Source organism: Phocaeicola sp. HCN-40430, assembly GCF_037890285.1.
GTDB classification, from domain to species: Bacteria; Bacteroidota; Bacteroidia; order Bacteroidales; family Bacteroidaceae; genus Phocaeicola; species Phocaeicola acetigenes.
In genome coordinates, this window is sequence record NZ_JBBKBS010000004.1 from 115,343 (window position 1) to 159,084 (window position 43,742).

Consider the following 43,742-nt stretch of genomic DNA (forward strand, 5'->3'; position numbering starts at 1 on the left):
GAACCGCCAGGACCGTTACTTGAACGTGTAATCTGTACACCGGCAATCTTACCAGAAAGTGCATTGGCGATATTGGTTTCGCGTGATGCTACCAATGATTCACCTTTTACTTCCTGCATAGCGTAACCCAACGCTTTCTTTTCACGTTTGATACCCAATGCAGTTACTACTACCTCGTCCAATACCTCTGTGTCTTCAGAAAGAGTAATCACACCCAAATCTGCTTTTGGTGCCAATTGCTGAGATTTGTAACCGATGTATGAAAGCTCCAATTTGGATTTTTCGCTTACAGACAAAGTGAATTTACCATCGAAGTCTGTAATAGTACCGTTAGTAGTACCCATTTCAAGGATACTTACACCGATAAGGGGTTCCCCTGTTGCATCGACTACTGTTCCCTGAACAGTAATTTTACCTGTTTGCTGTAAGGCAAATACCTCAGGTGCATTCTCGGATGCAGCCATTACTGTACCGCAACCGGAAGCCATCATTAATAAAAATACTTGTGAAAATCTTTTAATTTTCATAGGTTGACATTTTGTTATTAGGGTTAAGATATATTTATCGTTTCCGTTAGTATTGCAAGATTAAACTTATTAAATGGTCATATGTGTCTCTTTTATAATTAGTTATATTCGTTTGTGTGTTTGGTTTGTTATTTATTCTTTAGTAAAAATATGAAATAGTTAAGAATTATTGAATATGCAGAAAAAAGATTATCTGTGTTTTAACGCTTATTAACTCATGGGGTAGCGTTATATTGTGTATTCTTTTTGTAATATGTTTGTATAAAATATTTAATATCAGAGATTTATAAGGCGATAATAAATGCTTCTTACTGGTGTAAGTTTCGAGGAAAACAGGCTGCTTTGCTAAATGTGACAAATCGATTTTGAACAGGGTTACTACCTTGTTGTGCTATGTCTTTTTGCTGCTTTTATTGCTTGTTCTATGTTTTTTTGTTTTTATTATAGTGTTTTTAATGACACTGATTTATGTTGTATAACATTGTTTGGAAGGAAAATATATTTATTTGTAAGAATACGATTATAGTATAATATGAAGTTTGTTGAAGAGGGTGAATCAAAATAAGATTTAACTATCATATGTCATTTTGAGCGAAAGCGAAAGATCTCGTATATAATAGCTGATGCTTTCAGGATTCTGCGCTACGCTCAGAATGACCTCCTTTTTCAATCTCTTGTGTGGCAATTAGGGGTGTTTAAATGATAAAGATAGTACTTCTGTTTTGATGTGAGAAATAAGCTGATAAAAATAGCCGGAATGAATTTTACAACTCATTCCGGCTATTTAAATATTATTTTTAGGAATACAGATTAAGCTTATGCTCTTTCTGTCTCCTTTTTGACATTTACTGTTGGACTTCTTCTTCTGTAATCTTATTGATAATTTTCAACAAGCGTTCGCCCAATCCAATGGTATATCCATGTGAAGTGAAGACAATACGGTTGAATGTGTCGCCAATAATAAACAAAGGTAATGGTGTATTGGCTTCAAGGTTAAGCACTTCCAGTAGATCTTTTTGAATGCTTCCATCGGTATCGATACCCCATACAACGTGTTCAGGAAGACCTGGAACAGGTGCTTTCAGGTATTTGTTGTATGCTTCACGGCTTTGGAAAAGCAATACCATTTTACGGCCACATTCGTCGAACTCTTTTGCTTTTACGGCAATGTCTTTTAAAGTATGATCTGTGGGTTCCTGTCCTACACCCAGAATAGCCAATACATAAAGTCCTCTTCCGCAGGTGTTGAGAATGCTTGTTTCTTTTCCACTTGTAGTTTCTATGAATTTAGACTCTGAGTTGAAGTTGCCAATAACCATGATCTCCTCTGTATTGTCACGGACAATCAGTTTATCTTCTTTGGTCTGATTCTTGTGAATGTTAAACAAAGAAACCTGAGCTAATACACCTCCATCAGCCAAACGGCTTCCTGTTACCATCATATAATAGCCGGTATCGATTGAGGCTCCATCTTTAAACAGGCTGCTCCATTTTGCAAAGTCTGGATAGTTAAGCAAATCAAAACGTCCGTTGTTGAATTTTGACAAGGTGAAATGACGCAGATATTCAGGATCATCAAGTTGTGGAATAGAAGAATAACTCAGCTTGAGAGTTCCTGTTTCTGCTGCTCCGGAAATACCGCTTTCAAAATTCACCTTAATATCTTTGCCGTCTTTTTGGTAGAATACATTTCCTGTTACTCCGTCTATCCATGCAGGGATTTCTAAAGAACGAGCTACGGCAACAAAGAAGATATCGCGTGAAATACGGTCAGCGGTACGGCTTTTCCATACTCCGGCGGGTGAGATGAATGTACCTACGCAACAAAGGTCATCGCGTAAAGTAATATTCTTTAGACACCATTCTGCCAGTTTTTCCGGTGCCTTTCTGTAACGGCGTGCATCGCTTGCCTTGATTTCTTTTTGGAAGAATGAACGGTAGGCCGACAACATTTCACCTGCAATGCGCGGGGCCAGAACTTTGGCTGCATCAGATGTCATAGAAGTGTGGTATAAATGATCGTTCAAAATGTCTTCCGGGGTATCACGAAGGTCTTTGGCTGATAATGTAGCCAACAGTTCAAGAGCACGTGCTTCATATTTCTTCTCTGCGGCTTTTTTCAGGAAGCCCATGATTTCTGCATGATTTCCACGTGATGCTACAATATATTTTTGTATGTCTTCTGCCTTGTATCCGTTAGCGGTAGCAAATTTTTGGATTGCTTCGGCATTAGGGAAGGTGGCAATATATGCATTACGAATAGAGTCTTCCAGGTTGAAGCGGCGATCGTTTTCTGCACGCTGTTCTGGAGTAACTTCCGGTAAATTGAGTTTGGCAGGTGGAGGAAGCAAATCAACGGGGAATGAAAATTCTTCTCCGGTGTGGTGATCTAATTTTAAAATAGCTTCACGCTCTTTTCCAAAAGATACTTTACGGATTCCAAATTTGTCTCCTTTGGTAGCAATTACGATCATATCGCCTAATCCGGCAGAAAGGTTAGCTGTTCCGTCTTTAGGTGTCAGTACGGTATGTACTGTGAAGAATTCAGCATAGTTGTAGATTTTAAACTGCACGCTGGCTCCTTCTACAGCCGCTCCTTTCTCGTCTACTACTTTTACGGTCAAAGGCTCAAATTTAGCATAATTGCCGATAATATTAATTTCTGTATAATTGGCTGTAGTACGCATGACTTCTTCCGGACCATTATATGCTCCGAATACTTTGGTGTGCATTAGCATACCACGGCTTGCAGGCAGATTAAACCATCCCAGATTCAGTACTGGTTCCGGTTCGCAGGCTCCTAAGAAATGCCACTTGCCATCTACCCATGCTTCTACCCATGCGTGATTGTCGTCTGTATGGGCCCATCGTGGGGTGTATACTTGTCGGGCTGGAATACCTACCGCACGTAAAGCAGCTACTAAAAAAGTAGACTCCTCGCCGCAACGTCCGTATGCTGTCTTTACAGAAGCAAGTGGGGCACTGGTACGCGCGTCAGCGGGCTGGTAACTTACTTTTTCGTGACACCAGTGATTTACTTCGAGTACTGCATCGTGCATGGACAAACCTTTGATACGAGGCATCAGTTCGTCATGGAATACCATACGAGCACGGTCAAGATTCTCATTATTAATACGTATTGGGAGAACGAAATGGTTGAAAATATCGTCCGGAATGTTTTTCCCCCAACTTGTTTCTTTGCGTGTAGCAAGTGAGGTGCGCACATTTTCCAAATAAAAATCTCCCGAATAATCAGTGATATCGCCTACAGGCATGTAAGCATAATAAAAAGTCAAAGCATCACGTTCCTCTTGTGTGAGTTGTTTTTGAAAAACATTGAACAGATCTCCGTGAGGTAATGCTTCCTTTTTCTTCTGAAAGTCGGCGTGTATCCGGCTGTCAAAAGAGGTTTGGGCCATTACAGGCATGGCTGCAAGTAGCAACCCTGCAATTACTGAAAAAGGTCTTTTCATAAATAAAGATGTATATTATGTTAAAGGATTTGTGGCAAAGATATGCTTTTCGGAGGGATTGTCCTAATATTTTGTATAATTAATCTCTGCCGGCTCTTATGTGAAGAGGATGACTCTTGAATTTGGTAACTATTAACTCAGAGATAATATTTCACAAACAGGTATTTATTTTATGTCTGATATTTTATTTGTTAAACAACTCAAAAGTGAATTTAAATCCTATTGAGGTGAATTTCCCTTTTTCATTACCAATAAATATACCTCCATCGAATAAATGAGTGCCAATGCCGTACCCTAATTCAATATATGGGTTTAAATGTGGCATAAAAAGGATTCCTGCATAAATACGTTCTTTTTGGATGAATGAAAGTAGACGGGTGACCGGATATAATAAAAGGAAAGGGGTTTCGTAAGTCATATTTCCTCTGAAATAATGCCGGGAAGCATTGTACCATCTTCCATCCAGCATTTGAAAAGTACCTCCCATATCATCATTCCATCCTTGTGGCAAATTACGATTTGCAAAATTTACGTAATCGACAAAATACATATCATCTTGATTGGTGAAGAATCCTCCCCCTAAGTGATATGCAATGGTGTGTAATTGCCTGAAACGGATTTTTTGCTCGGCTGAAAATTCTACCCGTTCATATTTTCCGGAGTTTTTCATAATATTGATACCTCTTTCGTAGTCGATAACGAATGTAGGAAATTTAGAGCCTACATTGATTTTTCGGTTCCCGTTTATATAGTAATACATGCCGGGAGTCCATTCTAATCGTACGCGGGGAGCAAAACTGTTATATTGTGACCGTATACCACGAGCTGCTACTTCCGGTGTGCTTTTTGTATGACGCCAGTGCATGGTTATTCCCGTCCAAAGATTCAATCCGTTTATAATTTCGATGTTGTGTGAAGCATGTAGGTATACATCCTTAAAATAATCCAGTTCCAGACCATCAAAACTGAAGGCGCTATCGGGTAGATTTTTTAATTGGTCAAGTACAATACTGCTGTAAATGCGGTTGCCGTTTCCTATACTGAATGTAAAAGAACCATGCTTCATGGGGTTATACATATATTCTGCATCCATTTGGGCGTAAAGTTCTTTTTTGGTGAAATTGTATCCTATTTGAGGAACAATATGTAGTAGTCTTCCATTATGGAACAGTTTGTTGTATTTAAACTCCTGCCGGTAAGATATTCCATTTGTATGGCTGTAGCTGACTAACAAAGGATTGATTAGAGGGGAGCAGTTGATACTTCCTATTTTAGTGATGTCTATTTCATAGCTGCTTATCAGTGCATCTCCCAGCTGTCCCATATAGGTCAGATTCTTTTGGAATTTTGTTTCTTCTTTCTTAAGTGTATCTTGTACCTGAATTTGGTGGCGTTGGTCGAATGCCTGGTATAAGGAATCTTCCCATTCACTAAGAGGAATGGGGCGGATACGGTTGAAGGAGTCACGGTTTTGTATCAGACATGCCGTGTCGCAGGTTAAAGTATAAGATTTGGTCAGATTGTATTTGCTTTTATCTTTATATAAGTACTTGGGTGTGATATCTTCTTCGCTCCTGAATTTAACGTCTTTATAGGTAAGCCATCCAGTATATTTCATTTCCAAATGGTTAAGTAGAAACTTGAAATTTACATCCAGGTTGATAAGTTGGGGGAGGTATTTTGTTTCTTCTGTATTTCCCATTTTCATGCTTAGTTGGAAGCGGATTACATCGTATCTTCCTTTAAATTCAAGGTGGCGGATTGTAAAGTCGTCAGCTGATATCCATATGTATCCTTCCAATAATTGAGTGCTCTTGAAACGCGGAATAATCTGTATCTTATAGGTTTTTGTTCCTAACCAGTAGCTGATAGATTCCAGATAGTAATTATAATGTATTTTCGACTGCTTATTCAGGGGTGACAGAATCTTATCTCCCATTACAGAGGGAGAATAAATGTTGAATTTAAGGTAATCTAATATGTCGAAAAAACGACTATTCCCTCCTGGGAAGGTTGTTGAAATCGCTCGTATTTTACGATCGTAAATATCTGGGGCTGTATACTGTAATTCACTGATGGACTCATGTATATAGTCTTTTATGCCTTTTTCTAACCGGAACATGGATGGCACATACTTGATGATACGGTTTTGTTTGTGAATCTGCATTTTCCCTTTTAAATAGAGATCTGCCTGATAGCTCTTCACTTTTGTCGCATAAATATTGGCTGATTGGAAGATGTTCTCGAGGATAGAATCTGGTACATATGGTTTATTGAGCCTGTTGTTTATAAAGACATCGTTGGCATGTGCCTTCCCAAAAATAACAAATAGGAAAAGTACCAGCAATATGTGTACATAATTATGATATCTCTTCTTGACTCTCTCCATATTAATGACAAATATATAATAAAAGCGGTTTGTTGCATGAGATTTTTAGAAATTAAAATGTAGATTTCATTTTTTTCTTCCTACCTTTGTGTTCGAAAACATGGTTTTATAGCATTTATGGTTAAGAAAGAACTTACAGAAGCTGAAATTGCGGAAAGTATACCTGATTTATGGCAGCCTCTGACTACGGAACAGCGTGCGATTCTTGCACGGGATTTTACTGTGCAGAAATATAAAAAAAATGAAACAATCTACTGCGAAGGGGAAACTCCTATGCATTTAATGTGTTTGCTTACCGGAAAGGTGAAAATTTATAAAGACGGAGTTGGTGGGCGTAGTCAGATTATACGTGTAATTAAAAATAAAGAATATTTTGCATATCGTGCTTATTTTGCAGAAGAAAATTTTGTAACGGCTGCTGCTGCTTTCGAGCCTTGTACGATTTGTCTTATACCAATGCCTACTATTGTAAAACTGATTCAAGAGAACACAGATTTGGCTATGTTCTTTATTCGTCAGTTATCAAAAGATTTAGGTATTTCGGACGAACGTACAGTAAGTTTAACTCAAAAACATATCCGTGGCCGTCTGGCTGAATCATTGTTGTTCTTAAAAGATACATATGGTTTGGAGGAAGATGGCAGAACATTGAGTATTTATCTGTCTCGTGAAGATCTGGCCAATTTGTCAAATATGACTACTTCTAATGCAATTCGAACTTTGTCTAATTTTGCTTCTGAAAAGTTGATTGCTATTGATGGCCGTAAGATTAAGTTGATAGACGAAGAGCATTTGAAAAAAATCAGCAAAATAGGATAATTATTGCTTTTCTGTCAGATACTTCCAAAAACGTACAGGCATATCTTTTTTATGCTTTATTGGATTAAGTCTTTCTTTTATACAGATAGAATCGAAATAGCTTTTCCAAAGTGTTTGGAAAAGCTTTTCTTTTTTATCCAGTAGACTATCATTTAACTTTCCTGTTGTGAAATGAGACTGTTCGGGAAATTCAAAAGTGATTTCGCTTACTGTATTTTGATCATAATAATATCCATATTTCCGCTTGGTGTCATAAATGAGCCAAGGCTGATCGGAAAAACGGTTTTGAAAATGAGAGATTGTAAGTGGAAATACATTGTATAAAGGAGCCATTGCTCCATAATAAATTCCATTGTACGTTTTTTGAAAACGCATGAATTGGAGAACTCTATGTTGTTCAGAACTTACTTTTTTCCCTAGCTGTGTGATAGCCAATATGTCTGGATCGCTAAAGTTTGTCTCTATAGAATGCGGTGCGATGACTATTTTCCGCATATAGTTGAATAAAAGGAGGGGAGCCTCAGGCTTCTCCGAAAGCCAGCAATAAGTGAGCTGAGACAAGGCTCCCCTGGATAGTTTTTTCTTTAAAGCAGTCCATACCCGTTCTGCTTTTTTATTGTCTGTTACAACATGAAATACGGAATCATAAAACAAAGGAAGTGGCTCTTTTTCCGGCAAAAGTAAATCTGGAAATGTTTTTCGACTGTATGCATCGAATAGAGCCGATAATATTCCTTCGAAAGTATGATCGTATTGAAAAATGATCATTCTATATCTTCTATAATGATTGAGTAACTTGTTGTAAAGCTTTTGTTGGGAGCAAGATGTTGCATCCATTCGCGGTCTTTAAACTCACCATGATATCCCACTTTATCACAACGTCCATACCAGGGCTCAATGCAAACAAATGGAACATCCGGATGTACAGCACTCGGCGACCATACAGCAACTAATGGGCTGCTAAATTCCAGACTGATGTAAGGCTTTTGCTCTTTATCCATCAGTGTGATTTTTTGCAGCTGACTATTATCAAACATATAAGTATCGCACATAAATGTATCACTGGTTAGCTCCATGATTCCATTTTCTGTGTGTAAAATATGCCGTTTGTCAGATACACATCCTTTTTCTGCCGGTGAAATGTATTCTAAGTCGGTATGTTTTTTGCCAAAATCCAGATAGCCACGTTTATGTGTTGTCGGGTCTAAGTCGCGATAATAGAAGGCTGGGTGCGCTCCAATTTGGAAATACATGTCCTTATCTCCCGTATTTTGTACACTCCACATCACTTCTATTCGATTTCCTTTCAGTCGATAGCCTATTTCAAGAACGAAAGGAAATGGGTATTTATTGAGAGTCTCTTCTGAACTTTCCAGTGTATAGATCAATGCATTATCTTCTTCGTAAGTCAACTGAAACTCCATGTCTCGGGCAAAACCATGCTGTCCTAATTCATATGTAATACCCTCGTGCTGATACTGATTGTTCCATACACGGCCTACAATAGGAAAAAGAACAGGAGAGTGTCTTCCCCAGAATTTTGGATCACCTTGCCACAAATATTCTGTATTATTTACATTTATACTTACTAATTCAGCTCCATGTTCGGCTATTTGTAGTGTAATCTTATCATTAGAAAGTGTTTTCATTTTGTTTTCTTTTAAGTTGTAAATCTTCCATCAAAAGTAGTGAATTTATTTACTGAACGGTATAAAAATAGAAACTTATTTTTGTTTGTTTATTATTTTTACATACATTTGTGTCTCTACCTTAGGTTGTAAAAATGAAATTTGGATTACATATTATACTATATATACTTATTTCCTTTTCCTGTTTGTGCTGTAAAAGAAAGGGAAATGAATCTGATCAGAGAGGTTATCGTGACCGATTTCTGATTAGAGAGATTCTTGACTCAGTATCTGTTGATCCTTTACAGGCTTCTAATTTGTTGGATAGTTTGCTTGTAATGGAAAAAGATAGTGTGGCTTATTATGAGTTATTGGTTGTAAAGGCAAAAGCCATGATGTTTTTGTCAAAGCATGACTCTTCAGAGATTTTATTGAATCGTGCAGAAGACTTTTATCAACGTAATAAAGAGCTGCCGCATATGGAGGATTTCTATATTCAGATATTGAATGGAAAAGGAAATGTTTTCTCCCGTAAGGCAATGTTTGATTCGGCTCTTGTACCTTATAACCGGGCTTGTGGTTTGTGCATGAAGAATGGTGATAAAGAAAAACTGGTTTCTTTATCTCTGAATTTAGCCGATGCCTATCTCAGGGCAGGGCATTATGATTTAAGTTCTTATTGGTATCGTTATTCATTGTCATTGGCAGATTCTTTACAGCTGCCTGATGAGGAGCGTTTTCCTGCTTATGGGGGATTGGGCCAGGTAAATATGGAACTTCGTGATTTTGTACGGTCTGATTATTATTATGATTTAGCCGGAAAGTATTATGACAGGATGACGCCTCATGAGAAAAGATTTTATCTTAATAATAGGGGAAATTCCTACTATTTCCGTGAAGATTACCCTTCTGCTTTGACGTATTTTCGCCGTCTGATGGATTTGCTTCAGGAATACCCTGAGATGACATTTGAAAGAAATATTACCATGGTTAATTTGGGTGACGTATTTCTTTCTATGGGTGAAATAGATTCTGCGGCTTATTATTTGGACCGTTGCTATAATTATTTTCAAAAAGAGGAAAATTATAGTGCATTGTATTATATCGATACGCAACTTATAGAATTGGCATTGAAAGAAGATAATGTACAACTTGCACGAAAACGCTTGCAAAATGCTGTAACTCCAAACTATGTAGAACCTGATATGGTACATATACGAAATCGATATTTGCAGCTTTATTTTGAAAAAGTGGGTGACTTTAAGAATGCATATTATTACCAAAAAGAGAATCAGCGGATTGATGACTCAATCCGAAGTGAGCGGGTAAAAATGAGAGCTGCCGAGATTGCCTTGAAATACAAGCAGGATAGTACATTGATGAAGAAGGAAATTCTCATACGTGAAAAACAAAATGAGGTTTTGTTGTTGAATCAATGGTTGTATCGGATTGTGTTGATTGTGGTAGTATTAATTGCTGTTTCATTGTTTATTGTATTTTACAGAAAGAGGAAAAGAGATCGTGATAAATGGAATATGCAACAGGCAATGACTTCATTGCGACTGGAAAATATACGTAATCGCATTTCTCCTCATTTTATATTTAATGTGCTGAATAGAGAAGTTGCCTTACAGAGAACGGAAAGTGATAATTTACAGAATCTGATAAAAATAATTAGAAAAAATCTGGAATTTACGAGCCATATGGCTGTCACTCTTGCTGATGAATTGGATTTTGTAAACACTTATATTCAGTTGGAACGTCGTACTTTACGGGATGATTTTATTTACGTGGAGGATATTGCTTCTGACGTGGATTTGAAAACTGTACAAGTTCCTTCTATGTTGTTGCAGATTCCTGTAGAAAATGCCATTAAGCATGCTTTACGAATGAAAGAAGGGCAACAAAAGCTTTGGATTCGTATCAAAAAAGAATCTGAGTATATAAAAATTGTAATTTGCGACAATGGAGGAGGTTATAGACCTCACAGTCAGAACAAAGGAACCGGCACAGGAATGAAAGTGCTTACGCAAACCATACAATTGTTGAATTCGTATAATCGTAGACAAATTGTTATGACTATAAATAATGTATCGGTAGAAGGGGGAGAAGTGGGATGTGAAGTTTGTTTCACTGTGCCTTTTGTCTATTCGTATCAATTAAAAGGGAAATAAAAAGTTACTATGATGGAGAAGGTTTATAAAGTTGTTATTATAGATGATGAAGAATGTGCGATTGATAATTTATGTTTTGAACTAAAAAAATATGATTTTATTTCTGTTGAGGGAACTGCACGTAATGGTATTTCAGGAATAAAACTTGTAGAGAAGGTACATCCTGATCTTATTTTTCAGGATGTGGAGTTGCCGGATATGCTGGGAATGGATGTGGTGTCCAAAATACATGATAAGTTATCGGAAAACGCTTGCATTATATTTTATACAGCCTATAATAAATATGTGCTTGATGCTTTCCGGAATTATGCTTTTGATTTCTTATTAAAACCTATTGATTCCAAAGAGTTGGAACTTGTGATGACACGTTTTATTGATAGAATGCATTCATCTGCTCAATTGTCATCCAATCGTATTACTATAGGGACTGAAGGAGAGAAACCATTTATGGTAGTTACTCCTACAGGTGATCTGCGCTTTCTCCGTGCTTCCGAAATAGGATACTTTCGCTATTTATCTAATCGTAAAATCTGGGAAGTTGCTCTTTCAAATGGGACTTTCCTTCCTTTGAAACGCAACACTACAGCTGAACAACTTTGTGCTTACGACTCTTCTTTTATTCAAGTACACCAGTCGTATATCATTAATATGAATTTCCTTATTATGGTTCAGGACAATCGCTGTATCATGTATCCTCCTTTTAATCAATCAGGAGATTTACTGGTTTCTAAGAAATATAAAAAGGAAATGATGGACCGTTTTTATCAGTTATAAATGTCAGCTTGGAATTCTGATGAAGTTATTTGTCTTAATTGGAGTAAATCGCAAAAACTTATCTATCTGTTTTGGACAGGTGGGGATGCGATAGGTTTGTATATCAGGAATGGAAATAAAATTGATATATACTGGTGGTAAATGGCTGCCAAGTTTAAGACGCTCAGACTTTGGTGATGGAGAACTAACGTTTTCGGTACATTATCCTTTTATTGTCGGAAACTGAATTTACGCCTTCGTATCGTATCTCGACCAATCAGAATATAGAAGGATATAATGCTGCTGATATTTAATTTGTACAAAAGACCTTGCCTGCAGGAGAATACAAGTCTGATATGGTGTTCAATCTAAAATGCACAGATTGAACATTAATCTAAATAATGAATTGAAAAATGTCGGGATAAAGGTTCGGACTTTAGTAAATGGTGAAATGAATCTATTGACAGGTAAAACAAGTGTCTCATCTGAGGGTGCTTCATTCGATCTTGTTGCTTTCTAAAATATAGATTGCCCATGTGTTTAATTTCTTTATTGGTGTTCATGTAAAGAATCTCTTAAATTTCAAGGAAATAGTTGAATGCCGATTTAGATGCTATCAATTTTTTTTCTTTTAGTAGCAAATTGTGCTTGTTTAATCCTTGATTTGGTTCTTATAGTACTAAATCTGGCTTTGTTGCTGGTTTGGTTTTTAAAGAATTTTATACTTTTGCAAATAATTAAAACAATGTTGGATATATTATTATGAAAACCATTAGTTGTAAAAAGATTTGTCTGATTGCGGGAATAATATATGGGGGAATGAACATTCACGCCCAGTATTTGCGTACTTCTTATTTTATGGAAGGAACGAGTTATCGTTTGCAGATGAATCCTGGTTTACAACCTACCCGTGGCTATTTTAACTTTCCTGTGATTGGCTCGCTTAATGTAGCTGCGTCTTCTAATGTGTTGGGGACAAATGATATTATAGATATTCTTGATTCTAAAGAGGATTTGTTTACCAATGATAAGTTGTATAATCGCTTGAAATCAGATAACCGGCTGAATGTGAACTTCAATACAGATATTCTATCATTTGGATGGTATAAAGGAAAAGGTTTCTGGTCTGTGAATGTAGGACTTCGTACTGATATAGGGGCTTCACTTACCAAGTCTATGTTTGAGTATATGCGGAATATTGATGGTTTCAATATTGAAGAGGGTGGAGTCCATTCTTATGAATTAGGAAACCAAAGAGTCAATATAAATGCTTATGCTGAAGTCGGTCTTGGATACTCTCGTCCTATTACGGATAGGTTGACTATTGGTGGACGTGTAAAGGCTTTATTGGGAGTTGCTCATGCCGAAATGGAGGTAGAACGCTTTGATGTGGATTTGGAGATGCCGGATATGGCGAATGTAGATCCTGAAAATTTGCGTCCGGAAGACTGGTATGGTAGCCAATATGCTTATAATGTAAAAGCAAATGTAACTACTTCTTTCTCCGGAGGAGGATTAGGCTTTAACGAAAATCAGCAAATTGATGAATTTGATTTTGATGGTGGCATTGGTATTGCAGGTCTTGGCTTTGGAGTTGATTTAGCTGCAAGTTACTCTCCAGTTCAGGCAAACGGAAAATCTTTTGGAGTCGCTCTGAAATTAGGACCATTGTTTGTTGGAACAGATTATATGTATCTTGGAGGTAACTCTAATTCTGTGAATGGATTTATAGGTATTTCATTTCCGTTAGGAAAGAAAAAAACAGAATCTATCTGATAGATTTTATTGAAGCGATTTTGGATATAATACTGAAGGCTGTCTCTGTATTTATAGCTTTTTCTTGTCTGTCTCTTTAAATAATAAAGCTATAGCAGAGCAGCCTTCTTTCTTTTTATACGGTAGGATTATATTCTTTTAGCAGTTTTCCATCTAATGTGTAGATGCGTACAGTCTCTTTTTCGTAAGTAGCAAAAGTAGGTAGGTTTCCCCCTTTAGGGAAAGTAATGGAACCTGTATTGCAAATGACTGTGCCGTCCTGCTCTTCCAATTTCCATAAATGGGTGTGTCCGTAAAAGAAATAGTCGGGATGTCCTTTCGGCATTTTATCTTCGTTGTAAATATGGCCGTGAGTGAGAAACAAGCGTTTCCCGTTATCTACAAGAAGTGCATAGTCTGCCATTACTGGAAAGTCGAGTAGCATTTGGTCTACTTCCGATTCGCAGTTTCCGCGAACTGCTATAATCTGGTCGGCCATGTTGTTCAGACGCTCGGCTATCGCTTTGGGGTTTAATCCTTCGGGAACACTGTTTCGGGGACCATAGTTCAGAATATCTCCCAGTATGCAGAGCATATCACATTGCTGCTCATTATAAAAGTTTAATACGGTTTCTAAAGTAGGCAGAGAGCCATGAATGTCGGATACAATTAAATATTTCATTTTTTCTTTTTTTAGTTGATTTGAGTAGGCAAATATACTTGTTTTGGCTGATTTTATTGGGTAATAAAAGGAAATCTTGATTGAGTGAAACCCTTCAAAAAACGTGACTTGTATCGTGAGCTCTCGATACAGGTATCGTTGCTTGTCGATACAAGTATCGTTGCCTCACGATACAAGTCACGTTTTTAAGGGTAAAAGAGCACGGAAAACATGAATGCGATTATCGCATATCAATGATTTCGGCATTAGGATATTTTTTTGCGTCGAAACGGAAACTGGCTGCTGTCAGTCCCTGTACCGTTTTGTATGAACGTATAATAAATTTCTGCTGCTCGCCATTAGATTGTTTCACGGAAATGTCTGCTGGATGATAAGCAGTTGAAATATGTAGTACGACCGACGAAATTTCATGATTGCCTGAAGTACGGGGAGTAAGCAGAATTTCGTAGTTCGACTTCCCTCCTTGGTTTTTCACTCCATTGTACTGATAGTTATAATGTTGACGATAAGAGGTGAGGATGGCGTATGGATTTACGCTTTGCAGCTCTTCGGGGGTAGGGGTAGAGATTGTCACTTCTTCGTTTTCCTCTACGTAACTCCACTGAGTTTTTCCGTCAAACCAGCTTTTCACACCTCCGCAGTCCAGATAGAAGCTGGTGCCTTGCAGCATCAATGTACCTTCCTGGCTTCCTCCAAAAGTTAGACTTACTCCTTTAGACTGCTGGAAAACAGCAAGAGTTTTGTCTAAAATTTCACGGGCTTTGATGTCTTGTTGTGCAAATACCTGACCGATTCCTGTCAAAATCAGGCCTATTGCAAGCATATAAAGTTTCTTCTTCATTGTTTCAATTCTTTAAATTGTTCATACGCATTTCCAGATCGTTTTCGTCTATGCAAAGTACATCACGCGCTTTACTGCCATTGGCTGGACCTACTATACCGGCTCTTTCTAATTGATCCATAATGCGTCCGGCACGGTTGTAGCCGATAGAGAATTTGCGCTGGATAAGAGAAGTTGAACCTTGCTGATGGTAAATAATCAGTCTGGCTGCTTCTTCAAACAGAGGGTCCAGACGGTTCATATCTACATCGCCTACTGCGCTGCTTTCGGCATTTTCGTCAATATATTCTGGTAACATGAAAGCTGTCGGATAACCCTGCTGGCGACTGATATAGTTGGCTATTTTTTCTACTTCCGGGGTATCCACAAATGCACATTGTACACGAACCGGATCATTGCCCTGTAAATAGAGCATATCTCCCTTACCGATGAGCTGCTGAGCTCCCGGACGGTCGAGAATCGTACGTGAGTCCATCATAGAAGCTACACGGAATGCAACTCGTGCCGGGAAGTTGGCCTTGATGGTACCGGTGATGATATTGGTTGTCGGACGCTGGGTTGCGATAATGGCATGAATACCAATGGCACGTGCCAGCTGTGCGATGCGGCAAATAGGTAATTCAACCTCTTTTCCGGCGGTCATAATCAAGTCCCCGAACTCATCGATGATGATGACAATGTATGGCATAAACCGGTGTCCCTTTTCCGGATTCAGTTGCCGGTTGATGAATTTTGCATTGTATTCTTTGATATTTCGGCATCCGGCTTTACGCAATAAATCGTAGCGGGTGTCCATCTCCACACAGAGTGAATTGAGTGTCTGGACTACCTTTGTTACATCAGTAATGATGGCATCTTCTCCGTCGGGTAGTTTTGCAAGGAAATGCTTCTCGATGGGAGCATAGATGGCAAACTCTACTTTTTTGGGGTCGATAATGACGAACTTCAGCTCGCTGGGATGCTTTTTGTACAACAACGATGTGACGATTGCATTTAATCCGACCGATTTACCTTGTCCGGTAGCACCGGCAACCAACATATGTGGTGCCTTAGCTAAGTCTACCATAAAGACTTCGTTGGTAATGGTTTTTCCCAGGGCAACAGGCAGGTCGAAAGTTGTTTCCTGAAACTTTTTGCTGGCCAGTATCGAGCTCATGGGTACAATGCGCGGATTGGCATTAGGTACTTCAATACCAATGGTTCCTTTTCCCGGTATGGGGGCGATGATACGTATGCCTAAAGCCGAGAGACTTAGGGCAATGTCGTCTTCCAGATTTCTGATTTTGGAAATACGTACTCCTTCTGCCGGAGTAATTTCGTACAACGTAATAGTAGGTCCTACGCTGGCCTTGATGGAACTGATTTCAATGCCGAAGCTACGTAATACCTTAATGATACGGTCCTTGTTGGCATTTTGTTCTTCCATATCGATTGTAGGCTCATGGTCTCCGTAAGAGTTGAGCAAATCGAGTGTCGGAAACTGATAATGTTCCAAATCCAGACGAGGATTATAGGGTTGGCTAATTTTGCCATGATATTCTTCGTCTTCTTCGTTGTGGTTGTCATCTATCTCGAATGAAGGCTCTTCTACTTGCTGATTGGGCTGCAAATCTTCTTGTTCCATTTGCATAAGCATCAGATTTTCTTCCTCCTCATTGTCCTTTGTATGAGGATGGTTTGCAGGCAGTTCGTCGACAGTTAGTTCTATTTCGTTAGGCTTTGAGTCCGTGTAATTCCCATTTTCCGGCTCTGTATATTTGTCTGTGTCGTCGTCGGTTGTGGGTAATGTCTCTTCTTGAATGGTATGAGATTCTTCTTTGTTTTCTCTTTCCTTCTTTATGGCTTGTGAGGCCTCAGATTGTACAGATTCTGCTCTTTCCTCAGTCATTTTTTTCTTTCGTTTGGGCAATGACGGATGGAATAGTTTGCGTACCATCTGAATGGTAGATTTGGAGAAAAATACACCTAATAAAATGGCGGTAATGAGTAATCCAAGCAGCAATCCTGAAGCTCCGATTTGTGAACATATCCATAGGCTGATGTTATATCCGTGTAGTCCGCCCGGATACAAGAAAGAATCCTGAAATGTCCCTTCAAACATGAAACCCAGGGCAATGGACAGCCATATCATCAGTAAAGAGCATCCGGCAAACCATTTCCGTAGTTTAAAATCGTATGCTTTCATTAGTTTCATACCTGTCACTATAAGAAATACGATAATTAAATAGGCAGAAATACCGAAGCAGTCATTGATTAGAAACTGTGATAATTGTGCTCCTCGGGCTCCGGCATAATTCTGGATGCGGTTTCCTGTTTCCAGCAATTCGCCAGGGTTGGGGTGTGAAAGTATACTTTGGTCATTTCCTCCTGTAAAAAAGAAAGAACTGAAAGCAAGCAACATATATACGCCGAAAATTACACAGAAAAGCCCGACTGTAAAATGAAAGGTCTCGCTTTTGATGGCTGTTACCACTTTCCCGGCACTGATAAATTTCTCTTCGCTGGTTTTGTTATCTGTTTTTTTCTTTGTCATAACACCTTATTTTATACATGCAAATGTACGAATAAAACTAAAACTGCGAAATTTTTTTCATACCTTTGCACCATAATATGGAGTTATGGAAAAGAACACAAAAATTATATTCGATAAGAATACAGTTGAATTTGTAACAGTGGCGGCTGAGTTCTGCGGATTCTTGGAACGGGCGCCTCAGATTTCCCGTCGTTCGTTTGTAGATAAGTCTCTTAAGTTGCTGCCTTTGCTTTATCTGAAGGCCTCTTTGCTCCCTCAGGGAGAGCGGATGGATGAATTCGATCCGGAGTTGTTTGTCACAGAGGGAGACTATCAGCGCATATGTGGTGGAATTGCTGCGCTGCTGGGTGAAAAGGATGATTATCTGGAAGTGTTTCTTGATGATATGGCTTACAGTGATACTCCTATTAAACAGAATATTTCAGAAGGACTGGCAGACATTTATCAACCCCTGAAGGATTTTGTATGTGTGTATCAGTTAGGATTTGAGCAGACAATGAATGATGCCTTGGTTATTTGCCGTGAACAGTTCGCTGAATTTTGGGGGCAGCGTTTGGTTAATGTGATGCGTGCATTGCATACGGTAAAATATGCTGCAGGAGCGGAAGATGAAGAGGACGAATATTCTAATGTAACTTTGCATGGGGATGAGGAGTTCGATGAAAATGACTTGTACGAAGGGCTTGAAACTGGAGATGATGATGGTTTTGGAGACCGTTGGGAATAATGATGAAAAAACCCTTTACAGAAAACTTGGAATGATTGTACTACAGAATAAAATAAAAAAACAGATAGTAGCCGAAATGCCGAAAGTGGTTTTCCCGGGGCGGATTTTTGTGGTCTATACAGAAGCGGAAGCACGGAAAGCTGTCGATTATCTAAACAGGCATGAGGTGGTAGGAGTTGATACTGAAACGCGTCCTTCGTTCCGTCGGGGTACGACTCATCAGGTGGCATTGCTTCAGATATCTACACAGGATACATGCTTCCTTTTTCGGTTGAACCGTTTGGGGTTGCCTGATTTTCTGGAAGATTTTCTTTTGAACGATGTGCTGAAGATCGGACTTTCGCTGAAGGATGACTTTGCCATGCTTCGCAAACGGAATAATAAAGATCCGCGTCAAGGCAATTGGATTGAATTGCAGGATTATGTTCGTCATTTTGGAATAGAGGAAATGAGCTTGCAGAAAATTTATGCCTTATTGTTTGGAAAGAAGATATCCAAAAGCCAGCGCCTTTCCAATTGGGAAGCTGAGAGTCTTACAGAAGCACAGCAGTTATATGCTGCAACTGATGCATGGGCTTGTGTAGAGATTTATACCTACCTTGAGGAATTGAAAAGGGAAGGTAATTTTCGCGTGGAGCGGGTGATAGAAGAAGCTCCGGTTAATAATTGATTTTATCCGTTACATTTATGTCATATAAGAAAGTATATCTTAAACCGGGAAAGGAAGAATCGCTGAAGCGTTTCCATCCTTGGGTTTTTTCGGGAGCTATTGCCCGTGTAGAAGGGGAGCCCGAAGAAGGTGAAGTAGTAGATGTTTATACTTCGAAAAAAGAATTTATAGCTTGTGGCCATTTCCAGATTGGTAGTATTGCTGTGCGTGTACTGTCGTTTGAGCAGGTGGAAATTAATGCTCAGTTTTGGAGACAAAAACTACAGGTGGCAAAAGATCTGCGCTGTGCACTTGGCTTGATAGGCAATCCGAGGAATAACACTTATCGTCTGGTACATGGGGAAGGTGATAACTTGCCGGGCCTTATTATTGATGTATACGACCATACTGCTGTGATGCAGGCACATTCTGCAGGTATGCATGTGTATCGGATGGAGATAGCCGATGCTTTGTCGGAAGTGATGGGAGATATTATTCAGAATATTTACTATAAGTCAGAAACTACATTACCGTTTAAGGCAGATCTGCTGGCGACAGAAAATGGCTTTATCAAGGGAGGAAGTCCTGAGAACGTGGCTATGGAGAATGGACTGAAGTTTCATGTGGACTGGTTGAAAGGACAGAAAACCGGATTCTTTGTCGACCAGCGTGAGAACCGTAGCCTGTTGGAACGTTATGCAAAGGGACGGAATGTTTTGAATATGTTCTGTTATACGGGTGGATTCTCTTTTTATGCCATGAGAGGAGGAGCAAATCTGGTACATTCAGTAGACAGTTCCGCAAAGGCTATTGACTTGACAAATGATAATGTAGAGTTGAACTTCCCGGGAGATACCCGCCATAAAGCGTATGCTGAAGATGCCTTTAAATACTTGGACCGCATGGGTGATCAGTATGACCTGATTATTCTCGATCCTCCAGCTTTTGCCAAGCATCGTGATGCACTTCGCAATGCACTTCGTGGATATACCAAGTTGAACGCGAAGGCATTCGAGAAAATCCGTCCCGGAGGTATACTGTTTACTTTCTCCTGCTCGCAGGTAGTAAGCAAGGAAAACTTCCGTAATGCGGTATTTACTGCTGCTGCACAGAGTGGACGTAGTGTACGTATCTTACATCAGCTTACACAGCCCGGAGATCATCCGGTAAATATTTATCATCCTGAAGGAGAATACTTGAAGGGATTAGTGTTGTACGTAGAATAATTAAAATATACCTATGGATATCCGGACTATACTTGCCAATTTGAAAATCGAACAGTTGAATGCCATGCAGCAAGTTGCTGTGGATGTATGTAAAGAAGGAAGCGATCTGATTCTTTTGTCACCTACAGGTACTGGCAAAACGTTGGCTTATCTTCTTCCGCTGGTTTCATTACTGAAGCCTGGTGTGGAAGGGGTACAGGCTGTTGTCTTGGTGCCTTCTCGGGAACTGGCATTGCAGATTGAACAGGTCTTCAAGGCAATGGGTACGGATTTTAAGGTAATGAGCTGCTACGGTGGGCGTCCGGCAATGGACGAACACCGTACTATGAAAGGAATTCGTCCATCGGTCGTGATTGCTACTCCCGGCCGTATGAACGATCATCTGACCAAGCAGAATATCGATGCTTCATCTGTCCGGACATTGGTTATCGATGAATTTGACAAATGTCTGGAGTTTGGATTTCAGGAGGAAATGGCTGAAGTGATAGGTAAACTTCCTGCCTTGAAGCGTCGTTTTTTGCTTTCTGCTACCGATACGGAAGATATTCCACGTTTTACTGGATTGAACAAAACAGTGAAACTTGATTTTCTCGATCCGGATACACAGGGGATAAACCGTATCCATATATATAAGGTAATGTCGCCAGTCAAGGATAAACTGGAAACATTATATAAGTTGTTATGTAGTTTGGGTGATCAGTCTACGCTTGTCTTCTGTAATCATCGTGAAAGTGTAGACCGGGTAGGTAAGTATCTGCATTCTATGAAAGTGTATTGTGAAACTTTCCATGGTGGAATGGAACAGGACGACCGCGAACGTGCGCTTTACAAGTTTCGTAACGGAAGTTGCCATATATTTATTTCTACCGATTTGGCTGCCCGCGGACTGGATATTCCAGATATTCGGAATGTAGTGCACTATCATCTTCCGATAGCCGAAGATGGTTTTGTACATCGTAACGGACGTACAGCTCGTTGGGAGGCAGACGGTAATGCATATATTATTTTGCATCCAGAAGAATCAATACCTTCTTATCTGAAAGGAAATCCGGAAGAATTTGTATTACCGGAACAAACCCCGAAGCCTGCTTTACCAGCCTATGTTACTTTATATATTGGTAAAGGGAAAAAAGATAAAATCAATAAAATAGATATCGTGGGTTTCCTGTTTAAGAAAGGCGGGTTGAGCAAGGAAGATATCGGTCGGGTAGATGTAAAGGACCATTATGCTTTTGCGGCTGTTTCACGGAAAAAGGTGAAACAAACGTTAAAACTTATACAAAATGAAAAGATAAAAGGGGTAAAAACTTTGATAGAACAGGCAAAATAATATCTTTGTGATATTATTAATCTTTCATCTTCCGCTCTTCTCGGGTGGTATGCTATGATGACTGGAATGCCTGTTTGTCATAGGTGGGTATGGCTGTGCCAATTTGATATTTAAATCTTCGTTTTAAGAGTAAAATGAAAGTATAAATATTATAATACTGGAAATTTATCATCAAAACTTTTGGAAGTCTGAAAATAATCGCTAAATTCGCAAATGTCGAGATTAAAAACAAGATTGTTAAACCAAAACAAACTTCCAAATGAAAAAGCATAATTTTAATGCGGGGCCTTCTATTCTGCCGCGCGAGGTGATTGAAAAAACAGCTCAGGCTATTCTTGATTTCAACGGTTCAGGGCTTTCTTTGATGGAAATCAGTCACCGTGCTAAAGATTTCCAGCCAGTGGTAGATGAGGCAGTAGCCTTATTCAAAGAACTTCTGAACATACCAGACGGCTATTCGGTGCTTTTCCTTGGGGGAGGAGCAAGTATGGAGTTTTGTATGGTTCCCTATAACTTCCTGGAAAAGAAAGCCGCTTATCTGAATACGGGTACTTGGGCTAAAAAGGCACTGAAAGAGGCTAAAGGATTTGGTGAAACTGTAGAAGTTGCCTCTTCCGAAGCTGAAGGTTATACTTATATACCGAAAAACTATACAGTTCCTGCTGATGTAGACTATTTCCATATCACGACCAATAATACCATTTATGGAACAGAATTGCATGCCGATTTGGATGTAGATGTTCCAATGATAGCCGATATGTCTTCTGATATTTTCTCTCGTCCGGTTGATGTCTCTAAATACATCTGTATCTATGGTGGTGCGCAGAAAAATCTTGCTCCGGCTGGTGTAACATTTGTAATTGTAAAGAATGATGCATTAGGTAAGGTTTCTCGCCATATTCCTACGATGTTGAATTATCAGACTCATGTAGACAAAGGGTCTATGTTTAATACTCCTCCGGTAGTACCTATTTATGCAGCTTTGCAGACATTACGTTGGATTAAGGCACAGGGTGGGGTTGAAGAGATGCAGCGTCGTGCTAAACAGCGCGCGGAGATGTTGTATGCAGAAATAGACCGTAACAAACTGTTCAGAGGTACGGTTACTGTACAAGAAGACCGTTCATATATGAATATTTGCTTCGTAATGGCTGATGAGTATAAAGACCTGGAAGCTGACTTCTTGAAATTTGCTACCGAACGTGGTATGGTGGGTATCAAAGGACATCGTTCTGTCGGTGGTTTCCGTGCATCATGCTACAATGCAATGCCGGTAGAAAGTGTGCAGGCATTGATAGACTGTATGCAAGAATTTGAAAAAACTCATTAAATCTTACTATTATGAAAGTTTTAATTGCAACCGAAAAGCCGTTTGCTAAGGTAGCAGTCGACGGTATCCGTCAGGAAGTGGAAGCGGCAGGCTATGAATTGGCTCTGTTGGAAAAATATACAGATAAGGAACAGTTACTTGATGCGGTAGAGAATGTAGATGCAATCATAATCCGCAGCGACATAATTGATGAGCAAGTATTGGATGCTGCCAAAGAGTTGAAGATTGTAGTTCGTGCCGGTGCCGGTTATGACAATGTGGATTTGGAAGCTGCTACAGCTCATCAGGTTTGTGTGATGAATACACCGGGACAGAATTCAAATGCTGTAGCTGAGTTGGCTTTCGGTATGATGGTGATGGCAGTGCGCAACTTCTATGATGGAAAAGCCGGTACAGAGTTGAAAGGAAAGAAGTTGGGTATCCATGCTTACGGAAATGTGGGCCGGAATGTGGCTCGTATAGCCAAAGGCTTTGGAATGGAAATATATGCATACGATGCTTATTGTCCAAAGGATGTGATGGAAAAAGATGGTGTGATACCATTGGATTCTGTTCAGGCTTTGTATGAAACATGTCAAATTGTGTCATTGCATATTCCGGCTACTCCTGAAACCAAGAACTCCATAGACTACGATTTGGTTAACCGGATGCCGAAGAGTGGTGTGCTGGTAAATACGGCTCGTAAGGAAGTCATCAATGAGGTTGATCTGCTGCGTTTGATGCACGACCGTCCGGATCTGAAATACGTGACCGATATTATGCCTGTTCATCATGAAGAGTTTGCATCTCATTATCCTGGACGTTATTTTTCTACTCCGAAGAAGATGGGGGCTCAAACTGCCGAAGCTAATATCAATGCAGGCATTGCAGCAGCTCGTCAGATTGTAGACTTCTTCCAAAACGGCTGTGAGAAATTCCGTGTCAATAAAAAATAACTAAAAATCTGATACTATGGCTAAAATCAAACCTTTTAAAGGAATTCGTCCTCCTCAAGAATGGGTGGAGCAGGTTGCTTCCCGGCCTTATGATGTGTTGAATTCGGCCGAAGCCCGTGAAGAAGCAAAAGGGAACGAAAAGTCACTTTATCATATCATCAAGCCCGAGATTGATTTTCCCGAAGGTACAGACGAACACGATCCTGCTGTATACGATAAAGCTGTGGAGAATTTCCGTATGTTTCAGGAGAAAGGATGGCTGGTGCAGGATACGAAAGAGTGCTATTACATTTATGCCCAGACCATGAACGGGAAAACGCAATATGGATTGGTTGTAGGAGCTTATGTACCCGACTACATGAATGGCGTGATAAAAAAACATGAACTGACTCGTCGTGATAAGGAAGAAGATCGCATGAAGCATGTGCGTATCAATAATGCGAATATTGAACCTGTATTTTTTGCTTATCCGGATAATAAGGTGTTGGAAGGTATTATTGCAAAATATACGGCACAAAAGCCTGTTTACGATTTTGTAGCTCCTGACGATGGGTTTGGACATACTTTTTGGGTGATAGACTGCGATGAGGATATTGCTGCTATTACAAAGGAGTTTGCTTCTATGCCTTCTTTGTATATTGCAGACGGACATCACCGGAGTGCAGCTGCAGCCTTGGTAGGGGCAGAGAAGGCCAGTCGGAATCCTGATCACCGGGGAGATGAAGAATATAATTATTTTATGGCAGTTTGTTTCCCGGCCAATCAGCTTACTATTATCGATTACAACCGTGTGGTGAAGGATCTTAATGGGCTGACTCCGGCTCAGTTCCTGGAAGCGTTGAAGATTCATTTTGATGTCGAAGAGAAAGGCACTCAAGAGTACAGACCGTCTGCCTTACATAATTTCTCATTGTATATGGATGGCAAGTGGTATAGTCTTACTGCCAAGCCGGGTACTTATAATGATCATGACCCGATAGGTGTGCTGGACGTAACTATCTCTTCAAATCTTATTTTGGACGAGATTCTGGGCATTAAGGATTTACGCTCGGATAAACGGATTGATTTTGTTGGAGGTATACGTGGATTGGGAGAGTTGAAGAAACGGGTAGATAGTGGTGAAATGAAAATGGCGCTGGCTCTTTATCCGGTTTCCATGAAACAGTTGATGGATATTGCCGATACAGGTAATATCATGCCGCCTAAAACTACTTGGTTTGAACCTAAACTCCGTTCAGGGCTGGTGATACATAAGTTAGACTAATATCGAAAGTTGTTTTTTGTTTCTCGTCGGAGAAAGAATAGAAAGTTTTCAATTTCTATGGCTTATGTGTTATGAACGATGATATCATTTCCATAAAATAGCCCTAAGGAGGGGAGGTCAGGATATTTTAGAGAAAGTATCCTGACCTTTTTTTATGTGGTAAAAATAAGATTTTCTACCTTTGTCTTCATGATGACAGAAGATACTTATAAAACCATAGCAGCTCCGGCAGAATCTGTTTATACAGAGAAACGGAGTAAATTTATTGCAATTGCTTTGCCTGTACGTACGCTTGCAGAAATCAAGGCCTATTTGGATGAATATCAGAAAAAGTATTACGATGCCCGCCATGTATGTTATGCCTATATGTTGGGGGCAGAGCGTAAGGAGTTTCGTGCCAATGATAATGGCGAACCTTCCGGTACGGCAGGAAAACCTATATTGGGACAGATTAACTCCAATGAGCTTACAGATATCCTGGTAATAGTTGTCCGCTATTTCGGGGGAATTAAATTGGGTACCAGTGGTCTTATAGTTGCGTATAAGACTGCAGCAGCACAAGCCTTGTCCGAAGCACAGATTATAGAGAAAACAGTAGATGAACAAGTGACAGTAGTATTTGAATATCCTTTTATGAACGATATTATGCGTATTGTAAAGGAAGAGTCTCCAGAGGTTCTTGATCAGTCATACGACATGGATTGTGTGATGACTCTCCGTATCCGTAAGTCGCAGATGCCCCGGTTACGTATGCGGCTGGAAAAGGTGGAGACAGCACGTATATCTGATGATGTAACATCTTTGTAATACATTTGACATAATCTGTTTATATACCTCCCATACTTTTGTAGCCAAAAAGAAAATACTTCATGAGAAAGCAACTTTTAGCGTGTACAAGCACATTGCTGATGGCAGTTTCTTCATTCACAGCAACTGCACAGACCATCGACTTGAAAGATTATTTGCCGGAGGTTCATGGTACTATCCGTGGTAAATACGAGTATCAGACTACTAATGACGAACAACGTTTCCAGGTACGAAATGCACGTGTCAGCTTTTCGGGAAATGTTCATCCTAAAGTTCGCTACAAAGCAGAAATCGATTTATGCGATGAAGGTGAAATGAAAATGCTCGACGCTTATGTGTGTGTCACTCCTTTCCAGAATTGGGAGGTCACAATCGGACAGAAGCGAGTTCCTTTTACAATCGATGCACATCGTTCTCCTCATCAGCAGTATTTTGCTAACCGCTCTTTTATTGCCAAACAGATGGGTAGTTTACGTGATGCGGGTGCTACTTTGAAGTATAAACAAAAAGAGGGATTTCCTTTTGATATAGAAGCCGGACTGTTCAGTGGCTCCGGGCTTACCGAGCAAAAAGGCTGGCATAAGGTATTGTGTTACTCCGGAAAAATACAAATGTATCCGTTCAAAGGATATAATCTTACTTTGAGTACCCAGCGCGTCCGTCCTGCAGATACCAATATTTATATGTACGATGTAGGTACTTACTACGAATGGAATAACTGGCATTTCGAAGTAGAAGCTATGTACAAGCGATATGCTCATGTTGATTTTGATGATGTATGGGCTGTCGATGCATTTGTCAATTACGATTGGTTCTTCCGTAATCAGAAAATGCTGTTCAAGAAAATGTCTATTCTGGCCCGTTTCGATTATATGGGAAATAATAGCGAAGGCATACCTGATGAAAACGGACAGCTGGTGATTGATGATCACGAACGTAAGCGTATTACCGGCGGTCTCACTTTCAGTCTTGGAAAACCGTTTCAAGCCGACTTAAGAGTAAACTACGAAAAATATTTTTATAAAGACTTATCATTGGCCAAACCATCAGAGCAAGATAAGTTCGTAATAGAAATGATGGTTCGTTTCTAAGCGTTATAAGCAGGAGAGCACGGAAGTTTTGCAGGAGCAGAGCTTCCGTGCTCTTTTTATAGTAACCTGTAAGTAGAAGTTTATTATTTTGTATCTGATATTATTTTCATAGAAAAACACTCTCTTCTGATAAACTATTTGTCTTTCAGTTTGTTTGTTAAATAAAAGATTGTTTTTATAAATATATTTTGTTAACTTTGAATCACAAGGAATATTCTTATGAAAAGCATATTTCATATTATCTTCATGTTTTTGGTAGCCTGTTCTTTCTTTTTAGGCTGCGAACATGGTCAGGCAAATAAATATTCATTGTTGGACTGGCCGGATACAGCCCGTGTTGATACTCCTCTTTTAGTTTTTCCTCCTAAGGCTCGTCCGTTATTGGCATCCGATATACAGATTACTAAAGAATTGCTGTACGACCGTTATACATTAAAAGATACCTACTCTTATAAAGATACGGTGCGTAGTTTTAAATGGGAGACCATCCGTAAGTGTATAGCCTTTGTAGAAAATCTTCTTACCGACAGTTTGCAATTAGGTGTTTTTAAAAACTATAAAAATCTGAATAGCGAAGCTCCTTTGGTAAAACAGTTTGTACGAAATGTGTATGGACGTGTGGCAGATACTCTTGGCGTAGAAAGATATCAGTCGGTTCCTTTGTATCATCCTACCGATGAGGAAACTCCTGTGCGTTATGGCCGCGACGGTAGTATAGTAAATATTCTCGAAGAAGATTCTGTCTTTTATCGGGTAGCTCCTATCACCATCGAAGGTGAGTGGCTTGTTCCGCGCCGTTATGTCAAACGCTTGAAGTATCCTACCCATTTCCTTCATCTTGTTTTTGTCGACCGTAGAGATCAGAATATTGTTTCCTTGGAACGTGAATCCCGCGGTCACTGGAAAGTACGAAGTATGAATCCGGCTACTACCGGTCTTCATCGTCCTCCTTATGCACAGGAAACTCCTTTAGGCATGTTTCTTCTCCAACAGAAAAAAGAACGAATGGTTTTTCTGAAAGACGGTTCGTCTGCAGTAGGAGGGTATGCTCCTTATGCAAGTCGTTTTACAAACGGAGCCTACATTCACGGAGTGCCGGTTAATGCACCCCGTACTTCCATGATAGAATACAGTTGGTCATTAGGCACAATTCCTCGTTCGCATATGTGTGTGCGCAATGCCACTTCTCACGCCAAGTTTATTTACGATTGGGCACCTGTTGAGGCTACGTTAGTAGTGGTTATCGAATAATATTTAACAATCCTGATTCTTCCTATTCGACTGAAAAGCAGTATTTTTGCCGCTAAATTGTAAATAGACATCATGCGGCGAATTATATTTTCAGTTATTTTATGCTGTATTCCTTTTGCAGCCTTCAGAGCAGGAAGTTCTTCTCCTGTGAATGAAATGGCCAAGGTAGACGAATGTGAAGAGTTGTACGAATTCATGCAACTTGATGGTGTCGTCAATCCTGTTGCCTTCCGTCAGGCTGTAGCCGGATATAATAAAATAGAGCAGCGTAAGCGAGATATCCTCACGCTTATCGATTTCTCCAAACCCTCCACAGAAAAGCGTCTGTATGTATTCGATATGCGTCAGCGAAAACTGCTGTTCTCATCAGTAGTAGCACACGGCAGAAACAGCGGAGGCAATTATGCCACCTCTTTTTCCAATAAACAAGGCTCCTATAAAAGCTCTTTAGGCTTTTACCTTACCGAGAGCACCTATCAGGGACGTAACGGTTATTCCCTCATACTCGAAGGGCTGGAAAAAGGTATAAACGACCGTGCCCGCGAGCGTGCCATAGTGATACATGGAGCTTCCTATGCCGATCCGTCGGTTATTCCTTCCAGCGGACGTTTGGGAAGAAGTTTAGGTTGTCCGGCTCTCCCGCAGAAACTTTCCCGTCCTATTATCGATGCCATTAAAGGAGGGAGTGTTATCTATATTTATGCCGACCAGCCCGATTACCTGACACAAAGTTCTATTCTCCATTCTATTGTATAAGTCAAAAACAAGTGCTAACTTTGTGCCACTTAAAGATAAAAACAGTAAACTTATGTTCAGAAGTCATACTTGCGGTGAGTTGAGACTCGCCGATGCAGGCAAAAGCGTCACACTGGCCGGATGGGTACAGCGTGTACGTAAGATGGGCGGAATGACCTTTGTCGACCTCCGCGACCGTTATGGTATCACTCAGTTGGTATTTAATACAGAAATAAATGCTGAACTTTGCGAGCGTGCCAATCACTTGGGACGTGAATACGTCATTCAGGCAACCGGTACAGTAAACGAACGTTCCAGCAAAAACAATAACATTCCTACCGGTGAAATCGAAATCATCGTAGCAGAACTCATAGTGCTCAATGCAGCACAGACACCTCCGTTTACTATCGAAGACAATACAGACGGTGGTGATGATCTCCGTATGAAGTACCGCTACCTTGACTTGCGTCGTAATGCTGTACGTAAGAATCTTGAACTCCGTCACCGCATGACTATGGAGGTACGCCGTTATCTCGACAGCAAAGGCTTCCTCGAAGTAGAAACTCCGATGCTTATCGGTTCTACCCCCGAAGGTGCACGCGACTTTGTAGTACCTTCACGCATGAATCCGGGACAGTTCTATGCACTTCCACAGTCTCCGCAGACATTGAAACAGTTGCTTATGGTATCCGGTTTCGACCGTTACTTCCAGATTGTGAAATGCTTCCGCGACGAAGACCTTCGTGCAGACCGTCAGCCGGAATTTACACAGATCGACTGCGAAATGAGCTTCGTAGAACAGGAAGACATCATCCAGACTTTCGAAGGAATGGCTAAACACCTCTTCAAAGAACTGCGTGGTGTAGAACTCACCGAACCTTTCATCCGTATGCCATGGGCCGATGCCATGAAATACTACGGTAGCGATAAACCCGATTTGCGTTTCGGCATGAAATTCGTAGAACTGATGGACATTATGAAAGGTCACGGCTTCTCTGTATTCGACAATGCAGCCTACATCGGCGGTATCTGTGCAGAAGGAGCTGCTACTTACACCCGTAAACAACTCGACCAGCTCACAGAGTTCGTAAAACGTCCTCAGATTGGAGCAAAAGGTATGGTTTACGCTCGTGTAGAAGCAGACGGTAATGTAAAATCAAGCGTAGACAAATTCTATACACAAGAAGTTCTCCAGCAGATGAAAGAGGCCTTTGGTGCAAAACCAGGCGACCTCATCCTTATCTTGAGCGGAGATGATGTTATGAAAACCCGCAAACAACTTTGCGAGCTGCGTCTTGAAATGGGTAACCAGCTTGGCTTGCGCGACAAGAACAAGTTCGCTTGTCTTTGGGTTATCGACTTCCCGATGTTCGAATGGAGCGAAGAAGAAGGCCGCCTGATGGCAATGCACCATCCGTTCACTCACCCTAAAGACGAAGACATTGCGCTTCTCGACACTAATCCGGCAGCCGTACGTGCCGATGCATACGACATGGTCATCAACGGTGTAGAAGTAGGAGGTGGTTCTATCCGTATCCACGACTCACAGTTGCAGGCTAAGATGTTCGAAATCCTCGGTTTCACTCCGGAAAAGGCACAAGAACAGTTCGGCTTCCTGATGAATGCCTTCAAGTTCGGTGCTCCTCCTCACGGTGGTCTGGCTTATGGTCTCGACCGTTGGGTATCTCTGTTTGCTGGCTTGGATTCTATCCGCGACTGCATCGCATTCCCGAAGAACAATTCCGGTCGCGATGTGATGCTCGATGCTCCTGGATACCTCGATCAGAAGCAGCTTGACGAATTGAATTTGGTTATTGATATCAAAGAATAATCCCTGCTAAGCGAAGAGGATGTGTCGGTACCGGAATGACGGAACACTCCAGTCACTCTTGTAATGAGCCGGCTCATCCTCTTCTTTTTTTGTGTATATACAGATGAAAGAATCCGTCCGTATTTTCCGCTTTGCCGTTATTGGTACCTTGAATGCACTGATTACTGCCCTGGTAGTCGGCATTATGATGCATTATGCAAACCAAGACTATATGCTAGCCAATATTGCAGCTTATGTCATTGCGCAGATACACAATTTCATCTGGTCCAAATACTGGATTTTTCCCCTACAGGCAGAAACAAAAAAAAATAACATCTGGCATCAGATGCTATTCTTTTCCGGCGCTTTCCTTATAGCTTATAGCGCACAATTTCTTTTTCTGCTACTGTTGGTAGAGATTTTTCATTGCAATGAATATCTGGCTCAATTCCTCGGTCTGTTTGTTTACGGAGCCGTCAATTTCATGTGCAATAAATACATCACTTTTCGTTGAGTCTCTCAATAAATCCGGCAGGAATATCTACTGCTGCATACCCCAGATTCTCAATCCGTACACTTACCCGGGTCTTTCCGTGTGTTTCAATCAGTTCACCTGTCAGGCCCTTCAGCGGCCCTTTCAGTACTTGTACCTTTTCTCCCGGATGAATCGGTCCGTCTGTAAATGTAACAGCTTCTTCCGAGAAATCCAGCATAAACTTGAAGCGCTCCATCTCATCCTCCCGAATAATGGCAGGCCGATGCGTACATCGGTCTATCAAGGTACCGGTCACACTTGGTAGTTGCTGCATCAGTTTGATGCGGTTTACTTCATCCGTGTGTACAAAAATCATCATCGGGATTACCACCATCTGCAGTTTCTTTTTCCGATCACTCCACTGGCGTACTACCTCCTGTACAGGCAGATAATACTCTACTTCCATCTGTTCCAGCCTTTCTGCTGTTTTCTTTTCATGGTGCATACGCACATACAAGGCATACCAGTTTATTTTTCCCATGAGTCAAGACCTTGATTTAAAATTTACTGAAAGTCAGCGTTGCATAGTCCGAACGCAATACCATATTCTTGCCATCCGATTTTACTATTTCGAAAGTGGTTTCCAGGCTATTCAGCCCATACGGCTGCAAGTCTTCCAGTTTAGTCGGTTCTTTGCTGTCTGTTGTTCCTTTCCGGTAATAAAAATCCTTCATAATCACCGTATTTCCATCCTCACCATAAGCAAATCGTCCGATTGACGGTACGTATCCCTTTGTACCCTGCTTTTCCGCTATATCTACCACCCACAGCTGGATGCTATAATAAATCCGTTCGCAAGGATGCGTTACCCCATCTTCTGTAGTCGTATATTCCTCCAGTTTCCACATACCCTCTATATCGCTGTTTATAGGAGCCTTTTTACATCCCCCCAACAACACGAGTAAGAAAACCAAAAGACCTGTATATATTCTTTTATTCATACACTATTCCGTTTTTTCAGTTATAAGATACCTCCTGTTTTTCTTACCGTCAGCATTCCTCCGGTAGAGTTACCCAGATAATTTCCCCGGTCTACACCTAAAGCAGCCGACACACTCCAACCTTTCGTCCATTGCGGAGTATACGTCACCTCATACAGCGAGCTGAACTGCTTTCTCTGCTTGTCCAATGGCACAAAATACGTACCCCAGTGGCGGGCAAACGATACCAGTACCCGGTAATTCCACTCCGTAGCCGGATTTCCCTCTATACCTAGATGATGCGAGCGCACACGGTTACTTTTAAATGTAATTTTACCATCCTGATTGTAAATAGGACCGGGCAGGAGAGGATTTCCCATTCCATAGCCCCAGTGTTGCCAAGCCTGATAACCTCCGTTGTTATAATAATTATCTCCTGCACTTACCTGATACTCCGGAAAACTGCCTGCAAAGCCATCGTACAAAATCGGTCCGGTCTGATCCTTTGTCGACATCATTTCCCATACCACATTACTCACGAAACGGTTTTTAGGCAAAGTGATATCAATACCCAGCTGTCCGTCCTTCCATCTTCCATACTGCCAGAACATCTGCGAGTGATCATCAAAATAATGTTCCAGATACACCCGGAACTTCCAGTCGTGCAAATAATAATTCAAGGCAAAGTTCCAGCTACCCACATGGTTCCCTTCCACGTTTGCCATTTTATCTTCACTTCGTACCGGTAGAAATGCCTTTATAAAACTGTCCAGTCCGTCCGGCATGTCATGTACCAATGTACTGCTTCCGTCTGCATTCTTTTTCATCTGATCACCGGCAAACTGCGCTGCATCCAGTATACCGAATTCAAATTCCAGCGGCAGTTTCTCCCTGTTTCCGATTCGGAACATCAGCGCCTTACTGTGATACAATACATCCCTTCCGTACGACTGTCCTGCACCGGCAAAACTCTCTTGCCAGCTATTGTCGGTAAACATACCATACGCGATATGACCTTTCAGAGCCAGCCATCCCTTTGTCCCCGGAACCGATACATAGTCGGCAATCTCACCCCGCACCTGAGGCACCGGACGTGCATTATTACCTTCCACCATCATACCACTGCTTAAGCGCTCATTCTTTTCCAATGGCCCGCCTGTACGTTCCTTACTTCCGATACTCAATGTAAGAAAACGCCAGGAAATATCTCCATAAGCCTGTTGTACTACAAAGTTGCTTGTCTGGTTTACAGCTCCAGCCAGGTCCAGTCCAGCCTGAATACGCCAATGATGCGGCAGTTGCCGGTTATATGCGATACCAGCCCGCAGAAATCCGCTGTTCGGTTCTTGGCTCGACAGTCCGTACCGGTTAGCCGTAAACCAGAGCGGTGCATATGTACCCTCCGATACATTTCCACTTGCCTCTATGCGGTAGATTAGGGTAGAGTCCGCTTGTTCCGCCTGTGCAGCACTACACAAACAAAAAGCAGCAATAAATAGATTCGTTTTCTTGAAATTCATAAGTTGCTTTTGGGTTTGAAAAACAATTTGACAAAGATAGTGAAAGGTGAGAGTAGTGCCAAGCCAAAAGCTTGCTTTTGAGCGAAGACAATACCGAACCGTATCCTATCTTCTGAAAAGATAGTGAAAGGCGAGAGCAGAGGCAAACGAAAACACAGTTTTCAAGTTTGAACTATGCCGAGCCGCCTCCTGTCTTCTGAAAAGATAGTGAAAGGCGAGAGCAGAGGCAAACGAAAACATAGTTTTCAAGTTTGAACTATGCCAAGCCGCCTCCTATCTTCTGAAAAGATAGTGAAAGGCGAGAGCAGTACCAAGCCAAAAAGCTTGCTTTCCGAACTTATATATCCGTACTATCTCTGTGCTTTTTGTTTCATATACCACCGGCAGAAGCAAATCACGCCAATCAATAAAGACAAGGAAGATACCCATCCTATATAGCCCTTATTCATTCCTATTCCTTCCGGAGCTACGGTAATATATGTCAGACAAACCATGGTCATAAACAGCGCCGGTACCAGTGTCATCATAAACGATAATCCTTTCCTTTCGCGTACCAGCCATACTGTGATGGTCCACAAAGTAAATACCGCCAAAGTTTGGTTAGCCCATGCAAAATACCTCCAGATCACTTGGAATCCGTCCGCATCACGAAGACTATACAACAAGATAGCCCCTGCTACGCAAAACATCGGGATACAAATATACAAACGCGATTTCAAACTCTTTTGTTCAAGATTCATAAAATCCGCCACAATCAGTCGTGCCGAGCGGAATGCCGTATCCCCACTGGTAATAGGAGCCGCTACCACACCCAATATCGCCAGTACACTACCTATAGATCCCAACCATTCTTTACTGATTTCAAAAACCACTACAGAAGCATCACTTACTCCCATACCATTCTGGTGGAAGAAGTATGTAGCCACAGCCGCCCAGATCAGTGCCACAATACCTTCCGTAATCATTGCACCGTAAAAAATCGGCCGTCCAATACGCTCACTCTTCATACAGCGGGCCATCAGCGGACTTTGTGTCGCATGAAATCCCGAGATAGCTCCGCAGGCAATAGTGATAAACATCATCGGGAAAATAGGAGTCGATTCCGCTTTCGGATGCGTATTGCTTAGCCCCTCCCACAGTTCCGGCAGAGTAGGATGGTTTACATACAGCATCACCAGCAATCCCAAAGCCATAAAAATCAAAGCCAGTGCAAAAATCGGATACACCTTACCGATAATCTTGTCTATCGGCAGAAACGTAGCCAGTATATAATAAATAAAGATTACAACAATCCAGAACGTAATATCCAGATACTCCGGTGTCAGTTTCGCCAGTAAGGTAGCCGGTGACGCCACAAATACCGCACCTACCAGTATCATCAGTACCACAGTAAATACACGCATCACCTGTTTGGTAGATTTTCCCAGATACCTTCCTACGAGCTCCGGCAAGCTTTCCCCATGATTCCGTAAAGACAGCATGCCCGAGAAATAATCATGCACTGCCCCTGCAAAAATAGAGCCCAACACAATCCACAGAAAAGAAGCACTTCCAAACATAGCCCCCATAATTGCTCCAAAAATAGGCCCCACTCCGGCTATATTCAAAAACTGAATCATAAACACTTTCCAGTTTGGGAGTACTATATAATCCACCCCATCCGCATCAGTCACGGCAGGAGTCAAGCGGTTATCAGGTGCAAAAATACGTTCAGCCAGTTTCCCGTAAATAAAATATCCGGCTATCAAAGCCACCAGACAAAGAGTAAATGTAATCATCGTGTTTTCATTTTGAGTTAAAACAAACGGTTAAATTTTTTCTATATTTTATATTCAGCAATTTTAGGATTTCATAGTTGGTTTAACATGAATCGAAATAGAATTTATAAAATTGAGTATTTTATCTTTACCATTGACTGTCAGATATAACTTGAAGTTGAAAATATCCTATGGATATTTTTTATATTTTTTAAGCCTTTCAAATGTTTTATGAATAGAATCCTTTGGTTACAATATACATGTAAGAGAATAGTATTGATAAAACTCTATATGATGATATTTCTGAAATCAATAGTATGATTGTTGGCCATACCTGGGACTGCTACATAATACAGAGTTATTTCAGGAACATTTAGTGGGAAAAAATACTTTTTGCAGTCCTCTTCCGGCATTATATATTTTTTATCTCTCTGGAAGTTATAGCAAAAAGAGCTTACAATATCTCCGGTGGTTTTTCTTCTTATAAAATCCTGTACTTTCTCTACAGTAGGAGAGAAAGAAGCTATTATGCCCCTGACTATCCATTCTGATGGATGATACGATTGAAGTAAGCTGAATAATGAGTGTAGTTTGAGATAAGCCCCTACTACCTGACTTTTAGCTTTAACAATATTACTTTTTGTATAGCTGCTTTTCATCTCTACTATGTAAATATATTTCATTCCACCTTCTTCAATGAGGAAAATTCCATCAGGATCTTTTCTTAATGTTTCATCTGATTTTGCATTCTTATATAATGATGTTATGTCTTTTATAATATATTTAGGAATGAGACATGCGTTTATCCCGTTTATAGTCAGATGCTGCAACGTATCAGATTTTCCGATATTGTCATCCTCGTCAAAGGAACAATCTGTCACATTTGAAGATTGGTATGCAGGGTAAATCTTATTAAATTCGTCAATCAACTGTTTCATTTATTTCTGAAAGTTTGTCATAAAGATATGAACTGTCTGTAAGTTGGTTGTCAAGTACAGACTGGAATGTATCGAAAGGAATACCACAATCTATTTTCTGAGTTAGTATGACAGTCTTATTTTCTGATGTACGTTTAAATAGGAAGGCACCTACCTTTTCTTTATTTATATTTAAAGAATCATCATAATTATGCTTCTTACAGAATTCCTTATATTCATCCTCATTAATTATCTTTTTTAGTGTATTAAGTCGAATCAAATCATTTATTCTTCGAAGAATATAATCGCTATGAGTAGTAATTTGGAATCGGCATCCTTTCTGTAACAGATATGACAGGATATCGGCTGTCTTTATCTGTAATTCTGGATGTAGATTGGTCTCAGGCTCTTCAAACATCACTGAATATTGTTCGACCAGACCTTTTTGCAGCATTATTGCAAATGGAGCCAACTCTTTTATTGATGCAGCACTTGCAGTTATAGGAATTTCTCCGTATGACTGTTCATAATACAAGTCATCATCCTTTATGTTTATTTTCCCTTTTATTAAGGATTCACTTAATTCAGAATAAACTTCGTCACTCGGTTTTTCCGACTTTAGATCTGAAAAATTGGAAATAAATTCATTGTACATCCTCCCCTTGGAATTCAAGAAGTTGCCTCTTCCTACGTCATTTAGACATACCAATCCACCTCTAGAGGGTGGAAGTAGAAAAGTTTTATTTTGCTTTATTCCAAAAACAGACTGTAAATAATTCTTGAATAAGGCTGAGTATGGTAATTCTCCCCATTCTTTTGAACTGTAAGGCAGTCGTAAAGGATAAAAATCATTCATCTGAATATTATCGAAATACGACATCTCACCATTAATTTCAAGAGTATCACGCTTATATACAAATCTGTAGTTTTCAGCAGGACCTATGAAGCTGATTTTTACGTTAGCATCTAGATTATAACTTCCTAATGAATCACCCACATATCTGACAGCTTCCTTATTTAACCACTCTTCGAACTGTTTAATGTTGAATTCGAAAAGGAAGTCATCATTTTCATCACTTAGCTGTTGTTTATGTTTATCGAATGAAGCTTCAATGGATTTAAAGAACATTGAACATTCGAATGTACATAATACCTTGTATATATAGTGTACAAGTAGAGCTGTATAACTCTTACCTGTTCCGGATTCCCCTGTAAACACCATAAATGGTTTCAGTTCCAATTCCGAATTATGCACTGGGCCAAGATGATCTATATAAATTTTTATTATATTATTAGGCATTTTATTTATATGTTAAAGTCAGAACTAAAATTTATATATAAGTTGTGAGACTTTTATTAGCAAAAATACAAAAAAAACAGAGGAAACAAATATTATTTTATAAGTAAAAAAATGTTATTATACTATCAGTATTCTTTCTGATAGATATCGGAAGTATTATTTTATTGCAATTTCATTTCATCAATGCATTTACCAAATTCTTTTTGATAACGCTGGTAAATATATGAAGCAATGTCAGTTACTTTTTCCATAATTCCTTTTTAACCTTTAGTTTATTACAAATATAACAAATTTAAACCGTTCAGGCTCTAATCTGTATTTTTTTTATGAATTTAGCCATTTTGGTTGAATTCCGACGTAAAGAAAAACCGCCACAGCATCTCGTATCGAGGCTGTGGCGATTCTTTAAAATCTATGAGCAAGTTTATCTTTCCTTATATATGCTATCGTAATACTTTTGCTTATTAATTGTTTTTACAGAATTGGTCTATAAACTCCGATGGGGTAAGAACTATTAGATTATTGGATTCTTTTATTTGCTTAAAATCACGATCATTTAGAGTCAGCAACACATCGCATTTAGCTGATAAAGCTGCTTGATATTGATAGCTGTCTTCTATGTCGGAAAAACAAGAGTCTTTTATAGCTTTTAGCCAATCCAAATTTTCTATGATAGAATAATCAAGAACTATTCGGGTTAAAATTCCTCTTAATTTACTTTCACGCTCTTTTGTATCTATATCACTGTTTTTCAAAGCCCTTTCAATTAAGTATGTCAAAGTGTAAATTGAGCCGCATGACAAATATTTAGTAGATCGCGTTTGGGTAGCCCAATGAAATATTTCTTTTATAGCAATGGCTTCTTTTCTGTTGAAAAGAAACTCCATGATAATATTTGTGTCGCAAAAGATTTTCATACTCCATATTTTACATTTAAATATTCTTTGCGCATTTCCTCGTAAGATTTTCCGTCATCTTTCAATATACCGCATAACTCGTCAAGGGTATAAGATTTTACATTATCTTTGACAATATTGATACGTTCTTCTTCCACTTCTTCATTGAGCAGCCGTAGAATTTTGTCTTTCACATCAAACTTCTGGAGACGAATCATGTCCATGATTTCGTTTACCATTTTGTCATCGTTCTCAACTAATAATGTTGTTCTCATAAACTCTCAGTTTAGCATTTTTACAAAGAAAGGAAAAGATTTGCATTTCTGCAATTTATTTGTTGTTTAAATCGTCCTGTTAACTGTAGCTACTCAACCTATCTTATTTTAAGATTTTTTCGATATAGAATTTTGGAGGTTTAAATATATGTTAGCAGTTTGTTCTGTTATTATATCCCAATTATATAGGCTCATATCATATTCTACCTTTTGATAAGGTGAATCCATATTTTTTTGTAATCTTTGGGTTAATTCTTCAATATTTCCTACTTCAAAGTAGTTTTCATATTTTAAGCCGACTTCTAAGTTTGCAGGGATATTACTAACAATAACAGGAGCTTTATAACTCATAGCTTCCAGCAAAGCAATGGGTAGACCTTCATGTGAAGAAGGAAGCACATAACAATGTGTATTACTTAATAAAGAATGAAGTTTTTTCCCTTTGATAAATCCAGTCAGAATCACTCCATTCTCTTTAGCCATTGCTTTCAAACTTCGTGAATATTCGTCTTCAAAATCAGTATCTCCTGCAAGGACTAATTTATATCCTTCCTGCTTTGTCTTAGTGAAAGCTTCTATTAGATGATGTAGATTTTTCTCAGGAACGAATCTGCACATACCCAATATATATTTACCCTTTTCGATACCTAATTCTTTAAAATATTCAGGATAATCACAGATTTCTGGTTCGGGAACACCATTGTAAATTAGGTGACAATCTTTTCGATTGTATTTTCTTACTAATAAATCATTAATAACTTCAGAGATAACAATAACCTCATTCGCATATTTGGTGCCCATTCGTTCTCCTAATTTTAGAATGGTTTTGGCAGCTTTCCCCCATTTGTCACGGTCATAATCCGGACCATGATGAGTAAATACTACTTTCATTCCCAGAAGTCTAGCCATAGGTGTAAGTAGGGCAGGACCAATAGCATGGATGTGTACGATATCTGCTCCAATTGATTTGGCCTTCCATATAGCTCTGAATGTATGAATGATAGCTTCGAATGATTTTTTTTTCGGGGTTTCTATATCTATTAGTTTAACACCTTTGTATTCAGATATAGAGTCTTTTACATAACTTTTTCTTCGTATAAGAGTAACGTCAAATCCCTTTTTGACGATACGTGGAAAAAGTTCTTCGCAGTGTGTTTCTACCCCTCCCATGATATTAGGAATACCACGAGTCCCGGTAACAACGATTTTCATAAGATATAATTTAGTGTAAAAAAGTTAGAATAACAGAATCTAATTAGTGAAATTGGCTGATAATTTTCTGATAGAATGGAATAAGTCTATTGTAATAGCTGTCTTTGCTCATATCTTCAATAGCATATTTGATGCTATTTTCACTCATTACTTTGTATTCTTGGGCAGATAAAGAAGAAGCATGTTGTATTATTTCAGTCAGTGAAGTAGTATTGCCCATTTCGAATGTAAATCCGGTTTGGTTTGATATTATGATTTCGGGAATTCCTCCAATATTTGCTCCAATGGCGGGAACCCCTTCTGCATAAGCTTCAATGATTGCCATAGGATTATTTTCATAGCATTCGGATGGTACAATTACAAAGTATGCTTTCTTTTTCAGTTCTTGTAGTTCTTCTCCACTTTTGTAACCTACAAAATGTATATTGTCTAGTTTGTTTTGTTCTTTGTATTGAATTAGCTCCTTTTCTAAAGGTCCTGTCCCTGCTACAACTAGTTTGCTGTCAGGACATTCTTTGAATGCCTTTACGAGTGTTGTAATTCCTTTTTCATTAGATAGTCTTCCTAAGAATAAGAAATATTTGTTTTTATCAGGCATTTTCCCCTCTTGTTTTATGTGTAAGGAAAAATTATGCATCACAAGATTGGGAACACCTTTTAAAGCTGGCATATATTCTTCGTGCTTTTTTCGTGAAAAATCACTTACATATAATATACCGTTGATGTATTTACTTGGATTAAAGAAGGTGTTTCGGAAATATTGTTCTGCTGCCATGAAAAAACTGAGAACATAGCTGCCTTTGGCACATTTGTTGAAAAAACATTGATAAAAGTTTTTTCCATTGCATTTTTCACATATTTCATCTTTACCGTTTTTAAATAAATATCCTGGACATACTATTCTGTAGTCGTGCATTGTAAAGATGATAGGGATTTTGTACTTTTTCAATACAGGAAATATGGAGGGCGATATCTGTCCCCACATTAAATGAATGTGTGCAATATCAGGTTTTTCGTCAAGTATGAGCTGTTCTAATTTTTGAGCGGCATCTGGATAGTAGAAATAATTACGCAGGTTTATTATTTGTCTAAAAACTCCTTTTCTGGTTTCTTTTGATTCGGGAAAATATTTTTCTTGTGGTGAAGGGAGGTTGTTGTTCCATTTTAGAGTGAAGTAGACAACTTCATGACCATTTTGTTTTAACATTTCTCCTGTGTTAAAGCAAACGGTTTCTGCCCCTCCTTTGTTGAAGTGGTATACATCGATAAGTAAGATTTTCATGTAAAGTAGTTATTGAGTTATAATGGAATTGAATCTTGTTGGGACAAAGAATTTTATTCGAATTTTCCTTTTCCCAGTAGTTTATAGTATATTGTGTAGATAATGGTTGTGATAAAAAATGCTTTGTATTTGATTAGATATAGTCCAAGTTTTTCTAATCGGGGAATTTTTTTATTTTGCAGAGAGGAAAATACATTTTTCCACTCTTTGTATTCATAAACTTTTTGACAATATTTATACTTATCCTGAAAACTCATATCAGACAGGATAATTCCTTTTAAAATCACTCCTCTCGTATAATTGATAAGGAAGAGTTGAATAGAAGTGTCAATATTAGTCAGACCGTATTTTTTACTTGTTTGTAATAGTGATTCGTAAAGCCTGAAGTTATTGTCTATTTTATTGGTGTTGAACGAATGGGTTAAAGATGTACCGTTATAACAATAGTGATAAAAGGTGTTGGGTAAGCAAATTATCTTTTTACATAGCGGAATCAGTTGAGTATGGAACAGAATGTCTTCCGAAAGGAATAAACGTTCCGATTGAAATCGTATTTTATGACTTTCTATTAACTCACGTTTGTATATACCGTTCCATACCGACATCCAAATCTTGTCTTTGTAAGGTTTGTTGTCAAAAATCATAGAACTTAGAAATTTAGCAATATTTTCATTCTCGAATGTTTCATTTAATTGGAAACACTCACTTTCGCTTCCATTTGATTTTTGTAAAATGAATCCAGCGTAGGCAATATCTGCATTTTCTACATTGGCTTTATGGTATAAAGTATGATATGCTTCCGTTGAGGTGTAATCATCAGAATCGACAAAAGCGACATATTCTCCCTTTGCTATATCAAGCCCTGCGTTTCGTGCAGAACTTAATCCTCCGTTTTGTTTATGAATTACTTTGATGCGTGAATCTTTTTGGGCATATTCATCGCACATTTGCGGGCAATGATCGGGAGAGCCATCATCAACTAAAATTATTTCAATATCTTTTAGTGATTGGTTGAGTAGTGATTGTATGCATCGCTCTAAGTAGGGTTCTACATTGTATATTGGAACCACTACACTTACTTTAGGTTGTTGATTCATATTAGATTTACTGATTAATGTTCCATACAAAATGATAGTCGGGACTTTGTAACAAAAAACGTCCCCAATATAATGCTAGATATAAGAATATTAAGGAAATAGAAAATATTATCTTTTTCTTAGTAGTAGCAGTTATAAGTTTTTCTTTTAATAAAGGCAAAAGGATATATAAAGCATATCCCAATGGGATGGGATAAAACATTGTCATGGGAGTGGCAATACGTCGTAATAGTTCGAAGTTGAAAAACATGCGGAGTAGGATGTAGCCTACCACTACGATATTGTACATATATGCTACTTGCTTGTTATATCTTATTTTTAAGGCAAGATGACCTAAATAGAAAATAGATATAACAAAAAGGGAATCAAGTAATAAAGCTATCGGGCTTTGTGTGTAAATTTCCTGAGCAGCATCTGCTGAAAACCATCTATCCGAATTGTCTATATATCCTTGAAATTTGGGGTTGATATATGAAAACATTTGCACAGTATCAGTGATAAATCCCATATTTGCTGGATTGTATATAAATGTTATTGTAAGGTAGAATAAAATTGTATAGATTGGTTTGATAGTTACAGTAAAAAATTTTTGAAATAAAATAAAAATAGCGATTAATAATATTGTGGAAGAATGTATCATACAAGCGCAAATTGCGCTTAATCCAAATTTTATATACTTTTTTTGGTCTAAAAAAGGTATAGAAAACATAACTATACCAATTGAAATACTTTGTCGGATAATACCGGTTCCAAATCCTATATATGCAAATATCAAGAACCAGTACATATATTTGGATTCTTGTCCGTAATTCTTTAATAAGTTAAAAGCTCCTACAAAATAAATAAGCGAATAAATTATGTAGGCTCCTACATAATTAAAACCTAGCCAATTTATTAGATGGTTTAATCCGAAAAATACCGGTTGCGAACTTTGTTCTTCTATTACCACGATATTATCTAAATGTTCAAATTGATATTTGTACCAAAGATAATCTGCTCCCCAATAACGGCATCCTATAATGATAGATATTAATAGGATAGGGAATATTGCTGAAAACCAAAACTTGTTTCCTGTTTTATGACAATTGTATTTTCCCCATAATGGGATAAATAAGAATAAAAATAGAAATAGTATAATGTGGTCTATGTTAGACATGTTTTTAATAAAACTTTTATTTGTAAATAATCGTCTAATTTTAATAAATGATAGAGAAATCCGCTAGTTAGCGTCCAATTTTGACGTGTCGTATAGGGAAAGCCACCAAATGGTGTTTTCCTCTTAAATAAATCAAAAATTGGAGC

Annotated in this window: 37 protein-coding genes (1 of these 37 cut by a window edge); 17 read left to right on the forward strand and 20 right to left on the reverse strand. The window is 39.1% G+C overall.

The genetic code is table 11. The features are described 5' to 3' along the window. The 3 genes from WKU26_RS02965 to WKU26_RS02975 form a co-directional block, all read right to left on the reverse strand. Window positions 1–527: the 5' portion of a SusC/RagA family TonB-linked outer membrane protein gene (locus WKU26_RS02965; protein ID WP_445323206.1), read on the reverse strand. It extends 2,626 nt beyond the left edge of the window; the window shows 527 of its 3,153 coding nt (coding positions 1–527); its start codon is at window positions 525–527; its stop codon lies beyond the left edge, outside the window. A gap of 845 nt (window positions 528–1,372) precedes the next feature. Continuing rightward, the gene (locus WKU26_RS02970) at window positions 1,373–4,000 is read right to left on the reverse strand and encodes a transglutaminase-like domain-containing protein (protein ID WP_340320844.1); all 2,628 of its coding nucleotides are present in this window, start codon (window positions 3,998–4,000) and stop codon (window positions 1,373–1,375) included. A 184-nt stretch (window positions 4,001–4,184) separates the two neighbouring features. Continuing rightward, window positions 4,185–6,389: a DUF5686 family protein gene (locus WKU26_RS02975; RefSeq protein ID WP_340320845.1), complete on the reverse strand. Its 2,205-nt coding sequence runs from the start codon at window positions 6,387–6,389 to the stop codon at window positions 4,185–4,187. A 117-nt stretch (window positions 6,390–6,506) separates the two neighbouring features. Between WKU26_RS02975 and WKU26_RS02980 the strand changes: the two genes are divergently transcribed. Beyond that, window positions 6,507–7,208 (forward strand): cyclic nucleotide-binding domain-containing protein, encoded by a 702-nt coding sequence (locus WKU26_RS02980; protein ID WP_178266495.1) that lies wholly within the window; start codon window positions 6,507–6,509, stop codon window positions 7,206–7,208. On the opposite strand, the gene WKU26_RS02985 is transcribed toward WKU26_RS02980, so the two are convergent. Next, a complete protein-coding gene (locus WKU26_RS02985; protein ID WP_269876527.1) occupies window positions 7,209–7,976 on the reverse strand; it encodes a TIGR03915 family putative DNA repair protein in 768 nt (255 codons plus the stop codon). It abuts the gene before it with no gap. Beyond that, window positions 7,973–8,857 carry an aldose 1-epimerase family protein gene (locus WKU26_RS02990; RefSeq protein ID WP_340320846.1) on the reverse strand — a complete coding sequence of 295 codons (885 nt, stop codon included), beginning with the start codon at window positions 8,855–8,857 and terminating at the stop codon, window positions 7,973–7,975. The genes WKU26_RS02985 and WKU26_RS02990 overlap by 4 nt, the downstream gene beginning before the upstream one ends. A 317-nt stretch (window positions 8,858–9,174) precedes the next feature. Here WKU26_RS02990 and WKU26_RS02995 point away from each other — a divergent pair, with 317 nt between their 5' ends. The 3 genes from WKU26_RS02995 (at window position 9,175) to WKU26_RS03005 (ending at window position 13,539) form a co-directional block, all read left to right on the forward strand. Beyond that, window positions 9,175–11,010, forward strand: a complete 1,836-nt coding sequence (locus tag WKU26_RS02995; protein WP_340320847.1) for a tetratricopeptide repeat-containing sensor histidine kinase — start codon at window positions 9,175–9,177, stop codon at window positions 11,008–11,010. Between the two features lie 12 nt (window positions 11,011–11,022). Next, window positions 11,023–11,784, forward strand: a complete 762-nt coding sequence (locus WKU26_RS03000; protein WP_340320881.1) for a LytR/AlgR family response regulator transcription factor — start codon at window positions 11,023–11,025, stop codon at window positions 11,782–11,784. Window positions 11,785–12,525: 741 nt separating this feature from the next. Continuing rightward, window positions 12,526–13,539 carry a DUF5723 family protein gene (locus WKU26_RS03005; RefSeq protein ID WP_340320848.1) on the forward strand — a complete coding sequence of 338 codons (1,014 nt, stop codon included), beginning with the start codon at window positions 12,526–12,528 and terminating at the stop codon, window positions 13,537–13,539. Window positions 13,540–13,654: 115 nt separating this feature from the next. Here the strand turns inward: WKU26_RS03005 and yfcE are convergent, their stop codons facing one another. From yfcE to WKU26_RS03020, 3 genes are all read right to left on the reverse strand, one after another. Beyond that, complete coding sequence (gene yfcE / locus WKU26_RS03010; RefSeq protein WP_340320849.1) at window positions 13,655–14,200, reverse strand: phosphodiesterase; 546 nt, start codon at window positions 14,198–14,200, stop codon at window positions 13,655–13,657. A 220-nt stretch (window positions 14,201–14,420) separates the two neighbouring features. After that, window positions 14,421–15,041, reverse strand: a complete 621-nt coding sequence (locus tag WKU26_RS03015; RefSeq protein ID WP_340320850.1) for a LolA-like putative outer membrane lipoprotein chaperone — start codon at window positions 15,039–15,041, stop codon at window positions 14,421–14,423. Window positions 15,042–15,045: 4 nt separating this feature from the next. Next, window positions 15,046–17,574 (reverse strand): FtsK/SpoIIIE family DNA translocase, encoded by a 2,529-nt coding sequence (locus WKU26_RS03020; protein WP_340320851.1) that lies wholly within the window; start codon window positions 17,572–17,574, stop codon window positions 15,046–15,048. An 85-nt stretch (window positions 17,575–17,659) separates the two neighbouring features. Between WKU26_RS03020 and WKU26_RS03025 the strand changes: the two genes are divergently transcribed. From WKU26_RS03025 to WKU26_RS03085, 13 genes are all read left to right on the forward strand, one after another. Next, window positions 17,660–18,301, forward strand: a complete 642-nt coding sequence (locus tag WKU26_RS03025; protein ID WP_340320852.1) for a DUF5063 domain-containing protein — start codon at window positions 17,660–17,662, stop codon at window positions 18,299–18,301. A gap of 31 nt (window positions 18,302–18,332) precedes the next feature. Then, window positions 18,333–18,971: a 3'-5' exonuclease gene (locus WKU26_RS03030; RefSeq protein WP_340320853.1), complete on the forward strand. Its 639-nt coding sequence runs from the start codon at window positions 18,333–18,335 to the stop codon at window positions 18,969–18,971. Between the two features lie 17 nt (window positions 18,972–18,988). Beyond that, window positions 18,989–20,176, forward strand: a complete 1,188-nt coding sequence (locus tag WKU26_RS03035; protein ID WP_340320854.1) for a class I SAM-dependent rRNA methyltransferase — start codon at window positions 18,989–18,991, stop codon at window positions 20,174–20,176. Window positions 20,177–20,189: 13 nt separating this feature from the next. After that, on the forward strand, window positions 20,190–21,506 hold the full coding sequence (locus WKU26_RS03040) for a DEAD/DEAH box helicase (protein WP_340320855.1): 1,317 nt from the start codon (window positions 20,190–20,192) through the stop codon (window positions 21,504–21,506). A gap of 259 nt (window positions 21,507–21,765) precedes the next feature. Next, window positions 21,766–22,836, forward strand: a complete 1,071-nt coding sequence (gene serC, locus WKU26_RS03045) for a 3-phosphoserine/phosphohydroxythreonine transaminase (RefSeq protein WP_340320856.1) — start codon at window positions 21,766–21,768, stop codon at window positions 22,834–22,836. Between the two features lie 11 nt (window positions 22,837–22,847). Continuing rightward, entirely contained in the window at window positions 22,848–23,771 is a 924-nt protein-coding gene (locus WKU26_RS03050; protein ID WP_340320857.1) for an NAD(P)-dependent oxidoreductase, read from the forward strand. Between the two features lie 16 nt (window positions 23,772–23,787). Next, window positions 23,788–25,035: a DUF1015 domain-containing protein gene (locus WKU26_RS03055; RefSeq protein ID WP_340320858.1), complete on the forward strand. Its 1,248-nt coding sequence runs from the start codon at window positions 23,788–23,790 to the stop codon at window positions 25,033–25,035. A gap of 189 nt (window positions 25,036–25,224) precedes the next feature. Further along, window positions 25,225–25,842: an IMPACT family protein gene (locus WKU26_RS03060; RefSeq protein WP_340320859.1), complete on the forward strand. Its 618-nt coding sequence runs from the start codon at window positions 25,225–25,227 to the stop codon at window positions 25,840–25,842. 62 nt (window positions 25,843–25,904) lie between these two features. Continuing rightward, the gene (locus tag WKU26_RS03065) at window positions 25,905–26,933 is read left to right on the forward strand and encodes a porin (RefSeq protein WP_340320860.1); all 1,029 of its coding nucleotides are present in this window, start codon (window positions 25,905–25,907) and stop codon (window positions 26,931–26,933) included. A gap of 219 nt (window positions 26,934–27,152) precedes the next feature. After that, a complete protein-coding gene (locus WKU26_RS03070; protein WP_340320861.1) occupies window positions 27,153–28,184 on the forward strand; it encodes a L,D-transpeptidase in 1,032 nt (343 codons plus the stop codon). 72 nt (window positions 28,185–28,256) lie between these two features. After that, entirely contained in the window at window positions 28,257–28,940 is a 684-nt protein-coding gene (locus tag WKU26_RS03075) for a murein L,D-transpeptidase catalytic domain family protein (protein ID WP_340320862.1), read from the forward strand. Between the two features lie 52 nt (window positions 28,941–28,992). Continuing rightward, entirely contained in the window at window positions 28,993–30,750 is a 1,758-nt protein-coding gene (aspS, locus tag WKU26_RS03080; protein ID WP_340320863.1) for an aspartate--tRNA ligase, read from the forward strand. A gap of 103 nt (window positions 30,751–30,853) precedes the next feature. Next, window positions 30,854–31,243 (forward strand): GtrA family protein, encoded by a 390-nt coding sequence (locus WKU26_RS03085; protein ID WP_340320864.1) that lies wholly within the window; start codon window positions 30,854–30,856, stop codon window positions 31,241–31,243. Here the strand turns inward: WKU26_RS03085 and WKU26_RS03090 are convergent. From WKU26_RS03090 to WKU26_RS03145, 12 genes are all read right to left on the reverse strand, one after another. Then, a complete protein-coding gene (locus tag WKU26_RS03090) occupies window positions 31,230–31,745 on the reverse strand; it encodes a UpxY family transcription antiterminator (protein ID WP_340320865.1) in 516 nt (171 codons plus the stop codon). The two genes, WKU26_RS03085 and WKU26_RS03090, sit on opposite strands and share 14 nt — an antisense overlap. A 16-nt stretch (window positions 31,746–31,761) precedes the next feature. Beyond that, window positions 31,762–32,205: a lipocalin-like domain-containing protein gene (locus tag WKU26_RS03095; protein ID WP_340320866.1), complete on the reverse strand. Its 444-nt coding sequence runs from the start codon at window positions 32,203–32,205 to the stop codon at window positions 31,762–31,764. Window positions 32,206–32,225: 20 nt separating this feature from the next. Next, window positions 32,226–33,704, reverse strand: coding sequence for a capsule assembly Wzi family protein (locus tag WKU26_RS03100; protein WP_340320867.1), 1,479 nt, complete (start codon window positions 33,702–33,704; stop codon window positions 32,226–32,228). Between the two features lie 350 nt (window positions 33,705–34,054). Continuing rightward, a complete protein-coding gene (locus WKU26_RS03105) occupies window positions 34,055–35,482 on the reverse strand; it encodes a carbon starvation CstA family protein (protein ID WP_340320868.1) in 1,428 nt (475 codons plus the stop codon). Between the two features lie 266 nt (window positions 35,483–35,748). Next, window positions 35,749–36,399 (reverse strand): hypothetical protein, encoded by a 651-nt coding sequence (locus WKU26_RS03110; RefSeq protein ID WP_340320869.1) that lies wholly within the window; start codon window positions 36,397–36,399, stop codon window positions 35,749–35,751. Next, the gene (locus tag WKU26_RS03115; RefSeq protein WP_340320870.1) at window positions 36,383–37,678 is read right to left on the reverse strand and encodes a hypothetical protein; all 1,296 of its coding nucleotides are present in this window, start codon (window positions 37,676–37,678) and stop codon (window positions 36,383–36,385) included. Before WKU26_RS03115 ends, WKU26_RS03110 begins: the two co-directional genes overlap by 17 nt. Before the next feature lie 464 nt (window positions 37,679–38,142). Further along, on the reverse strand, window positions 38,143–38,595 hold the full coding sequence (locus tag WKU26_RS03120; RefSeq protein WP_340320871.1) for a type II toxin-antitoxin system VapC family toxin: 453 nt from the start codon (window positions 38,593–38,595) through the stop codon (window positions 38,143–38,145). Then, window positions 38,592–38,849 (reverse strand): hypothetical protein, encoded by a 258-nt coding sequence (locus WKU26_RS03125; RefSeq protein ID WP_340320872.1) that lies wholly within the window; start codon window positions 38,847–38,849, stop codon window positions 38,592–38,594. The genes WKU26_RS03120 and WKU26_RS03125 overlap by 4 nt, the downstream gene beginning before the upstream one ends. Window positions 38,850–38,957: 108 nt before the next feature. Beyond that, window positions 38,958–40,061 (reverse strand): glycosyltransferase family 4 protein, encoded by a 1,104-nt coding sequence (locus tag WKU26_RS03130; protein WP_340320873.1) that lies wholly within the window; start codon window positions 40,059–40,061, stop codon window positions 38,958–38,960. 43 nt (window positions 40,062–40,104) lie between these two features. Then, the gene (locus WKU26_RS03135) at window positions 40,105–41,343 is read right to left on the reverse strand and encodes a glycosyltransferase (RefSeq protein ID WP_340320874.1); all 1,239 of its coding nucleotides are present in this window, start codon (window positions 41,341–41,343) and stop codon (window positions 40,105–40,107) included. 53 nt (window positions 41,344–41,396) lie between these two features. Next, window positions 41,397–42,440 (reverse strand): glycosyltransferase, encoded by a 1,044-nt coding sequence (locus WKU26_RS03140; RefSeq protein ID WP_340320875.1) that lies wholly within the window; start codon window positions 42,438–42,440, stop codon window positions 41,397–41,399. 7 nt (window positions 42,441–42,447) lie between these two features. Next, window positions 42,448–43,596 carry an EpsG family protein gene (locus tag WKU26_RS03145; protein ID WP_340320876.1) on the reverse strand — a complete coding sequence of 383 codons (1,149 nt, stop codon included), beginning with the start codon at window positions 43,594–43,596 and terminating at the stop codon, window positions 42,448–42,450. Between the last annotated feature and the right edge of the window lie 146 nt (window positions 43,597–43,742).

Coding starts and splice junctions, on each gene's coding strand:
- WKU26_RS02970 (WP_340320844.1), bottom strand. CDS start 4,000: ATGAAAAGACCTTTTTCAGTAATTGCAGGGTTGCTACTTGCAGCCATG.
- WKU26_RS02975 (WP_340320845.1), bottom strand. CDS start 6,389: ATGGAGAGAGTCAAGAAGAGATATCATAATTATGTACACATATTGCTG.
- WKU26_RS02980 (WP_178266495.1), top strand. CDS start 6,507: ATGGTTAAGAAAGAACTTACAGAAGCTGAAATTGCGGAAAGTATACCT.
- WKU26_RS02985 (WP_269876527.1), bottom strand. CDS start 7,976: ATGATCATTTTTCAATACGATCATACTTTCGAAGGAATATTATCGGCT.
- WKU26_RS02990 (WP_340320846.1), bottom strand. CDS start 8,857: ATGAAAACACTTTCTAATGATAAGATTACACTACAAATAGCCGAACAT.
- WKU26_RS02995 (WP_340320847.1), top strand. CDS start 9,175: ATGGAAAAAGATAGTGTGGCTTATTATGAGTTATTGGTTGTAAAGGCA.
- WKU26_RS03000 (WP_340320881.1), top strand. CDS start 11,023: ATGGAGAAGGTTTATAAAGTTGTTATTATAGATGATGAAGAATGTGCG.
- WKU26_RS03005 (WP_340320848.1), top strand. CDS start 12,526: ATGAAAACCATTAGTTGTAAAAAGATTTGTCTGATTGCGGGAATAATA.
- yfcE (WP_340320849.1), bottom strand. CDS start 14,200: ATGAAATATTTAATTGTATCCGACATTCATGGCTCTCTGCCTACTTTA.
- WKU26_RS03015 (WP_340320850.1), bottom strand. CDS start 15,041: ATGAAGAAGAAACTTTATATGCTTGCAATAGGCCTGATTTTGACAGGA.
- WKU26_RS03020 (WP_340320851.1), bottom strand. CDS start 17,574: ATGACAAAGAAAAAAACAGATAACAAAACCAGCGAAGAGAAATTTATC.
- WKU26_RS03025 (WP_340320852.1), top strand. CDS start 17,660: ATGGAAAAGAACACAAAAATTATATTCGATAAGAATACAGTTGAATTT.
- WKU26_RS03030 (WP_340320853.1), top strand. CDS start 18,333: ATGATTGTACTACAGAATAAAATAAAAAAACAGATAGTAGCCGAAATG.
- WKU26_RS03035 (WP_340320854.1), top strand. CDS start 18,989: ATGTCATATAAGAAAGTATATCTTAAACCGGGAAAGGAAGAATCGCTG.
- WKU26_RS03040 (WP_340320855.1), top strand. CDS start 20,190: ATGGATATCCGGACTATACTTGCCAATTTGAAAATCGAACAGTTGAAT.
- serC (WP_340320856.1), top strand. CDS start 21,766: ATGAAAAAGCATAATTTTAATGCGGGGCCTTCTATTCTGCCGCGCGAG.
- WKU26_RS03050 (WP_340320857.1), top strand. CDS start 22,848: ATGAAAGTTTTAATTGCAACCGAAAAGCCGTTTGCTAAGGTAGCAGTC.
- WKU26_RS03055 (WP_340320858.1), top strand. CDS start 23,788: ATGGCTAAAATCAAACCTTTTAAAGGAATTCGTCCTCCTCAAGAATGG.
- WKU26_RS03060 (WP_340320859.1), top strand. CDS start 25,225: ATGATGACAGAAGATACTTATAAAACCATAGCAGCTCCGGCAGAATCT.
- WKU26_RS03065 (WP_340320860.1), top strand. CDS start 25,905: ATGAGAAAGCAACTTTTAGCGTGTACAAGCACATTGCTGATGGCAGTT.
- WKU26_RS03070 (WP_340320861.1), top strand. CDS start 27,153: ATGAAAAGCATATTTCATATTATCTTCATGTTTTTGGTAGCCTGTTCT.
- WKU26_RS03075 (WP_340320862.1), top strand. CDS start 28,257: ATGCGGCGAATTATATTTTCAGTTATTTTATGCTGTATTCCTTTTGCA.
- aspS (WP_340320863.1), top strand. CDS start 28,993: ATGTTCAGAAGTCATACTTGCGGTGAGTTGAGACTCGCCGATGCAGGC.
- WKU26_RS03085 (WP_340320864.1), top strand. CDS start 30,854: ATGAAAGAATCCGTCCGTATTTTCCGCTTTGCCGTTATTGGTACCTTG.
- WKU26_RS03090 (WP_340320865.1), bottom strand. CDS start 31,745: ATGGGAAAAATAAACTGGTATGCCTTGTATGTGCGTATGCACCATGAA.
- WKU26_RS03095 (WP_340320866.1), bottom strand. CDS start 32,205: ATGAATAAAAGAATATATACAGGTCTTTTGGTTTTCTTACTCGTGTTG.
- WKU26_RS03100 (WP_340320867.1), bottom strand. CDS start 33,704: ATGAATTTCAAGAAAACGAATCTATTTATTGCTGCTTTTTGTTTGTGT.
- WKU26_RS03105 (WP_340320868.1), bottom strand. CDS start 35,482: ATGATTACATTTACTCTTTGTCTGGTGGCTTTGATAGCCGGATATTTT.
- WKU26_RS03110 (WP_340320869.1), bottom strand. CDS start 36,399: ATGAAACAGTTGATTGACGAATTTAATAAGATTTACCCTGCATACCAA.
- WKU26_RS03115 (WP_340320870.1), bottom strand. CDS start 37,678: ATGCCTAATAATATAATAAAAATTTATATAGATCATCTTGGCCCAGTG.
- WKU26_RS03120 (WP_340320871.1), bottom strand. CDS start 38,595: ATGAAAATCTTTTGCGACACAAATATTATCATGGAGTTTCTTTTCAAC.
- WKU26_RS03125 (WP_340320872.1), bottom strand. CDS start 38,849: ATGAGAACAACATTATTAGTTGAGAACGATGACAAAATGGTAAACGAA.
- WKU26_RS03130 (WP_340320873.1), bottom strand. CDS start 40,061: ATGAAAATCGTTGTTACCGGGACTCGTGGTATTCCTAATATCATGGGA.
- WKU26_RS03135 (WP_340320874.1), bottom strand. CDS start 41,343: ATGAAAATCTTACTTATCGATGTATACCACTTCAACAAAGGAGGGGCA.
- WKU26_RS03140 (WP_340320875.1), bottom strand. CDS start 42,440: ATGAATCAACAACCTAAAGTAAGTGTAGTGGTTCCAATATACAATGTA.
- WKU26_RS03145 (WP_340320876.1), bottom strand. CDS start 43,596: ATGTCTAACATAGACCACATTATACTATTTCTATTTTTATTCTTATTT.